Here is a 57,671-nt window from a genome sequence, read left to right on the forward strand (position 1 = left end):
ACTCCGCTAGCGGGTCACGTTCTGTTAACAAAGATAAGACAAGCCTGTTACGGTTACCTGCTCTGCGCGCTAAGCGTATGACAAAGACCCGCAGGAGAAGGAAGCGGATGCTGTCCTTTTCTTGCGGGTCCTTTAAGATACAGTCTATTAATTTAGTTATACGGAACGTTTCATAGCCTGAACGGGAGCCAGAGGCCGGGCTGCGGGAGTATGATCCTTCTTGTGGAACAAGCTGCGCAGGTAAGGGAGGACCCAATAATCAAGACCGATTCTGCCGGCATTGGCCGCCGAGACCACAATGATCATTCCCATAAGCAGCAGCTGGACGTTGGTGCTGACCGTGCCTGAGAGCAGGTAGGCAGAGTTCATAACGATTCCCATCAGAGCGGCGAAGGTAGTGAAGGTGCCCAGAATCAGGCCAAGTCCGACCAGAAATTCACCTGCAGGAACCAGCAGATTGAAGAAATTGACACCGGGAAGCGCCGCATGCTGCAGGAAGCTGCCCCACCAGGCTTGTACAGTGGCATCTTCACCGACACTTTTGGCAATGGCCCCTTTCAGGAAGCCAGAAGCATCGAAACCGCCGGTAAGTTTGTGCCAGCCTGCTTCAATCCATTGATAACCTACATATAGACGTACTATTGTGAGCAGCACCATAGCTGCTTTGTTTGTGCGAAACCAGTTGTTGAACATACTCTCCACTCCTAAAGTTTAGTTAGCATACCTTCTGCAAGTCACGTCGTTCATAACTCACTTCGGAAGCATTGGCTTAAGTTTTATTGGCTAACTGTCTGTGAGCTACCTATCCTGAAAATCTTTATCTGTGTATCGGATGATCATCTTCGATACCTTAATTTTAAGTGATTTTTTTCACAATTAGTGTGATATAAATCACAAAATCCAAATAAAATTTTATATCAAACTAAAATTTGATTAATATTTCATAAAATTTTCAATACCCGGATTATATATACTTTTAGAGGGCTGGACGAAGCCGCTTGACACCTAATTTATATAAATCTACCATATAAGATATGAATGAAAAAAATGTATTGGCGGTCATTGGCCGTATTCACCGACGCGGAAATAAGTTCATTGAACAGGAATTGAAAAAGCATGATATTCACGGCATCGCTCCATCGCACGGAGATATTCTGTATCAGCTGTTTGCCCGGGAAGCTCTTACAATGAACGAGTTGTCCCGTGGGATTGATAAGGATAAGTCTACGATTACGGCATTAGTGGACAAATTGCTGCGGCTGGATTACGTGAGACGGGAGCAGGACCAGCAGGACGGACGGATATTCAGATTATCTCTTACTCCAAAAGGACGGGAGCTGCAGCCGGTGTTCGAGGCGGTATCCGAATCGCTGCTGGAAGCGGTCTATGAGGAGTTCGCTCCTGAAGAGAAGCAGCAGCTGATGAGCCTGCTTACCAAGATTAAGCTGTAATACAAGTGCATGCCGGAGAAGCAGGGTCTTTCGAGAACGAAAGGCTCTGTTTGCTGTGAAGAATAAGGGGGATATGCTCCGCCAGATATGATCTATCTACCAGAAGAGACAGCCGGTAATTCCGTATAATTAACACTAAATATCTATACATATACGCAGGAGGGATGGAGACAATGTTACGGACCCGAGGAATTATTATGGCCTCCGGCGGAGCGTTATTATGGGGAGTATCGGGGACGGTAGCCCAGCATTTGTTCCAGCAGGCCATGCTGCCTGCGGCCTGGCTGGTGACCCTGAGACTGCTGGTATCGGGAGCGCTGTTCCTGATGTTTACACTCCGCAAGGAGGGCTCGCAGGTATGGAAGCTGTGGCTGGACCGGAGATTCGTTCTTCAAATGCTGCTGTTCGGGCTGCTGGGCATGCTTGGGGTACAGTACACGTATTTCGCTTCCATTGAGTCAGGCAATGCTGCAATCGCCACACTGCTGCAGTATTTAGCCCCGTTGTTTATTCTCCTGTACACTGTTATCCGGAGAAAAACCAAGCTGGCTCCGCTGGATATCACCGGTGCGCTGCTCGCGCTGGGAGGAACGTATTTACTGCTGACCGGCGGCGATTCCTCGGAGCTGACCGTTCCTCTGAGAGGCTTGATCTGGGGGATTCTATCCGCAGTGTCCTTGACGTTCTATACACTCTATTCCGGTCCGCTGCTTAAGCTGTACAGCACTTCACTGCTGATGGGCTGGGGGATGATTGTGGGGGGAGCGGGGATGAGTCTGATTCATCCGGTCTGGTCCGTACCGTCTGCTGATTGGTCGCTGTCTATCATTCTGGCTATACTATTCGTTATTCTGCTAGGAACATTAGCCGCCTTCTATCTATATATCGGCAGTCTCCGCCACATTGCTCCGCATGAAGCCAGCCTGCTGTCCTGTACGGAACCGGTCTCAGCTATTGTCTCCTCCGTAATCTGGCTGTCCGTCCCCTTCAATCTGTACCAGGCACTGGGAGCGGGAATGGTTGTACTTATGACTGTAATGGTTTCTTTGAAATCACGGACTACAGAGACCGCGAAATAAATCGAACGAAATCCCTGAATCCTTCCAATAACCATGCACAAAATCAAAAACCACCGGATGGGGAAGATTCCCGTATATCCGGTGGTTTTTTTATAAATATAAGAATTTATATGTTTCACATGATAACTTATCCTTCTATTTCTCGCTGAAACGGTACCGTCCTTACAAAAGGACGGCAAAGCCGTTTCCACTTGCCATACTGCATTGTACGGAGTACCCTGCAATTCGCCATATCCTTATAAAATATTTGCAGGAGGGAAGATAATGGATCATTTGGAAGCTATACAAAAGCATATCGAAGCAGAGCGGACCCGGCTGAACCAGATGGAAGAGCAGCACGGCCGCCTGCATCCCAGTGTAATCAGACAGTCCCAAAAATTGGACGACCTCATTAATGAATATCATAAAGCGGATGCCATCGATAAAAACCGCGATCCTAAGCGTTAAACTGCAGTCAGGCCTGAATTCCCTCAAGCGCCAGCAAGACTAAGTTCCGGACAGATTCCTCGTTCAGTGCATCTCCCGTCAGCAATAACCGGTAAAAAATAGGCCCATAAATCAAGTCGATGCTGCTCCCGATGTCGAGCTCTTGCTTCAATTCTCCTCTGGCTACTCCCCGTTCAAGCAATTGCCAGGCCTCCTGGCGGCGCGGACCGAAATATCTGCTGCGGTAAGCCTCAGCCAGTCCTGCGTCAAATTGCCCTTCACCGATCAGTTCAGTAATGACTTTGCCTTCCCGGCTGGACAGGAACATGGCCAGATTTCCCGCATGAATCAGCAAGTCCTCCTTCACAGAGCCGCTGTCCGGTATAGGCAGCCTGGCGGTTGCGGCAAAAAGATATCCGTCCATCACTACCGCAGCTTTATTCGGCCACCATTTATAGATGGTCGCTTTGCTGACCTGAGCCTGTTCCGCGATTTTCTCCACCGTCACTGCACCGAATCCCATCTCCAGCAATAAATCATATGAAGCGTTCAGAATGGCATTCTTCGCCTCCGTATTGCGCGGCCGGCCTCTCTTCTTATCCATGGCTCGTTCCTCCTAATAGATTACTACATAGATAACCTGCTACATCCAAACTTAAGATCGATCTGTAACTGGAGTATAACATAAAAGTGCCTATTTACAATACTGAACGTTTAGTATATTATTTGGTCATAGGAATTACTAAACTGTACGTTCAGTATTACAAATTGAAAGGTGGAGTTACTAATGAAACAACAAGCAGTATCCGCTATGAATCACAAAGCCGTTCCCGGTTGGATCACATTTCTGCTCGCAGTATCCTGCGGACTGATTGTGGCGAATCTCTATTATGCACAGACGCTGGTCGGACCGATCGGGCAAGCCATTCATCTGTCTCCCGGAGCCACGGGGCTGATTGTGACGCTGACACAAATCGGTTATGTTGTCGGGCTGCTGTTCATTGTACCGCTCAGTGATATTATCGAGAACCGGCGGCTAGCTGTAACGTCACTAATTCTGGTTGTAGCTGCACTGGCAGCTGCGGCACTTGCACCGAATGCACCGCTGTTTCTTGCAGCCTCCATGTTCATCGGGCTGGGCTCGGTAGCTGCGCAGATATTGGTGCCGTATGCTTCCTATCTGGCAGCAGAGGAAGAACGCGGCCGTGTGGTAGGCAATGTGATGAGCGGACTGCTGCTGGGTATTATGTTTGCCCGGCCGGTAGCAAGCTTCATGGCCGGACTATGGGGCTGGAAGTCTATATTTGTGGTCTCAGCAGTTGTGATTGCGCTCCTGACCCTGCTTCTGTCCCGCATACTTCCGGCACGCAAGCCAGAACCTACGTTGAATTACGGCCAATTAATCCGCTCTCTGGGTACACTGTGGATGCAAACGCCGGTTCTACGGCGCCGGGCGATTTATCAGGCCAGCTTATTCGGTGCCTTCAGTCTGTTCTGGACGACAGTTCCTATGTACTTGTCCAGCTACTATCACCTGTCCCAGCAAGGAATTGCCCTGTTTGCACTGGCCGGTGTGGGCGGAGCAGTGGCAGCCCCTATTGCGGGCAGACTGGCAGACCGGGGCTGGACTAGACTGCTTACAGGTCTGGCCATCTCACTTGCCGCCGTATCCTTTATCTTGGCTTATCTGCTCCGGGATGATTCGAATCTAACACTCGGCCTGCTGGTTCTAACGGCCATTCTGCTGGACATGAGTGTATCCGGCAACCTGGTGCTGGGGCAGCGGGCGATTTATTCGCTCGGCAATGAAACAAGAGGACGGCTGAACGGATTGTTCATGGCGATATTCTTCGTAGGCGGAGCAGTAGGCTCCTCGCTGGGCGGCTGGGCTTATGCTTACGGCGGCTGGAGTCTGGCTACACTGATCGGGCTGGCCCTGCCGGTGCTGGCTCTGGTGTACTTTTTGACCGAGAAGAAGAATCTGGTTTAAGACCGGGAGCATGGTGTTCAGCAATAATCCGCATAGCCGGATATTTCGAATATAACTAAAGTAGGCAGGGGAGCTTCGATCCTCTGTCTTTTTTATTTTGCCGCGTGATGTAATGGAATCGGGATGAAGAGCGTACTAGCTCATGTAAATTACTTGGCCAAGTAAATTCAGCCTGGAAGGGAGGGCATCTAAGGATGCAAGAGCGCGCATTGCTGCCTTTGATTCACGGAAGAGTTCAAGAAAAGACGGAAACCGAGCTGGAGTTCACAGCGGTTTTTGAAACCTACTATAAACGGATATTCAATTATATTGCCTACCGGGTGAACTGCCGTTATACCGCTGAAGACCTGGCCAGCCAGGTGTTCGAGAAGACATTGTCCAAGCTGCCCGGCTACTCTCCGGAGAAAGCTCCGCTGGAGGTATGGCTGTTCGCCATTGCCAGGAATGTAGTGAATGACTATTACAGAAGCCGCGCCAGGCACCGGTTCTTCTCATTGGATGCAATCCGGGAGCTGGTATCCGGCAAAAAGGAGCCTGAAGACCTGATTCTCGAAGGCGAGCGAAGTGACAGGCTCAAGCTGGCGCTGGATACGCTCAGTGAGAAGGAGCGGAATATCATCGCGCTGAAATTCGGGGCAGATCTGAAGAATACGGAAATTGCGCTGGTCACAGGAATGACGGAGAGCAACGTTGGGGTCATTCTCTATCGCAGTATGCGGAAACTGAAATCTGAAATAGGGAGTGTGGAAGGGCTATGAAGAACAAGCAGGAGACAGCGGATTCGCTTGAGCTGCTGGAGCTGGAACAATTTCTGGCACAGCAGGACTTTTCCCGGGACTCCGATAAGGCAGCCATTCTCCGCCAAGTGAGAAGCCGCTCATTACAGGAACAGGAGGAATTAAAGATGAATATTAAACAACGGTTTAGACGTCCGGCCATGATCGTGGCTTCCCTTCTGGTGGCAGGGATAGTAAGTGTTTCCTTCGTCAGACCTTCTTTCGCGGAGGAGATGCTGGAGAGGGTGCTAATGTCGGTAAATCTGGGACACATTGAGGTAAGTCAGATGGATGCGAGCGTTCCGCCGGTGTTCCCGGATGCCTGGAAGGGCAAAATATTTGATCAGGAAGGCAATCCGGTCAATTCCTTCCGCCCCATGCCGGAAGCCATCTTCAATGCAGCCGGTGAGGCCATAGTGGATTTTGACGGGGATCAACTGATTACACTGAGCGAGCAGGAGCAGCGGGAGAAAGAGGAGGCAGCGCATAAATTTGCTGTCAAGGAGCCTGCGGAGCTGGACAAATACGCCCTCTTCAAAGTAAAGCTGCCGGAATATCTGCCTGAGGGCTTCGCCTTCGACCATGGAGAATTCTTCAAGGGCGAGGAAGGCGTGAACGGTCAGGTTGTTGAATTATTCTTCTCCAGCAAGGAGAAGGGGAAGCGGATCTGGATGCAGCTGCGCCTGGCCAATGAGGACAACGCCTTTGCAATGTCGACAGAGGGTACGGTAGAGCAGGTGAAGATCAAGGGAACCGATGCGGTTCTAGTCAGTGGCAGAGGTCTGGACTGGGAAGCAAACGGAGTACTGTACGGCCTCAGCACCCGCGGCCTTGACCGGGCTGAGGTAATGAAGATCGCAGAGTCCATCAACTGGTAAGCAGGCAGGAGCAGAGAAGGGAACAGGTACCAGGAACAGGATGAATCACAGCACCAGACTGCAACCCCCGAGCGTAGCGGGGAACGCGGTCCGGTGCTTTTTGAAATAGCGTTTCTATTATATAAGAAGTAATAAGAGGAACCATACATAGATTGTAAGATTCCCGGGAGGCCGGAGCGGATTCGGGGCCGGATGAATACTTCTCCGCCTGCTTGTCATGCCCGTCTGCATATTGAGGCCAAGTCCTTCATAGACATGTACTAATCAATGCATTCAAAACAGGTTAAGGGGATGATGTCATGCGCCGGATAACATGGGTACTCGCGATCATTATGAGCGTGGCCTTAGTATTGACGGGGTGCGGGAAGAAGGATGCCGCCTCTGTGGTCAAGGATTTGAATAGTGTGTCTGACAAGCTGGAGAGTAAGCAGGGAGCTTATCAAGGCTCAGGCACGATGACCTTGTACACCGGGGAGCAGCCGCAGGAATACAAAGTGGAAGTGTGGTACAAGAATCCGTCCTACTACCGGATCAGCCTGTCCAATGTCCAGAAGGATGTGAAGCAGATTGTGCTGCGCAATGATGAGGGCGTATTCGTTCTGACACCAAGCCTCGGCAAAAGCTTCCGGTTCCAGAGCGACTGGCCGGACAGCCAGGGACAGGTATATCTGTACCAGACGCTGCTCAAGGGAATTGTCTCTGACAACAACCGCCAGTTCGTAGAGGACGGGGACAATTATGTGTTTGAGGTAGCAGCGAATTATCAGAGCAGCGCGCTGGTCCGCCAGAAGATCTGGCTCGCCAAAAAAACCTATGAACCAAAGCAGGTTCAGGTATCGGATTCCGAAGCCAAGGTTGTCGTTAACGTGACCTTCGACAGCTTCAAGTTTGATCCGGAATTCGCCGCAGATTCTTTTGATATGCAAAAGAATATGGCCACGGGCTCACCTTCGGAGAGCACTGTAGCTGAGGTGGATGAGAACGGTAATCCGGTAGTGGCGGAAGACGGGGAACAGGCCGTCCAGCCGGTTGCGGCAGAAATGGGTGACTTCGGAATCATCGAGCCGGATTATGTTCCGGCAGGCGTGAAGCTGAAGGATACGAACAAAATTGAAGGCAGCAAGGATCATGCGGTGCTTATCCGTTATGACGGCATCTACCAGTACACCATTATGGAAGCCCGTCCGCTGGACCGTGCGGTATCGCTGGCTCCAGGCAGTGTAATCGATCTCGGGTTCACTTGGGCACTTCTCAGCGGAGACGAGCAGCAGACATTGACCTGGATGAATGAGGGTGTCGAGTACCGGATCACGAGCGATAATCTGCCAGTTACGGAAATGATGCAAATTGCCGCTTCTATGGAGGAACAATCGGGTAAATAAATATCAGTAGGCGGATACTGCGCAACGTGGGAAATATTCCTCTACACGCAGTATCCGTTTTTTTGCTGGTTCTGCTCACATTGACAGGGGCCTTCTCTAAGCATTACCATTGCAGTAAGACCCCAAGTTCTATGCGATTTCAGCGTAGATGTTTTACTACAATGTAAGAAGGTGAACCTGAAGTGCAAGCAAGCTATCGACCGACAGTAGCCGAGATCAATCTGGATGATTTGCGTGCCAATTATGAGGCTTTCCGGGCGGCACTGCTGCCGGAGACCAAATTCATGGGATGCGTCAAAGGAAATGCGTACGGACACGGTGCCGTGGAAGTGACCCGGGAGCTGGAACGACTTGGAGCGGATTATGTTAGTGTCGCCTTTTTGGATGAGGCATTGGAGCTGCGTCAGGCGGGAATACTAATTCCTATTCTGGTGCTGGGCTACACCTCCCCTGAAGGAATAGCCGTTGCCTGGAAGAATAACGTTACCGTAACACTGTTCACACCGGAAGTACTGGAAGCTGTTAGAGCGCTTCCTGTAGAGAAGGAGCACCGGCTGAAGGTGCACATCAAGATTGACAGCGGGATGGGCAGGCTGGGATTATTACCGGCCGATGCACCTGCTTTCATTGCTGAAGTGCATTCAGTAGCGCAGGCGGAGCTGGAGGGCATGTTTACTCATTTTGCTAAGGCAGACGAACAGAACAAAAGCTATACACTGATGCAGCACCGACGTTTCATGAGCGTGGCGGAAACGCTTCGGGACATGGATATTAAGATCCCGATCATACATACGGGCAATAGCGCTACGGCCATTGATACACCTCTCTTATCCAGCAACATGGTGCGTGTAGGCATAAGCTTGTACGGATTCTATCCTTCAAGTGAGGTGAACCGCGAGCTGGTGGCTTTACACCCGGTAATGACGCTGAAGACGCAGGCTGTCTATATCAAGACCCTGCCGCCTGACTCAGGCATCAGCTACGGCACCCGGTATTTCACGGACAGCGATGAGGTTATCGCTACGCTTCCCGTGGGATACGCTGACGGATATTCCCGCATGCTAACGGGCAAAGCGGAGGTGCTAATACGCGGACGCCGCGTTCCTGTCGTCGGAACAATCTGCATGGACCAGTGTATGGTATCACTCAAATCTTTCGCTGAAGAAGCGGAACAAATCAAAGCTGGCGAAGAGGTTGTACTCATCGGCCGCCAGGGAGCCGTGTCGATCACGGCAGACGAACTGGCGCTCCATCTTGGGACGATTCACTACGAAGTCATCTGTATGCTGGCTCACCGGGTGCCCCGCGTATATGTACGCGAAGGCATGTTACCCAACCTCGTGAATCCCTTGCTGCAGACTTGAAGCCCGGATCAGGGGACCTTGTGCAGGAATTGAAAATAAGGACTAACCCGTATAGAGCGTGTGACTTATAGTCTATACGAACCGCCATTTCTAGTTTATAATGGGATGCAGCATACTTGATATACTGGCGGCATATATTCCTTGTATAAAATTCCTTGTATATTGTAACACTGGAACACAAGGGCAGAAGGTTTGTGGGGGTGGAAGAGAAGGTGGCCAATTTGCAGAACACCAAAAGAATCATGATCAGCTTGCCCGATCATCTCTTGCAGGAAGTGGATGGGATCGTTCAATTGGAGAACTCTAACCGTAGTGAATTGATCAGGCAGGCCATGAAGCTGTACTTGACCGAACGGAGGAAACGTACCATCCGGGAGTCGATGCAGCGGGGATACATGGAAATGGCTAAGATTAATTTGACCATGGCAAGCGAGGCCTTTCTCGCAGAGGAAGATGCAGACAGTACTCTTGGCCGCTTAGTAAGCGGGGTGTAAATATTGATTGTTAAACGCGGCGACGTTTTTTTTGCCGACCTTTCACCGGTCGTGGGTTCAGAGCAAGGCGGAGTTAGGCCGGTACTGGTCATTCAGAACGACATTGGCAATCGCTTCAGCCCGACTGTAATCGTGGCAGCTATCACTGCCCAGATCCAGAAGGCCAAACTGCCGACGCATGTGGAGATTGATGCGGCTGCCCATGGCTTTGACCGGGATTCCGTTATATTGCTGGAGCAGGTTCGGACCATTGACAAACAACGCTTAACCGATAAGATCACCCACCTGGACGATGAGACCATGAAGCTGGTGGATGATTCGCTGCAAATCAGCCTGGGTCTGATTGACTTCTGAACCTTATAGGGCTATGACATCAATAATTGTACTAAAAGGCATGCCGGAGATTGTATCCGGTATGCCTTTTTTACAAGGATAAGAATGAATACGTTCGGGGTCAACGGAAAGTAGCGGAGTAATGCTTGAAGATAATGCCCCGCTGTGTGGGTTATTTGGCAGTTCCACCGGGTGTTGTGCAAGGGCTTGACCTTATGTTACAATTAGACCGGTCAGTCGGTCTATAGGGGGGATACATATCAAAGGACGCTCGGATGGAGAAGAAACCAAGAACCGTATTCTGCAGAATGCTTCACATTTGTTCGCGCATAAGGGTTATGGTGCGGTAAGTATGAATGAAGTCTGCATAACTGCCAAGGTCAGCAAGGGCAGCCTGTATCACCATTTTCCCAGCAAGGATGAACTGTTCCTGTATGTGGTGGAGGATGATACCCAGAAGTGGCTCTGTGAGTGGGAGGAGCTGCGGAGCAAGATCACCGGGACGGAAGCCAGGCTGTTCGCGCTGGGAGATCATTACGCGAATGACTTCCAGAATCCGCTGATTCATGCACTTGAGGAATACGCCAGATCCCGTACGCTTACCGATGATATGCGCCAGCGGCTCTCGCAGATCTACGAATCTGCTTCACAGGCCTGCCGTGACCTGCTTCAGGAGGGTATGGATTCCGGATATCTGATTCCAGGCAACCTGGACAACTATGTGACCATCGTCAGCGGGATGCTGGAAGGGATCGGCAGGGTCAGCGAGATTACAGCACTCGCCAAGGGGCCTGAGGATATCAGGGAATATTACCGCGGGGCCATTCAGCTGCTGCTTCAAGGACTGCGTACCCGGGAGAGCTGAACGGTAAACGGGATTTTTAATCCACAAGCAGAAACGGCTAAGCTTCATTCATAGGAGCTTATGCTTCCGAGGCATCGATATTGCATATCGCTTTCAGGCTGTTTCTGCGTGAAAGCTAGGGATAATTTTTTGCGTTGCGAAGTGTATAAATTATTATATTTTAAATAGACCGGATGGTCGGTCTTGTCCACGGCGTTATGCAAGCAGCTGTACCCGCGCCGTTATGAGTTCTTCGCCCGTTAATGGGAGAGACTGTTATTACATGAAATGAAGCACACCTGGAGCCTGAAGATTTGCCCGGGAATTACGGAGGGATTTACAATGTCATTATTACTAAGAAACCGGGGCGCGATGCTGCTCCTGATGTTGAATATATTTTTGGCGTTCACGGGAATTGGTCTAGTTGTCCCTATTATGCCGACCTACATGAATGAGCTGGGCATTGGCGGGAGTGTTGTCGGACTGCTGGTGGCCGCTTTTGCCCTGACGCAGCTGCTGGTATCACCGTTTGCCGGGAACTGGTCGGACCGGATGGGCCGCAAAAAAATCATTATCGCCGGACTAATTGTCTTTGCCTTGTCGGAGCTGCTCTTTGGTCTGGCTAATGTGCCTTGGCTGCTCTTCGTATCCAGAATGCTCGGCGGTGCGGGTGCGGCGATGATTATGCCGGCGGTTATGGCTTATGTTGCCGATACGACCTCTTCTGAAGAACGCGCCAAAGGTATGGGCTTGATCAATGCGGCCATTACTACGGGATTCATCATCGGGCCGGGAATTGGCGGATATTTGGCTGAGCTCGGCATCCGGGTACCCTTTTTCGTCGCTGCCGGAGCGGCTGCCGTTGTCGCACTCATTACTTTTGCCGTTCTGCCGGAATCACTGTCTGCGGAGAAGCGTGATGTAGCGAAGTCTGATGAGGGTAACAAGGAGAATCTGGGAATGCAGATGCTGCGCTCTTACCGCGAGCCTTATTTCTTCGGTCTGGTGATCATATTCGTGCTCTCCTTCGGGCTGGCTAATTATGATACAGTGTTCGGGCTGTTTGTGGATCATAAGTTCGGGTTCACCCCCAAGGATATTGCGTTCGTCCTGACGTTCGGTTCCATCGCGGGTGCGGTGGTTCAGGTTACGGTGTTTAGCTGGATTTTGAACCGTTTCGGCGAAAATAGAGTGATCTCCATCTGTCTGCTCATTGCCGGACTGTCTATCTTCCTCACGCTGTTCGTTCACGGGTTCGCAGCTATTGTTGCAGTGACCTTCATCGTATTCTTGGCGATGGATATTCTCCGCCCCGCCGTCGGTACGCAGCTCTCCAAGATGGCGGATGAATCGCAGCAGGGGTTTGTCATGGGGATGAACTCTGCCTACACCAGTCTGGGCAATATTGCCGGCCCGATTGTTGCCGGAATCCTGTTCGATATGGATGTGAATTTCCCATATGCGGCGGCTGCGCTCGTCATGGTGCTCTGCTTCCTCATGTCGCTGAGTTACGGGCGGCGGAAACGGAGCCGGCGGAGTGCGGTGATGCGGTAAATGGAGGGGAAGGTTGGTTACCTATACAACCATGTCCAAGCGTTAGAGGTTATGAATCGGCTATACTGTCCCGCGAGGGACGGTGTAGCCGTTTTTTGTATAACTCCGCTGGGGCGGGTAAAGACACCGGAAACCTCCTCATTAGCCAGGGGATGCTGCAGGGGGGCAGGGAGTTGGATTTGTTCCACTTGCTCATAAGTGGAGAAGCCCCTCTGAAACAGCAGTTGGAAAAACAGCACTTAATATAAGGCATATTAGCCAAAGTTGAGGAAGTGCATGGAATTAAATGACGTTTATCCAACTAAAACACTCGAATGCTCCAAAACAGCTAAAATAAGATACGTTTATCCAGCTATTGTTGCAGAGCGGGTGGGTGCCTGAGGGAACCTTAAACGGGAAAGGTAAAGGTATGCAAGGTAGGGTCCAATTAACTTTGGTAAGCTGTATATTTCGCCTTCCGGGCGGAATATGCTTTGGGGTCCCCGTAAATCTGCTGAGTTATCACCCGGTTGGTAGCTTGCGTTGCGGGGGTACTTTACCGTGCCAAACTTTGGTCCTGCGGCAAACTGTGATAGTATTTTAGTAGAGAGTTATGAACTCAGACTGCGTATAGAAAGAGGGATATACTTGAGCGTTGATACTAATGGGGCGGGTAAAGCGGCGGAAGATGCGGCTGCCCGCCAGGAGCAGGAACTGATTACTGCAGCAATTGCGAAGGAACTGGGCATTAGCCTGAAGCAGGTACGGACTACGGTGGGGCTGCTGGATGAGGGCAACACAATTCCGTTTATCGCCCGGTACCGCAAGGAAATGACCGGAGAGCTGGATGAGAACGCGCTGCGCGATATCGAAGAACGGCTTGGATATCTGCGCAACCTCGGCGAGCGGAAGAAGGATGTCATCCGCAGCATTGAGGAGCAGGGCAAGCTGACCCCGGAGCTGCAGGCGCAGATCATGAAGGCTGTGAAGCTGCAGGAAGTGGAGGACTTGTACCGTCCGTTCAAGCAAAAGCGCAAGACACGGGCCAGTGTTGCCAAGGAGAAGGGGCTGGAGCCGCTTGCCGATTGGATCATGGAGCAGCGCCGCCAGGGCCATCCTTATGAAGAAGCGGCGAAATATATAGATGCGGATAAAGGTGTAGACAGTGCGGAGCTTGCTGTCCAAGGGGCAATGGATATTATTGCCGAGAATATTGCCGATGATCCGGCCATCCGTTCCTGGGTGCGCCAGTATACGGCAAGCCAGGGGATTCTGGTCTCTGAAGCGAAGGATGCGGAGCAGGAGAGCGTATATGAGAATTACTATTCCTACCGTGAGCCTGTGCACAAAATGCCGCCGCACCGTATTCTGGCTATCAACCGCGGGGAGCGGGAGAATGTGCTGAAGGTCGGCATTGAGATTATTGCCGACAAGATTCACGCTTTCATTATCCGCAAGCTGGTGAAGGGTCCGTCCCCGGTCAAAGAGCTGCTCGAAGCTGTGACCGAGGATGCCTACAAACGGCTGATCGCACCTTCCGTCGAGCGCGAGGTGCGCGGGGAGATGACGGAAAAAGGCGAGGCGCAAGCGATTTCCATCTTCTCCGGAAATCTGCGCAGCCTGCTGCTGCAGCCGCCGGTGAAGGGCCGCCATGTGCTGGGCGTAGACCCGGCCTACCGCACCGGCTGCAAGCTGGCCGTTGTGGACGATACCGGCAAGCTGCTGGAGGTAGCGGTCACATATCCGACGCCGCCGAACAACAAGAAGAAAGAGGCGGCGGCCAAGTTCAAAGAGCTGATTGCCAAATATGGCATCCAGCTCATCGTAATCGGCAACGGCACCGGCTCGCGGGAGACGGAGCAGTTCACGGCCGAGGTCATTGCCGAGGTCGGGAATCCTGAGCTGGCCTACCTGATCGTTAACGAGGCAGGGGCCAGCGTGTATTCGGCCTCCAAGCTGGCGCAGGAGGAGTTCCCGGATCTGGATGTGGCGGAGCGCAGCGCCGCCTCCATCGCCCGCCGCGTGCAGGACCCGCTCGCGGAGCTGGTGAAGATCGACCCGAAGGCGATCGGTGTCGGGCAATACCAGCATGATGTGTCACAGAAGCATCTGGAAGAGAGCCTTAAGGGCGTCGTAGAGTCGGCGGTTAACCACGTCGGTGTCGACGTGAATACCGCTTCGGCCTCGCTGCTGTCCTATGTGGCGGGAGTCAATGCGACGATCGCCAAGAATATTGTGAAGTTCCGCGAGGAGAACGGCAAGTTCGCCACGCGCAAGGCACTGCAGAAGGTGCCGCGCCTGGGCGCGAAATCCTACGAGCAGTGCATCGGCTTCCTGCGTATCCCCGGAGGGGATAACACGCTGGACCGTACGCCGATCCACCCGGAATCCTATCCGGTGGTCGACCGGCTGTTCCGCGAGCTGGGCCTCGATGTGGAGAAGCTCGGCAGCAAGGAAGTAGCCCAGCAGCTGGAGGTGCAGGATGCCGCCGAGCTGGCTGTGAAGCTGGATGTCGGCGTGCCTACGCTGCGCGACATCCTGGAGAGTCTGCAGCGCCCGGGCCGCGATCCGCGCGAGGAGCTGCCGCTGCCGATCTTCCGCACGGATGTGCTGAAGATCGAGGACCTGGTTCCCGGCATGGAGATGCAGGGAACCGTCCGCAACGTGATCGATTTCGGCGCGTTCGTCGATATCGGCATCAAGAACGACGGGCTGGTCCATATCTCCCAGCTGAGCGGCAGCTTCGTGAAGCACCCGATGGACGTGGTCTCCGTGGGAGACAATGTCACCGTCTGGGTGATGGGGGTCGACCTGAAGAAGGGCCGCGTCAGCCTGACCATGCGCCAGCCGCGCGAGGCGGGCGGCAGCGTGAAGTAGGGCCAGCGGTATCGCTGGCAGGTTGAAGCAAGGGCAGACGGTATACGAGGCTGGCTATGCGAGAAGTCAGACCGGCGCTGCAAGCTGGGCGGCAGCGTGAAGCAGGCCGGCTACATCGTCTGGCAGGTTGAAGCAAGGGCAGACGGTATACGAGGCTGGCCATGCGAGAAGTCAGAGCAGCGAAATAGGTGGCCTGCAGCGCGAAATAGGGCCAAGAAGCAGTCGCCGGGGCCGGCACAGACTCGTGGCACAAGGGAAGCCGGGCCCATTGGGCCGGGCTTGCCGAACACGCGGAAACTGACCCGTCTGAGCTCTGTTGCACGAACTGTTGCGGACTCAGATGACCCTATTTTGCGGAAATCAGCGTTTTGATCGTGGTTGCGGACTCAAAGGCCTCTATTTCATGGCTCGAGGCCTGCTGGCATGCCCGAAAGATCAAATAGCGTCTTCTGAGTCCGCAAGGGGAGCAGAACAGGCTATTTTCGCAAAATAACGTCTCTGGAGTCCGCAAGGAAGAATGCCGACATGTACACTGGAGTGGAGCACCCGGGCAACTGGATCTTGGATAGTCACTATGGAGCTCCAGCAAACTAACCTGTTAATAATGACCAGCCCGCGAATACAGCAGCAGAAGAAACGAATACGAAGCACCACGGCTAATGACCAATCAAGACAGAATAAGACCCAAATCAGCATCAACCCAAGAACAACCCAAGAACAACCCAAGAACAACCCAAGAACAACCCAAGAACAACCCATATGACCAGCCGGACGGCTGCGCTTCCTTGACCAGGACGGCGCAGCCGTTTTTTGGCAACCCCAAATAGCAGATGTAACGCTCCGGGCCAAGCTGCGGTAGAGAATAGTTATAATTGTTAATGATCTTAATCCCTCTTCCACACAGTGTTATGATGAACAAAAACAGAAGGTGGCGGACCGGTATTGAGCAATAGAGTGATCAGGAATTTCGGACAGAACGATATGGCGGCGCTTGGGGAAATGTATGCGCGGGTGTCGGCACAGGAGGATGTGCTTTTTTGGTGGGTAGGGGAGGAGAGCAATTGGGAGAATGTAATCTGTGCCTTTGAAGGGGACAAAATGGTGGCCAAAGGCCAGCTGCAGATCTTCAATGTGGTTCCCCCGGGACGTCTGCCTGGAAGCAAACATAAGATTTTTGTGAACCTGAAAACACTGCCTGGGCGTGAACAGGATACCGGACTGCTGGATGGTGTCTACTCCCTTCTGCTGGAACGGGCGCATGAACTGAAGGGGACACTGCCCCGGGAATACGGAACGGTTCTGTGTACGGGGAATTACGCCGCGGAGGAGAGCTGCAACTCGTATTTTGGACAGCATCTGGGTTACCTGCCGCATAGCCGGCTATATACGCTCCACCGTGACTTGAACGAACCTATACCTGTGGTTGAGCTTGCGGCAGGTCTTGAATCAGCGTGGGTTCAGTTGGATTCACCGGAGCAGAGAGAAGCTTATCTGGAACTGGAGGCGGAGATCTGGCCGGATACCCCGCTGGGCGTGGAACGTCTGCTGGAGTATCAGGAGCATCCGCTTTGGACATCGGCTGTTGTACTGGATGAAGGCAAGGTGGCCGGCAGTCTGATGGTCTGGCAGGAGGATAAGAACGGCATTATCGAGGACGTGTTTGTCCGTGAGCCATGGAGAAGACGCGGGATCGCCAAGGCCCTGCTGGTCCACGCCCTGGCGTATCTGAAGGAGCACGGGCTGGAGCAGGCGCAGCTTATCGCCATGACCACCAATGAATCGGCACTGTCCCTGTACGCATCAGTGGGTTTCCAAACGGGACGGCAGGAGATCAGATTGTATACGGAGCTGGATTAATAATCACTTAAGATGAATTCCTCTACACAGTGATATCCGCGCAGTGAAAGTTGGGAGGAAGTTCGTATGGCAGTTGAATTAAAGCCAGTGTGTATTAATAATTGGTATGAATGCACCCAGCTTACGGTTAAGCCGGAACAGCTTAATATTTTTCCTGCACCTGTGGTGTATTGGATTGCCGAATCTAAATATGTGCATGAATTTGAATTGCGTGCGATTTACTCAGAAGAGGTCCCAGTCGGATTTCTCGTATTTTGCACACAACCGGACAAGGATGATAACTATTGGATTCCTGCCCTAATGATTGATCACAAGCATCAAGGCAAAGGGTATGGCAAGGCTGCAATGGAAACATTGATTCAGTTCATGAGTAATTCCAGTTGTACAAGAATCATGATTGGACACCGGCCAGACAATCTGATTGCGGGAAGAATGTATGAAGCTTTAGGGTTTCTAAAAGCCAGTGAAGAAGTAATCGACGGTGAAATCGTTCGTCTGCTGCAAATCTGTTAACTAGCCCCCTCCCACCGCTTGCCTCCCCAAGTGACAGGCGCCTTGCAACTATATCTTGCCGGGCAGCGTCTACAAGGGTAAGAATGGCAGCATGAGGAGGGATATCATGTATAAGGCAAGATCAATTGGATTCGCCGCGTTGACGGCCGGAATGTTAATGCTTGCAGCCTGCAACCCAGCGCCGGAAGCGGAGCCGGGGACCACATCCACACCGGAGCAGACTCAGACCTCTGCCCCGGCGACTACTGCGGCCGTACCATCACCATCTGCATCCCCGGCAACGGTTGCTCCAAGTCCTGCGGCTACGGAACCAACTCCGGTAGCGGAAGACCCCGGGCCGCCGGAGGAAGGCACACCGCCTACAGCGCTGGAAGCGGCAACTACAGTAATGCGGGCGCTGAAGAGCGGGAATATGGAGACGCTCGCCTCGTGGGTACACCGGGACAGAGGGGTCCGCTTCTCCCCTTACGCTTATGTTGATGTTGATAAAGACATTGTGTTAAGCCAGGAAGAGCTGAAAGCTGCAATGCAAGATCCGGTAAAGCGTGAATGGCGTGAGTTCGCCGGTACCGGAGAGCTGATTAAGCTGACCTTTGCGGACTATTATAAGCGGTTTGTGTACGATGCGGATTTTTCCGGTAAATCTGAAGTTGCACTGAATCAGGGCTTGGGCCAAGGGACAACTCTAAATAATCTCAATGAGGTGTATCCCAAGGAGACCCATGACTTCGTAGAATATCATATCGCCGGTATCGATCCTTCCTTAGAGGGCATGGATTGGCGCAGCCTGCGGCTGGTCTTCGAGAAGAATGGCCAGGACCATATTCTTGTAGGGATCATTCATGATCAGTGGACACCTTAACGTAAGGACTGAAAGCGCCAGCCAGTTATTAGTAAAATCGCAAAAAGCCGCATCCCTTGGTTATCCCAACGGCGATGCGGCTTCTTTTGACGAATATGCGTTTATAAATTTCTCACTTACATCCCTGCGGAAGAAGCGGCAGCAGAAGCCGAACCTGTTACGGATTTGGCTACCGCTGTATACCCTTCAGGCAGGTAAGTCACCGCTGAGGCGGTAGAGATGACCTGCAGATTCATGGAACCGGAAGGCGGCGCAGTCACTTTGAAGTAGATCACTGCTGTTTGGTTAGCGCCGAATTCAATCCGCTCAATCGACAGGCCGTAACCTGAGGTAGGCAGATTCTCAACTGTGACAGTGGCTTTGTTTACACCAGTAGCCGCTTTTTCCAGTGTAACCGCTGCTTCATAGTCATTAACCGGAGCAGTGGCGCTGTCATCCGGAGTGATTACCTCTTTGGCGAATTTGGCTGCGTCATAGATTAGGACAGCGGCTTCCGCACGGGTAACCGGTTCATTCGGACGGAAGGTGTTGTTCTTCTCCAGCGTGATCAGGCGGGTATTGACCAGAATCTGCAGACTGTTCATCTCCGCTGTAGACAGCTTGCCGCCATCCGTGATATTCGCATACATCAGCGTAACCGGGAAATTCCCTTTACTCTGCAGCGCCTGGGTCAGCAAATGAGCGAACTGGATCCGCGTCATTGCCGCGTTGGGGTCGATGGACTTGTCCAGAGACAATCCGCTCTGCTTGGCAGCCACGAATGCGGAGGCATACCATGCGTTATCTTTTACCTTGTCGAAGTAATCGCTGGCTTTGCTGCCGGTTGTATTCTGTGGGGACAGCTTAAGGCCGCTGACGATGAACTGCAGGCCTTGGGCGTAAGTCAGCTTGGATTTCGGTGCGAACATATCACTGGTAATTCCGTTAATGATGCCATTTTGATGGAGTGCATTGATTTTGGATTCGGCAGCATTGCCCTTCAGATCCGAAAAGGCAGAAGCCGATGCTCCGAATGATACTGTTGCTGCCAGAATGCTGCACGCTAGAGTGATTTTTGTAGCGCGCTTCTGGAATGATGATTTATTCTTCATTGTGCCTCACCTCTTATACTCTTAGATGGCCAAAGGGGCCGAAATGTTGCAGGCAGTTCTGTATAAGCTGAAAAAATTGTTGTTGGGCTGAGTAATGTGCGTCTGTCACCAAGTAACCTAATTGCAGAAGGCGCATTGTTGTTAGTATCAGCAGACCGCGGGGCCGTCATCCGGGAAAGTGCTTACCGATTGAACATTAGCGGCATTTGGCTGTACACTTGAAGTAGAATCAGTAAACGGATTCAAACACTATCAGGCATTCATACATTCGGCTTATGACAGGAGAACATAGATGATTCAGCAGCAGAGGGTTGAACGGATCAACGTGGGGATTTTTGCTCATGTAGATGCGGGGAAGACGACGACGACGGAGCATATATTATATGAGAGCGGGCGGATTCGCGCACTTGGCAGTGTCGACAGCGGAACGGCGTTGACGGATTCCATGGAGGTGGAGCGGCAGCGGGGGATTTCTGTGCGGGCGGCTCTGGCTTCATTTACGTGGCAAGGAGTGCAGATCAACTTGGTCGATACCCCGGGACATGTGGATTTCCTGTCCGAGGTGGAGCGCAGCTTGCGGGTGATGGATTGTGCGGTATTGATCCTGTCAGCAGTGGAGGGCGTGCAGGCACAGAGTGAGATGATCTGGAATGCGCTGCGCAAGCTGGAAATTCCGACGCTCATCTTCGTGAATAAAATGGACCGGATCGGCGCTGATCCAGCCGCTGTGCTAACTCAGGCGCGGACCTATCTGTCCGGGGATATTGTGCCTGTGCAGCAGCCCTTATATAGGGAACGGGAATACATAGGGGCGGCGGATTTGTGGAGTGAAGGTGCGGACGCGGCGGCGCGGACAGAACTGCTGGAAGCGCTCGCGGAGCGGGACGAGGAACTGCTGGAGCTGTATATGGCGGGCGGTGCGGCAGAACTGGCGCAGTGGAAAAGAGAGCTGGCCGTTCGGACGGCCGCAGGAAGAATGTATCCGCTGGTGTATGGCGTAGCGGCCAAAGGTCTCGGTGTCACGGCGCTGCTCGATGCCATGACCCAGTATTTCCCCCGCGCGGGCGGGGATGCGGAGCAGCCGGTGTCCGGCATCGTGTACAACATCCAGCGTGACAAAAGCATGGGCCGCATGGCCTTCGTGCGCCTCTATCAAGGAACTATCCGCAACCGGGACACGGTGATGAATTATACGCAGGAGGTTCAGGGCAAGGTGACGCAGATCCGCAAGGTCGAAGGCGGACGCACCGAGGATGTGGGGGCGCTGGAAGCGGGTGACATCGCTGTAGTCTATGGGCTGTCTGGCGTGCGGATCGGCGATGTACTGGGCCAACCGGAGGCCATTCCGCAGGAGGCGAAGCTTGCCGTGCCGCTGCTAACCGTACGTGTCTTCTGGGGAGCGGATGCCGACGATCATAAGGTGATTGCCGCATTTCAGGAGCTGGCCGACGAGGACCCGCTGCTGGATACCCAGTGGCTGCAGGAGGAGCGGGAGTTGCATATCAAGGTGATGGGGCCGATCCAGCTGGAGATTCTGGATAGTGTATTGCAGGAGCGATTCGGGCTGAAGGTTACCTTCGGCCAGCCGTCGGTGATCTACCGGGAAACGCCAAGCCGCGCAGGTGAAGGCTACGTTGCGTACCTGATGCCGAAGCCGTGCTGGGCGATTCTGAGGTTCCAGATAGAGCCGGGGCCGCCGGGCAGCGGCCTCGTCTATGAATCATTGGTGCGCAGCTCCGATCTGCTGCCGCAATACCAGAATGAGACGGCCCGCCGCGTGCCGGAGGCGCTGCAGCAGGGTCTGCGCGGGTGGGAGGTCACCGACCTCAAGATCACACTGGTGGAGGGGAACCACCATGTGTGGCATACCCATCCGCTGGATTTTGCCGTGGCTACGCCCATGGCCATCATGGATGGGCTGGCCCATACCGGCACCAGCCTGCTGGAGCCGATCCTGCTGGTGCGCATCGTCGTGCCTGAGGAGAACGGCGGCCGCGTGATGAACGACCTCGTGCAGATGCGCGGCATCTTCGAGCCGCCCGTGCTGCAGGGCGATCGGATGATCATCGAAGGCAGGCTGCCGCTGGCAACCTCGCTAGATTATCCTGTGACCTTAAGCTCCTACACGAAGGGGCGGAGCACGTTTACTTCCTTTTTTGCCGGCTATGAACCGTGCCCGCCGGACGTCACTGCCGAGCGTACCCGCCGGGGCGTGAATCCGCTGGATCAGGCGAAGTATATTCTGAGCGTGCGGAAGGCGCTGCAGGGGTAGGATGGGTAAAGAAATAGGCAGGGCATGAGAATCAGTAGCATAGTATAACGAGAGAAGCAGCAATGGAGAGGAGAGAACCGCATGTTCAGAAGCCTGAAGCGGCGAATCGACAATGCGAACCAAATGCAGCGAATGCGCAACGAGAATCCAGAGGAGTTCCGGCGGGCACTGGAGAAGCATACCCGTGAACAGCTAGCCGCTGATAACACTCCCCCGGTACAATCCGGACCAGCTATCCGAATTGCCCGCTGGTTTCTGTATTTGCTGACCGCGCTCATCCTACTGGTCATATTCCTTGGTGTGCCCCAGGCGGATAACCCCATATTTTCACTGCTTAGCTTCGGCCTGTTGCTGTCTCTCCTGTATATGGCGGCTGGTCTGGCCCATCCCTCTATTGTATTTTTCCGGAAAAAACGTTCCCGAATGTTTGCACTCGAACTGTTCGGGCTGATCAGCGGTTTGCTGATTCTTCTGATGACGGTTTTTCATACGTAGGAGGGAATTAGATTCAATATAAAAAACCAATATTTTCGAACTGTTCATTACTGCTTTTTAGTAATGAAACCTCCATTTGGAATAATTCGTATGTTTTATGGGGGGTGGCCATTATGAACCAAGAAAGCTTAACTTGTAAAGCTTGTGGAAGCACTACCTTTACTAAAGGTGAAGTGAACGCTGTGGATGCTAGAGTAATGCCGATTGGTAAAACATTTTCTTTTGGTTCTCCGGTTATTTACACATTCTGCAAAAAATGTGGGGAAGTAGCCTCAATTAGAATTAAAAATCCCGATAAATTTTGAACTCTAAAACGAGCTCCTTTAGAATCCGCTAGTAAGTGGTCTGCTTTTTACTGGCCTCCTCGTACTGCGTATTACTTAATCACTTTGTGTTAAATATATTTTAGATTTTGGTAATTTTGTTTTAGAGAGGAATGAATGAAGTGAAAATATCTGCCCGAGCAGGTTTTATCACTATGTCTTTAGTATTTGTAATAACCATCATAACAAAGAGCTTTCGAGTGATTTTTTCATCTTCAGTACTTGATAAATCACTAAATATTGTAGTAATTGTTCTTCTTTCTGGTTTTGTTGGCGCCTTAATAAGAGAATTGCTTCTTCCAAAAGAGAAATAGGTTACTATAGCTAGATGAAAGTAGTCCTTCGCAATATGCGTCTACTGTTTAACATGGAATGCGTGAAATGAAAAACAGATCATGTCCCTGAATGCAGGCATGATCTGTTTTTCATTTGCTTGTAACCTTACAATAAGTCTTTATCAAGAATCACTCAACATCGGTTGCCGGCTGCAGCCAACGCGAACCCATTACAGGCTCTGCTGTAGCAGTGTAGCCTTCGGGCAGATAAGTGGAGACCGTCCCTTTGGTGATGACTTGCGGGTACATCATATCCGGATCGGGCAGGGTTATTTTGAAGTAGATCACTGCTTTGGTGGGACTGGTGAATTCGATGCGCTCTACCGCCAGGCCGTAGCCGGGATTAGGCAGATTATCGACGGTGATGGTGGCTTTATTGATGCCTTCAGCAGCTTTTTCCAGGACAACATTGGAAACGTAGTTATTAACCGGAACTGGTTCTGGTTCAGAAGGCTCAATTACTGTATCGTCTTGGTTGATGGCCCGTGCTGCAAATTCAGCGGCATCATGAACCATAACAGCAGCCTCGGAGCGGGTGATGATATCGGCCGGGCGGAATTTTCCGTTGTCCAGCGTAATAACCTTCGTGTTCAGCAGTATCTGCAGGCTGTTCATAACATCGGAAGAGAGCTTGTCGCCATCCTCGACCATGAAATACATTTCGGTAACCGGGAAATCACCCTTGCTCTGCAAGGCTTCGGTTAACAGATGAGCGAATTCTGCGCGGGTCAGGTTTGCGTTCGGATTGGCATTCTGTGCCAGAGTCAAACCGCTCTGCTTGGCGGTCAGGAATGAGGAGGCATACCAGGCATTGTCTTTTACATTGTCAAAAAAACTGCTGGCCGTAGAAGAATTGCTGCCCGTATCTGTCTGTGGCGTCAGCGCCAGCCCTTTGACGAGAAATTGAACACCTTGCGCCAGGGTTACTTTAGCGTTGGGAGCAAAAAGGTCGCTGGTTATACCGTTAATCACACCGGCGTCATGCAGCGCATTGATTTTGGTTTCGGCAGAATGTCCGTTCAGATCAGAAAAGGCAAAAGCGGATGCTCCAAACGACAAGCTGGCAGCCAGGATTCCGCACGCGATGCTCATTTTTTTTGCGCGCTTTATAATATTAGTTGTTCTCATTGTGCATCACCTCTACCTATTAAGATGGCTTTTAGGTGAGAAATGTTGCACCCGGCGAAGAAAAATTCCTGTATGCGTATGCATTGAGAGCAAAGAACTGAAATTATGAAAGTTGAAATGGGGGAAAGCTGTTTTTGTTGTTAGTGTAAAACTGTCGGGATCTTAATGTGGAAATATGAGGATATACTAATGTGGAAAAAAGGGAATGATGCTGTAGTAGGCCAATTACGAACTTTTCTGTTCTAAGGAATTATTGAAGATTATTTTGAGGTGACTCATTGGGTAGAAGAGTGTTGAGATTCATTCCATCTTTTAAGCCTTGCTTGTACATTAGCGTTTCTGAAATACTTTGGAGTAGAACGGTACTAGTCTCATAATGTTGTAGACGAAGTTGGCAGTCTTGGGGAAGCAAGGAAATCAACTCTACAAACAACTGATTGCATTCGTAAATTAAATGCTTATAGTCATCAGAATTAGATAGTATAGAACTTCCTATATACTCCATACGTATGGAAAGAAACTTGTTAAAGGCATGCTCCACATCTGTCATGTATGCTCCCCCGATAAAAAATATGATATAGCTAAAATTATAAGGTGACATCACTTAGGTGTCAATGTGAATCTATGAACGTTATTTTCACAATGATAGAATAATGACATCACTTTTAGGGAGTACAAACATATGGCAACTGATAAAAGAGTATTTACTTTACGTTTAAAAGATGATAATTTCAACAAAATTAAATATATCGCAGATAAAAATAAGCGGTCTATTGCTATGCAGATCGAATACTTGATCGAGCAACACATAGCAGATTTTGAAAAAGAAAAAGGAAAGATTGGGACGGAAGAATAAAGCATGTTTGGAAGAAGTAATGGCCTCCAGAACTCACAATTTGGATGGTCATTTTTTATTTGCTTTTTGATATCCCGCCTATGAAATTCCTAGCTCCTTCGTACCTTAGAATTTGTCAGACACACAAGGCTCCACTAGGGCTGACATTCGTAACTTCCCTCACTATATGTAGACGCATTAACCCCCAAAAAAATCAGTACATATCCCGTAAGTGAGTATCGTACCCGGGGCAAATCATGTTAAAATAATAGAAATGTGTTGATCAAATCTACATGCAGCGGGTGAATGGTTTGAGATTAAGAGATTTCATGGGCCCCTCGGATACTTCCGCACAGCGGCAGGCCAAGTGGATCAAGCGTTTTTTGCGTACCTATTGGCTCGTAATTGCTCTGCATTTTGCTGCGCAGCTCTGGGCTTTTTTATTTCTTTCATATCCAATGGGCCCGCATGAATTTTATTATGATGTCCTGCTCTATCCGACGCTGCTGATGAGTGCGGTTGTCGGGGGGACCCAGTTCGTTGATGCAATTGCGCCAAAATATTCCTTTGTCCTGCTGTTTGTGTCCGGGACCATTATTGCCATGATGATTATCCATCTGAATATGGATATCCGGATTATCGGGGCGCTGATGCTGCTGCCGATTTTTGCTTCAGCGATCTTTTTCCGGCTGGATCTGACCTTATTTACGTCTGCCCTGCAGGCGGCTGCGTTCTTCATTCTCTACCGCTGGGATTACTGGTTCAAATATTATCTGAATGATTTCGATCTGATTGCCATTCCGCTATTTCTGCTGGTGGGCACGCTGGTAGCCAGCATTATTATTATTAACGGGCGGGAGCTGGCGAGTGATCTGGAAGCGACACTGACGGCCAAGCAGAATCTGATGATCGAGAACGCGGTGATCCGCAAGCTGTCCACTACGGATGCGCTGACCGGCCTGTACAATCATATCTCCTTCCACGAGTTCTACGACAAAGCGCTGGAGTACGGGAATCAAGGTGCGCCGTTTCATCTGGCCTTGATTGATATTGACAATTTCAAGCGGATTAACGATAAATACGGCCACCGTACCGGTGATGCAGTGCTGGCGCGGGTCGCCAAGGTGATTAAAGATAATATCACTCCAACGGATATTGCCTCACGTTATGGGGGCGAGGAATTTGCGATTCTTTTTTTTGAGAAGACCTATGAAGAAGCCTACGAGCTGGCAGACAGGGTACGTCAGCAACTGTCGGAGACTCTACATGAAGAGTTGGAGAATACTGCAGTGACCGTCAGTATCGGACTCAAAAGCTACTCCGAAGGAGCCACCAAAGAACAGTTGTTTGAGGAAGTGGATGAACTGCTCTATACTGCCAAAAAATCCGGCAAAAACACAACATTGACTCCGCTTCAGCAGACCCGGCATTTGCAGTCTGTCTAAATGCTAGTCCGGCAGATTTCCTTCATCCTCCGCAGCCTTCTTGCGCGCCCGGAACCGTCTGACCTTCATCAGGTTCCCGCAGAGCTTGTCGTCGCAGTAGCGCTTCGAGCGGTTGCGGGTATCGTCGTAATAGACCCAGAGACAATCGGGATTTCCGCAAATCCGGAAACGGGAGGCTTCCTTCTCCAGTAGTGCTTCGGCAAAAGAGGCCGCTATCTCCGCCATAATCTGCTCCCAGTCTGTACGCTGGGGAAGCAATGAAATCCCGGCTTCGCCGCCGGTACCCCAGACTACTTTCCGCAGAACAGGCCCGTTACCCATATATTGATTCAGCTGTTCCAGCAGAGCGCTTTCCGTAGGTTGTCCCTGCACCAGCCGTTGTACCTCGTCCCATAATAATCCGCGCAGCTGCTTCAGCCGCTCCAGTTCAACCGGCAGAATCGGTCCTGCCGCAGGTAATTTCTGTGCCGCCAGCCATTCTGCCAGCCACTCCGGTTCATCCAGCCTATCCCGGTCCTTGCTCCGGTCGCCTGTCCGCCAATTCCGCCAGTAGCTGTTAATGAAATCCTCCCACAGCAAGCTGCATCTTTCCTTTCACCACGATGTTTCCTTTGATTGTAACAGTTAAAAATAAGTTTTGCTAGTTACTTGAAGCGCTCCGGCAAATATGCTACATTTCTAATGTAACCGTTATTTTGGTTGTTTAATCGTTACCAAAGTCAGAGAAGAGGATGTTCCATATAACTTTAGGAGGGTGAAATATGCAAAATAAGATTAGCGATGTTCTGGTGGAGAACTGGGATTATGTGATGGATGTTGAGGATTGGCAGCCGCCGCTTAAAGACGCGCTTGAAGGGGTGACTAGTGAACAGGCAAGCTGGAAGCCGGAGGGGGCAGCGGGCAATTCCATCTGGGAGACCGTCAATCATCTGACTTATTATAAGGAACGTCTGCTGCGCAAGCTTAAGGGTCTGGAGAAATTGCCTGATCTTGAGAGCAATGATGCTACGTTTACGGTAACGGAGAGCGGGGAAGAGGCGTGGAACCAGGCAGTTGCGAAGCTGAAGTCTGTTCATGCCTCTTTGCGGGAGATTATTGTGGCCCTGGAGGAAGGCGCTTATGAATGGGGCGGCTCCGGGCATGCGCCGGGCGAAGAAGTGATGAGTCTGATTCTGCATGATTCCTATCATACAGGACAGATCGTACTGGTCCGTAAGCTGCAGGGCTCCTGGCCGGGCCAACGCAGCTTTGACTAAAAGCTGATTTCCTGTAGAAACGGACGCTGTCCCTTAGGGCGGTGCCCGTTTCTTTTTGTTTCAGTCTGAAATACGGGGGTTAATGGATGACATACAGCTAACGAACCGAGAGGAGAGATTGAAGATGGAACCGAATTACAAGGACAGAAGTGTTGAAGTAGAACGGACAGAGGTGCACAAGAAATCGGATTCCAGTCTCGTCGCATCCACCTTTATTAAATATGCCGCATATATCATCATCATTTTTGGACTGCTGTTCTTCCTGGTGAAATATGTATTCCCGATGTTCTAAGCAACAGAATCCGGCCGGGATATATATGTTAAAGGGAGTGCCCCACAGCCATGAATTCTACGGCTGCACGGGCACTCCCTTTTGGCGTTTGCGGATATAATGCGGAATAATACCTATACGTCTTTGGTGATGAATTCACGGGTTTCGGCAGAATTCCGGTAAAAGAACCAGCATTCATTCAGCAGTTTGATCTGACGGCGGTCTTTCTTGAAATAAGCCTTCATGAGCTGTTGGCAAAGCCACTGCGGCAAGGGTACCCCTCCTCTGGCATGCATCCTATGTACAGATAGCATATGGGGAAGGCCGCCCAAAGGTGCGGCAGCAGCATTCATTTACATGTGGTAATTAGCCTTACAGCTCCATCCATACAACTGCCAGCTACTGCACACTTTCCTCTTCCTCTTCATACCATTGCTCAAGCTGGGCCTGCAGCGCGCGGATTTCCGTTAATAGCGAGATCAGCGGATACTCAGTCTCTTGTATAGAGGCAAAAGCATTTTCCAGACGGTTGATATATGCCAGCCCGGACTCCAGGTGATGCTCCTCACGCAGCAGCTCCAGGGAATCGCACTCGGCAATCGCCCGCGGCAGACCGGGTACATTCTCCGCAGTCAGCTTGTCAATTTCTTTATTCAGGCGAAGATTGAGGGCGCTCAGCTGGTAAGCATACTCCTCCGGCATCTCCACGAACTGCAGTTCCTGATCCTGCTGCAAAATTACATACCGCATTTTCGGCATAACTCATTCTCCCTCCGGACTTGTCTTCCTTCTTGACAGTGTAGCCTATGGGCAAGTTACAATTCAAGTAGAGATCTTATTTCCTTAAGGAGAGGAGCCGTGAAGGAGCGCTATGATAAGTATGAGTAACGAAGAGCTGCAGCAGTGGATCGAGCAGGTGTCACTGAACAGCTTCGGCGTGCCTTTCCGGCATACAGCCAGCTTTAACAGCAGACTTACGACAACGGGCGGACGATATTTTACCAAAAGCCATAATATAGAGATCAATCCCCAGCAGCTTGCCATCCACGGCCGGGAGGAGACGGAGAAAATCATCAAGCATGAGCTCTGCCATTACCATCTGCATCTGGCGAAGCGGGGATATATGCACCGGGATGCCGATTTCAAAACACTGCTCGCCCGGGTCGGGGGCAGCCGCTACTGCCAGACACTGCCGGGAGCCAAGGCGAGGAAGCCGCAGCCTTACCGGTACAAGCTGGTGTGCGTGGCCTGTGCCACCGAATATCTGCGCAAACGCAGAGCCGATCCGAAGCGTTACCGCTGCGGGAAATGTTCGGGCAAGCTGAAGCTGGTCACCCTGGAGGCAGGTGCGGGTCCGGCTACTTAATATTTAATCACCAGGCCCAGCAGTCCGGCGAAAGAAGCCGCCTGCTCCGCAGAGATTACACAGCCGTCCAGGTCCTGGAGGTCCACCACGAGGCCGGTGAACTCGCAATCGCTCAGATCGATATCCTTCAGCTTGCACCCGGCCAGTGTGGCCTGATCCAGATTGCATTCCGAGAAATAGAGGCCGCTTAAGGTGGACTGATAATAATCGGCGCTGATCAGCGAGCTGCGCTCGAAGGAGGCTCCTTTGAAATTAGCAAACCGGAACACCGCGAACTCCCCGATGCACCCGGTCACCGATACATTTTGAAGCCTCGCTCTCGTGAAGTCCGTGCCAATCAAACGGCAATCCCTGAATTCTGTCCTATGCATGAAGGCATCGCTGAAATCGACATTGGACAGGTCACAATGATCGAAGATGACATCGGTTAGCTCAATGCCGTGCAGAGAGGATTCAGTGATCGTTACATTTTTGAAAATAACCTTATCAAAGGACACTCTGGCAGCATCCTGGTATTCAATTAGCGCTCCGGAAATGAGACAGCGGCTGAATTCGTCCTTGGAAGACAGAGAGTGAATCTGCTGCGGCAGCAATAGCTCCGGTTCCGGGATTCGGGGTTGTTCGATCTTGTTATTCATGAATGCCTCCGTAGAATTAGTTCCATCCGTTCAAGTATGGACAACTTGGCGGCTGAATGAGTTAACTATCCTGCGAACCGGGGCTTTTGTCAATTACAGCGGCTACAGCCCGCCTTAAGCATGTACGTACAAATACACCTGTGGATGGATAAAATCACACATCGTTTTGTAAGCGTTACCAAACTAAGATGAAAAAGAAGTCCATTTTAGTTAGAGGGGGCGCACTTATGAAACGATTCAGGTCCGTGGTCGCGGGACTGCTGGCGCTGTTGCTTATTTTTCCGAACCTGTCTCTGGCGGGAACAGGAGGTTCCGTCCATGCAGAGGGTGTCCTGGGAACAGGCGCAGCGCAAATTCCAGCGGGTACTGTTCTGATTAAGAACAAGTGGAAGAGCAATTTTTTGTATGAGACAAGCGAAGGCGTTGTCCGCTACGGAATGACTAACCCGGCGGATACCTCTTCCCATTGGAATGTGGTCACGGAGGGCGGCTTATCACGGATTCAGAATGTGAAGACCGGCCATTTCATTACGCTTGAAGGCAATGCGGGCAAAGAGGATTCACTCAAGGCAGCTGCTGCCCCGGGCGGGGGGAGCACCGCTGACCAATGGCTGATAGATACTTCAAACAGAGCCGGCTATATGGTCATCCGCAGTGCGACGGCTCAGGAGAGCAAGCTGGTCATCCATGAGGAGAATCAGCTGGGGTATGCCCAGGCCAGTGCGGATATCAACATTACGTTTGAGAGTCCGCAGTGGGCTTTTGTGAGTCTGAATGCAGCGCCTGTCCGGATCGAAAGTGTGATGCGCCCGGGCAACGTCATGTTTGAGAATGAGGGGAAGGTACAGCACGGTGCACAGCCGCTCAGTAATGAGGCAGCACAGTGGTTTCTGGAACCGGGTACAGATTCCGGGACACTGTTGATCCGCAACCGGGCGACCGGACACTACATCAAGCAGAATGAAGAGCATTGGTATGGGGTCTTCTCGGCTGAGATTGATCCGGCCAAAGCAAATCTGAGTGAGTGGGTCCAAGAGCCGGCGCCAGGCACCCCGGAGGCAGGGCTTGTAACCTTCCGCAATCAGGGTCTGACCGACGGCGGGAATGCATTATGGCTCAATCCCCAGTATGACGGTGACAGCGATGTGCGCTCCAACAATTGGCCGGGCTGGGGAGGCAATCCAAGTGCGCAGTGGCGGATCGTCACGGTTAGCGAGCTGCAGCCGGTGCGGATTGCCACCTATACCGATGCGCAAGTAGCAACCGATTTCCTGTATGAAGCTGCAGGCGGCGAGCTCCAGCATGGGGTTATCGCCCCGGATGCAGCAGATGAGAGTCAATACCTGTGGTACGCCGAGGACTATGACGGCCATAAACGCATCCGCAATGCAGCAACAGGACATTATCTGAACTATGCGGATGGTGCCGCTGCTGCCGTGACGATGAATAGTAGTCTGCCTTCCGATCAGTGGGATTTCAATGAATCGGATGATTATGATGACTACCAGACGATTGAGAATGTAGGGACTCCGGGAAACTATCTGTCTCTGCTGGGAGGCGGACATGCCGGCGCAGGCTCTGATGCAAGCTCGCTGTCTGCCCAGTGGCAGCTGCTTGATCCGGACGTCCCGACAGACGGCTCCCTTCATTATTACCGGATTCAGAATACCTGGCAGTCCTTCTACTGGTATGAGAGCAGCGACGGTGTGCTGAAATACGGCAATATGCAGGAGGACGGGTCAGACCAGTGGCTGATTGAGAAGTACAATGGCCGCAAGCTTTTTCAGAATAAAAAAACAGGCCACTACATGAATGTAGCGCAGATGCCGGATGGTCATATTTCAGTGGCTCCGCTTGACGGTAAGGATAATGTGGATCCGGCGTACATCTGGACCGGCAGAAATACCGGCGACAGCACCTATGTGATCGCGAGTGTGCTGGATAAGGAGCCGAATAAGCGTCCACTGAAGTATATTTCTTTGCAGAATCTGACCAAATATGCCGAATATGGGGTGATCAATCCCGATTGGGGCAGTCCCAAGTGGAAGTTCGTACCCGTAACCGAGAAGAAACATGATTTGTTCCGCTTCAAGCTGGATGGAGTGAACGGGGCCGATCAGTATCTTAAGGATGATGCTGTTCCTGCTCCTGTGCTGAAGGTTACACTTCCGGTTAATGACGGTACAGTTACAGCGGATGTGTATGATCCGCAGGATCAGGCTGTCGGAGACCTGGAGGATATAGCGGAGAAGGCTGCTAAAGAGGAAGAGGCATTGCTCGCTCTGGATGCAGGTGATACTGCAACTGCTGGTGCGGGTGGCGGTGGCGGTGCTGCTGATCCCACGGTCGGTCAGGCTACTTACGGAGAGCTTATTCCCGGAGACGATTCCTTCGTCTGGCAGCTGATCGACATACCGGGCAGTAACGGTGCGGTAAAGATTAAGAATAGAGGGACCGGCAGGTACATTTCCCTGGAGAGTCTGGCAGCGGTCATTGAACAGGAAGAGCCCGCGGGCCCCGTCCGGACGGAGCAGACGGTATATGACGTCTGGGCAAGCATCAGATGGATAGTTGATATGCAGGAATCCGGACGTCCTACCTTCAAAAGTGCCTGGGCAGGCCATTACCTGTATGGCGCCGCTGATGATAACGGCTATCCGGTAATCCGGATTAGCAAGGCTGCGGATGCTGCCGTCAGGGACAGTGCGCAGTTTACTGCTGAGCCTGTTTTCGAACCGGTACCGCCGCTTCCAGCCGCCCCTGTCCGGTTCAAAAATGCAGGCACCGGAGATTACCTGTATGAGAACGAACACGGAGTTGTGCTGTACGGCCAGCCTGCTTCAGATAATGGTTACTCGCACTGGAGTATCGTTACGGATGCAGGGCAGCAATATATCGTGAATCGTGCCACGGGCCATTAGATTACTCTAAATAGTGATTACTCCTTCCTGGAGAGTACCGGCGGTGATCCGGCGGATACCGGCGCTTCAGCATGGGATGTCAGTCTCGCTGCAGATGCCAAGCATTACACCATCCGCAGTCTCTACGGTGAATATAACGATGAGTACATCCATTTGCAGAATAAGACGGGGTATGCTGAGCGCGCATTGCTGCTGGACACTGAGAACTCAGTGCAGTGGACCCTGGAAGCTGCGCCGCAGGACTTTAGCATGCCGGAAGGCGAAGCCAGAAACACGGATACGGCTACACCGGTCCAGAACGACACGAATATCATTACCATTGCACCGCAAGGAATGGACGGCACGATAGTGGCGGAAAAGGACGGCAAGCTGGTTTATGCTGATGCTTCCGTAAGTCCTGCCCAGGCGCAGTGGCTGGTGCAGGATTTCAATGGCCGGAACCGGGTGATGAACGTTCAGACGGGCCATTATCTTGCGCGCGATCAGGAGGGCGCTGTTGTCCTCGTGGATTCCGGTGACAAGGAAGATTCGCAGTGGAATATCAAGGATAAACTGGGATACCGGCTGCTGTTAAGTGCGGATAAGCAATCTGCTCTTGCTCACGGGGAAGCAGGAGTTCAACTGGGGGCTGTTGAAGCACAGGACGCTCTGTGGAGCTTCATTCCCGTAGCTCAGGATGCTGTGTATGCCGGGCAAGAGGCTTTTCATGGGGACGGGGTGCTGCGGTTTGCCGTGAATGCTGATGTAGCGGGGGAATACGACGTTGTGCTCCGTTACCGGAATGCTTCCGCCGCTGCGGCTGAGCTGGAGACCCTGGTCAATGGTCTTAAGCAGGGCGATGTAAGCCTTGCTGCCAGAGCCTCCGCTTCCGTATGGCAGACGGCTGAGCTTACGCTTGACCTGCGGACAGGAATCAATACGGTTTCATTCAGTAACGCAGAAGCGTCATCGAGCGGGATCACAATCGATAGCCTGACTGTCAAAGATAGCATCAATAAAACCTACCGCGGAGCTACGCTTCCTTATATCAGCTATGAAGCGGAGGATGCCGTTACGAATGGAACGCTGGTCACGCCTTCACGGAAATACCGCAGTCTGGCTTCGGAGGCTTCAGGACGCGAAGCAGTCATCCTGAAAAACACCGGCGAGTATGTGGAGTTTACGCTGGCCAAACCTGCGAATTCAATCGTACTCCGTTATTCCATACCGGACAGTCCGGATGGGGCGGGAGCAGAGGAAACCTTGTCGCTCTTCGTGAATGGGGAACGCCGGGTGCTTAATCTCACGTCAAAATACGCCTGGGAATACGGCAGCTACCCATGGTCGAATGACCCGCGTCAAGGCAGCGGACACCGCTTCTATGACGAGATTCATGCGCTGATCGGTGAGGCTCCGGCAGGAGCAGTAATCCGCCTTGAGAAAAGCGCGGATGATCATGCCGCCTCTTATGTAATCGATCTGGCGGATATGGAGCAGGTTGCACCTGCGCTGGCTCAGCCTGAGGGCTTCCTGTCTGTCACTGATTTTGGAGCCATTGCCGGGGATGATGGCGATGATACTGCTGCATTTAAGGCTGCACTTGCCGTAGCCGAAGCTCAGGATGCAGGCGTCTGGTTCCCGGAAGGCAGCTTCAATGTCGGCAGCGGACTGCTGGATCTGGACGATGCGGAGATCCGCGGCGCAGGCATGTGGTACACGACGCTGAACGGCGCCAAGTTCTACGGCCACGGCGGCAAGACCGGCGTATACGATCTGCTGATTGAGGGCGGCATTAACGTGCGTGACGATGAGGCGGTTACGAATGCTTTTCACGGCGCCTTCGGTCAAGGTTCGGTCATTCAGAATGTATGGATTGAGCATACCAAAGCAGGCTTATGGCTGACCCAGCCCAAAGGTGAGAAAGCGCGCACCAATGGCCTCTATATGGCCGGGCTGCGTATCCGCAACCTGATGGCGGACGGGATCAACTTCGCTGTAGGTACAGGGAACAGCATGATGGAGCAGAGCGATATCCGCTATCCGGGCGATGATGGTATCGCCATGTGGTCCTTCACCGATGCCGGGCTGAATGATGTCAACGGCAGCGAGCGGACGCCAAGCTTTAATAATACGGTACGCTTTAACAATGTATCTCTGCCGTGGCTGGCTGATAATATCGTCGTGTTCGGCGGCAAGGATAATAAGATCCAGGACAATATTGTGAAGGACACGGTGACGAACGGAGCGGGGATTGCTGTATCCACACGCTTCAGCGCAGAGCCGTTCCAGGGCACGACCGTTGTGGAGCGGAACACCCTGCTGCGTACCGGCAGTTATGATTCCGGCTATGGTGTGAATCTGGGGGCAATATGGCTCTATACCGGGGAAAATAACATCAACAGCAATGTGCTAATCCGCAATAACATTGCGCTGGACAGCACCTATTCCGGGCTCATCGTCCACGGTAATCTGAATATGGACGGAATCACCCTAACAGATAACGTGATCGATGGAGCAGGCACTAACGGAGTAGAGATTACGAAGGAGATGAGAGGCAGTCTGCTGGCTGATAACCTGATTATCCGCGGGGAGCGGATGAATCTGGTGGCGAACACCTCGTCAACATTTACGGTTCTGGAGAAGAATCAAGGTATCGCAAGCAGCGTCAAGCCATTCTCGATCAAGCTTGGGGATGGACAGACCGGACCTGTGGTATTAAAAGAGGGAACCAGCTCCAAGCTGCAGGTACTGGATCAGAAAGGTACAGATATCACTGCACAGGCAGTCATCAGTATTGCAGGCAGCAGCCTTGCCACTGTGGAAGAAGGGAAGCTGCAGGCAGTTGCTAAAGGGAACACTACCTTTACCGTGTCTGCCCTTGGCAGCACAAGAGTGTATGATCTTGTGATATCGGCTGCTGACCCTGTCGACCCGGTTGATCCTGTGGATCCGGGAACTCCAAGTCCGAGTCCGACTGCGGCTGCAAGTCCGACTCCGAGTCCAACGGCGGCTCCAAGTCCGACTCCAAGTCCGACGGCGTCTCCGAGTCCGAATGCGAACCCGAACCCGCAGGCAACTCCTGCGGCTACCCCGGCGTCCGTGATTGTGCCTGCGGCTAATAACGATGCGCAGCTCAAGAGTATTGCCGCCGGGCAGAAGGTAATTGAAGTGGCGGCTAATGCAGAGGGTTCCGCACGCTTCAGCGGGACTGCCTTGCGGGCAGCGGCAGCGGCGAGTCCAGACGCTGTACTGGTGGTGCGGAGCGGGGACGCGTCCTACCGTCTCCCGCTGTCCCTGGCGGACAGCGTTCTGAAGGGCGCGAAGCTGCCTGATGGAACGCTGGAGTTCAAGCTCGCGCCGCAGACAGGCGCGGAGCTTGCGGGGCTGCTTGCCGCTGCAGGCAAGCAGAACTATAAGGTGAAGGGAACGCCGGCAGGCTTCACCTTGAATGTTACGGACGGCAAGACCTCATTGCCGGCCGGAAGCTTCGGCACTGTACATGTCGAGCGTACATTCACCATTAACGAAGTAATGGACGTCAAGACAGCAGTGGCGCTGGTCTATAATGCCAAGGACGGAACCTTTCGTTACGTTCCGGCAGTATTCGAATCCGGGGCAGGTGTGACCCGGGTTACCGTTAAGAGCAGCTTGGCCGGAGGTATAATGGCCGTTGCCGTGAATCCGGCAGGCTTCGGCGATATCTACGCTCACTGGGCCAAGGATGAGATCAATCTGCTGGCCAGCAGATTGATTGTGAACGGCCAGTCGGCCGGTGTCTTTGCGCCGCAGCGTACCGTCAGCCGGGCGGAATTCGCGTCCATGCTGGTCCGCTCGCTTGGCCTGCAGCCGGATGCGCTGCCGGCTGCAGCCGTCGCTTTCCGCGATGTGCAGGCCAGCTCCTGGTACGCCGCTGACGCGGAGACCGCCGTATTGTTGGGGCTGGTTCAAGGCTACGCGGACGGTTCCTTCCGTCCGGATGCGATGATCACCAGAGAGCAGATGGCGGTCATGGCCGCCAGAGCCTGGAAGCTGCTTCACGCCAATGCAGCAATTAATGAAGCAGCTTCTGCGTCAGCACTGCCGGGGCCAGGCACATTTAAGGATGCTGCCAGTATCTCTGCTTGGGCTAAGGAAGCTGTAGACACATTAACCGCCACCGGCATTATGAACGGCCAATCCGCCGGATACTTTGCGCCGGACAGCAACACCAGCCGTGCAGAAACCGCCGTTATTCTGACCCGCCTGCTCCGTGCGGGCAAGCTGCTGAACGAGTAGCCGCTAGTCGTTACGGCTTAACGAACAACCTACAAGCCGCCGCAAAGGAACGCGGGATTTCCCCCGTCTTCCTTCGCGGCGGCTTATTTTTATCTAGGCCAGGAGGCAGTGCTTTTAATTCTCAGGAAGTGGACTAAAGAGGAAATCGAAGCGCAGACGTGTCTTTGAATTAGCTGAAAGTCGGCAGAATGGAGGGGAGGAGATGCAGAAGTGTTGTTGATCTCACTCGAGGTAGGACGGAGACGCAGACGTGTCTTTGAATTAGCTGAAAGTCGGCAGAATGGAGAAAAGGAGAGATGCAGAAGTGTGTTTGAAAATTAGCTAAAGTTGGCAGAAGGGAGGGAGGGAGACGCAGAAGTGTGTTTAATATCGCCCGAAGCCGGCAGATTGGTGGGACAGAGAGGTGCGAGACGGCTGAAATCTTGCAGGAAATACAACAATGTATGGTTCAAAACTACCTACTTACCAGAAATCCTGCAGAAAATACAACAATTTGAGGCTCAAAACTGCCAACCCGTCAGAATTCTTGCAAAAAGTACAACAATGTGGGTTCACAACCGCCAAACCGCCAAAAATCTTGCAAAAAGTACAACAATTCCGGATCTGAAGGTAACAATTCTCCAGTACTCCCGCTCATATAGGAAGAGTAGCTATAATTTTACCCAAAGTCGGCTGAGCGGGGCATACAGAGTGGAGAGTGTTTTAAATTTTCATCTGCAGTTGCAAATAATATTTTCGTCGAAATTTTTGCTGAAGTTTTCCTAGGGCGGTCTCACTGCTGATTCCATAGCTACTCCCACTGCTGGTTCCATAGCTACTTCCGCTGCCGGTCTTATGGATGATTCCATACGTAGTTCTATCGTGAGCACGTTCGCGGGTGCAACTCCTAGAGAACCAATTAATTCGCAGCCCGGATAACTTGTTTCTAACTATGACTTTAACCTCGCCCCCTATCCGCAAGGAAGGCAAGCCTTACAAAAGGTTCGCTCTGTTTGCCTTCTGCTGCCCTCTGTCTGCCCTATACCTGCCCTCAGCCTGCAACAGAACTACTTGATCTGGCCCATATCCAGGTTGACCCGGTAATTGCCGTACCTCAGCAGCTCATCGAGAAAAGCAGTCAGCGCTTCCTGATTCACGGTACGTACGCGCATCCAATAGCAGCCCTCCCCGCTGATGCGGTACAGCTCCGCGACACTCGTATGGTTCTTCGCAAAGTTCTGGAAGGGCAGATGAGCGGCGTTGGTGCTGAGAAAAACCGTAATAAAAGCATGCATATTCTGCCCGATCCGGAGCGGGTTCCAGCGGATAGTGTAGCCTTCAATAATCTCCAGCTCCCGCATTCTGCGGATACGCGCGCCAACGGCTTGGCCGGTCAGGTGAACTTCAGCTCCGATATCTTTGTGGCTTAATGTAGAGTCTTCTATGAGAAGCTGTAAGATGCGGTAATCCGTATCGTCAATGAGGTAGGGCATCATAAGTGTAATTTCCTTTCCGGGTGAAAGTAGAACAGGCTAATCTCTTTCGCGGCACAATGTATTCTTATCTGCGGCCGATTTATAATTAATTGTAGCAGAACCCAAGCACAAGTATAAGAAAGAGGTGTTTATTATGAAAATCCAACTGATCCGCCACGCCTCATTATGGCTGGAATACGGCGGCGTAACCTTTCTGGTTGACCCGATGCTGAGTGCACAGGGAGTCAATCCGCCAATTATAAATACCACGAATGAGCAGCGGAATCCGCTGGTTTCTTTACCGGGGCTTGTAGAGCAGTGGCTGGAGCCGGATGCTGTACTCGTGACGCACCTCCACCAGGATCACTGGGATGCAGCGGCGGCAGAGCTTTTGTCGCCTGAGCTTCCGGTACTATGCCAGGAGGGAGATGGAGAGAAAATTACAGCGCAGGGCTTCGCCCAAGTAACAGAGATTAAAGACAGTGCGGCAGCTTCTGTGCGTGGAGTAACCCTGACGCGTACTGATGGCCGCCATGGAACGGGAGAGATTGGGGAGAGAATGGGCAAAGTCTCCGGTTTCGTATTCCAGGCGGAAGGAGAACCCGATCTGTATCTGGCGGGAGACACAATCTGGTGCGGCGAAGTCCGGCAGGTACTTGATGATTATCACCCGGAAGTTATCGTCGTGAATGCCGGAGGAGCAAGCTTCGTAAGCGGAGGACATATCACTATGAACGAACAGGATATTGTGGATGTATGCCATGCAGCCCCGGAAGCATCCGTGATTGCCGTTCATATGGATGCCATTAACCACTGCCACGTTACCCGTAAACTGCTGAAGCTCCGCCTTGAACAAGAGGAACTGCTTAACCGTGTCGCTGTACCTTTGGACGGAGAATGGGTGTAGTCCCAAGGAAATTTGTATAGTTTGTAAACGTTCTTACAATCTCTTTCGCTAAGCTTGACTAACCTAAAGAATCATGATAAATTAATCCTTGTTCATGTTAATGTTCCCTGATAGCTCAGTTGGTAGAGCACTCGACTGTTAATCGAGTTGTCACAGGTTCGAGTCCTGTTCGGGGAGCCATTACTTGGAGAGATACCCAAGTGGCTATAAGGGGACCCTCTGCTAAGGGGTTAGACTGCGTAAGCGGTGCGAGGGTTCGAATCCCTCTCTCTCCGTATGATATACTTCCCTGTTAGGGATGAGAACCCTCAGTGGTTCGTTGGAGCATAAGCTTCGTTAGGGATTCTTCGCAATCTCTCGCGCAGTGAGAGTATCCCTCTCTCTCCGTTCCTGCAACTATTCATACGTATTAATACAGAAGGAGCTCATTTTGAGCTTCTTTTTTTGCGTTCATCCAGTCAGAGCGATGTGAAGCCTTGAAGTATGCGGGTTCCTTTTTGATGTCGTAATTACATATAGTTATTGTCGCATTTATCTACTAAAAAACCTGCATGTTATATGATACCTTATAGGTAATGTCAGAATAATATATATGGAGGTGCAAGAGAATGAGCATTAGGATTGGCAAAATCAGCTTTTGGCATGTGCATGCCTGGGATTATACGAAGCAGGCGCAGGAACATAGTGATACTGAAATCGCTGCGGTGTGGGACGAGGATGCGGAGCGCGGCAAGAAGGCTGCGGACAGCTTGAATGTTCCGTTTTTTGATTCCTTGGAAGACCTGCTTGCCCGGAAGGATATAGATGCCGTTATTGTCGACGCGCCAACCTGTCAGCACCGGGATATCATCATTGCGGCTGCCCAAGCCGGCAAGCACATCTTCACCGAAAAGGTTGTGGCTGCAACGTTGAGTGAGGTCAATGAAATCCTGTCAGAAGTCTCGGGTCATGGGGTGAAGCTAACGGTTTCCCTCCCGCGTCTAAATGATGGTTATACTTTATCGGTTCAAGAAATTCTAAACCAGGGACTGCTTGGAGAAATAACGTATGTCAGAGTCCGCTTATCTCATAATGGTGCAACTGCAAACTGGCTTCCCGAACATTTCTTTAGCTTGGAGCAATGCCAGGGCGGTGCCTTAATTGACCTTGGCTGTCATCCCATGTACCTGACCAGGCTCTTTCTGGGTCAAGAAGTGACCGGTGTAAGTGCGAACTTTGGATATGTAACAGGCAAGGAAGTGGAAGACAACGCGGTGGCGACGCTCTATACCGATTCAGGGGCTATTGGTGTGGTGGAAGCCGGATTCGTGAATAGCTACTCACCGTTTACGATCGAAGTGCATGGAACGGAAGGAACCCTTTTATACGGAACGCCTGAAGAGAAGCTGCTCGTTAGAAGTACTAAAGCGCCAGACAAAGGGGATTCCTGGATAGATGTGCCTCTGCAGGGCCACCGGGAGAGTGCATTTCAACAATGGGTCACCCACATTCAGAACAACACGATTGCTGCCGAGAATATTCAAATCGCAACTGAGCTTACAAGGTTAATGGAGGCGGCGAATCTCTCCGCGAAGGCAGGCCGTGTTATCCGGTTAGACGAATTGAACGCCTGATCACTCATCCATGAAGAGCTTAGCTTAAGCAGGAGGATTATAATGAGCCATTTTCCTTTCGGGATTATGTTTGAGAAGCAGGATATGCTTGAAAGACTGGATATTTCAATCCTGTGGGGACATTATGAAATTTCAGTTCTCCGGTTTCATTTGACCTCTTTTCCGCCGGGAAAGGTCATTGATTTCCATAACCATGCTGAATTTGAATTTCATTTCATACCACGGGGCAAGGGAACGGTCATTCTTGGCGAGCAGGCGTATGCTTTAACGGAAGGAATGCTCTACTTAACCGGACCGGGAGTGATGCATCGTCAGGAAGCGGACCCGGAAGAGGCGATGGATGAGTTGTGTCTGCATGTCAATATTGCGGAAAAGCTCAGAGAAGATGCGGATTCATGGGAGGTTGCGGAAGCCGAGGAATGCGTTGAGAAGCTGAGGAAGCTTCCCCCTGTACCTGCGCAGGATTATCACAAGGCTATGAGATGCTTTCTTGAAGCGTATGAGGCCTGCGACGGCAAGCTTACGGGATATTATACTTCTATTAAACATCTTGTGATCAGTATTTTATTGAAGGTAACCAGAGCTTACGATGCAGGCGGGATGGGAACCTCGGCACCGGTCCGGGATATGTTGGCCTACCGCTATCAATATGCCATTCAATACATGGAGGCGAATTCTTCAGCAACCGTGACCCTGGAGAATGTGGCTGAGAAGCTGAATATCAGCTCCAGGCAGCTGCAGCGGATATTTAAACAGATCGATCCGGATAGAACGTTCAGCCGGATTCTTGAAGAGATAAGGTTGCAGGCCGTATGCAGCAAGCTTGAAGCTAGCACCCTGCCGATAGAACACATTGCTGAGTCCGAAGGGTTTACAAATGCGACCTATCTGCATTCGGTTTTCCGCAAGCGGCTCGGGATGACTCCGGCGGCCTACCGCAAGTCCAAAAAATTAAATTAAAAGTGAGGATGAGAGGATATGAGCAAAGTGTATCGTGTTGGAGTTATCGGATGTGGAGGCATTGCGAACGGGAAGCATCTTCCGAGCTTGAGCAGACAGGATAAGGTCCAGGTGGTTGCCTTTTGCGACATTATTAAGGAACGGGCGGAGTCGGCTGCAGAACAATATGGAAACGCGGATGCTGTTGTCTATACGGATTATCTGGAATTATTGAAGGATGCTTCTATTGATATTGTCCATGTGCTTACTCCAAATGATGCGCATGCGGATATCTCTATTGCGGCATTAGAAGCGGGAAAGCATGTGATGTGTGAGAAGCCAATGGCCAAAACAGCGGCAGATGCCAAGCGTATGGCCGAGGCGGCGAAACGTACAGGCAAGAAGCTGACGATCGGTTATGACAACCGGTTCAGACAAGACAGCTTATATTTGAAAAAGGTTTGCGAAGCAGGGGAGCTTGGCCATATCTATTATGCGAAAGCGCATGCGATCAGACGTAGAGCGGTTCCGACCTGGGGTGTTTTTCTGGATGAGGAGAAGCAGGGCGGAGGCCCGCTTATTGATATCGGAACCCACGCGCTTGATCTGACGCTCTGGATGATGGACAATTATAAGCCGAAGGTTGTACTGGGTACCAAATACCATGAGCTTTCCAGGAAAGAAGAGGCTGCAAATGCCTGGGGACCCTGGGATCCGAAGAAATTCACCGTGGAAGACTCCGCCTTCGGGATGATTGTGATGGAGAATGGCGCAACGATTACGCTGGAAGCGAGCTGGGCGCTTAATTCGCTGGATGTGGATGAAGCCAAGTGCAGCTTAAGCGGAACGGAAGCAGGTGCGGATATGAAGAATGGTCTCAGAATTAACGGGGAGAAGCATAGTAAGCTGTACACGAATGAAATTGAGCTTGATGCCGGAGGAGTAGCTTTCTATGAAGGGAAAACAGAGAAGGCTACGGATGTGGAATTGAGAAAGTGGATTGAAGCCATTGAAGAGGATAAAGATCCGGTCGTGACTCCTGAACAGGCTTATGTGGTCTCACGGATTCTGGAGGCTATCTATGAATCTGCACAGACGGGTAAGGCGGTTTATTTGGACTAAACGTTAGACGGTCTGCAGAGTATATCAGGCAAATAAGCTGGACCTCCCGGTGTAAGAGGTGCCAGTTTATTTGCTTTCTAGACAAATTACGACAAAAAGTCTGCCGGTTCAACCCGTTACCCCTTTAATAAATTGAAGGAGTGATGCTGTAAAGAGACAAATGTTATATTAATTGCGTGAAAATAAAGTATTGTATAAGAAAAGGAAACAAATCCTAAAACTATCCTGCTTTAAAATCCTCTGTTTTACTCCCGTTTTCTACGAATTTTTCGAAAACTAACAAAAACCTACCGAATACTACACATACCATGTTATGTAACATAACATTAAATCTTGAATTTTATATTAATTCACATAAAAATTAGTGACGACACCCAACCCTTGTGTTAATATAAATGACATCATAAAGAAATAAAAGAGAGGCAAGGCAGAGAAAGGGGAATTTTGATTATTATGGGGAAAAGGGGATGGCGATGGAGTACTTCATTCAGCAACTAATTAACGGGATTTCCGTAGGCAGTATCTATGCTCTGATCGCCCTTGGTTACACTATGGTTTACGGTATCATCAAACTGATCAATTTTGCGCACGGCGATGTATTTATGGTAGGTTCGTTCATCGGACTCTACAGTGCCAAATATCTGGCGAATGCCGGATTGCCGCCCATCGTTGTCCTGCTCTTGTCGCTGATCATTTCGATGACCATCAGCGCATTGCTCGGTATCACAATAGAGCGTCTGGCTTACAAGCCGCTTCGCAAGTCAACCCGGATTGCCGCGTTGATCACTGCGATTGGTGTATCCTTCCTGCTTGAATATACCGGAGTATTGATTCTTGGGCCTCAGGCTCAAGGCTTCCCGGATATTATGGAGAAGAAGCAATATCATCTGTTCGGTTCTTCCATCCAAGTGGAATCCAATCAGATAATGATTCTGCTAACAACGATTATTCTAATGCTTGTCCTGCAGTATATCGTCCGTTATACCAAAACCGGTAAAGCAATGCGGGCGGTATCATTCGATGTGGAGGCGGCGCGATTGATGGGGATCAACGTAGACCGCACCATTTCAGCTACATTCGCAATCGGCTCAGCGCTCGCTGCTGCTGCCGGAGTCATTTTTGGAATGACGTATAACTCAGTCGATCCTTTGATGGGCGTTATGCCTGGACTCAAAGCATTCGTAGCTGCAGTGCTCGGGGGAATCGGAAGTATTCCTGGTGCCCTTGTAGGCGGGTTGCTGCTGGGAACGGTAGAGACAGAGATTTCTTCACTCGGGTTCTCCTCATGGCGTGACGGCGTGGCATTCGCGGTACTGATTCTGATCCTTATCTTTAAACCATCCGGACTGTTTGGCAAGAATGTCCGGGAGAAAGTGTAGGAGGGAACTACCGTGAAAAATATAAATAAAAAGTTCTGGATGGGCATTATCGTTGCCCTTGCGTTCTATGGAGTCGTTAAAGTTCTTCTAACAACGGGAGTACTAAGTGATGTAAACCAATCTATGCTGCTTCTAATTGGTGTTAACATCATGCTTGCCGTATCGCTCAACCTGATTACCGGGATTACCGGGCAGTTCTCCATTGGTCATGCCGGATTTATGTCCGTAGGTGCATACACTTCGGCGATCCTTACCCTTGACTACAACGTGCCATTCGTTCCAGCCATTATTGCAGGCGGACTCCTGGCAGCGGTATTCGGCGTATTGATCGGAATGCCTACCCTCCGGCTTAATGGTGACTATCTTGCCATCGCCACACTGGGATTCGGTGAAATCATCCGGATTGTCATGCTGAATACAGAATTCGTCGGCGGGGCTTCAGGGCTCAGCGGTATTCCTGCCAAAACAACATGGACGATGTTATTCTTCTTCACCCTGATTTCTGTGGTTCTGATTAATAACTTCATTAGGTCTACACACGGCCGGGCATGTATTGCTATCCGTGAGAATGAAATTGCCGCAGAGGCTATGGGTATTAATACGACACGCTACAAAATTATCGCTTTCACCATCGGTGCCTTGTTTGCCGGGATTGCTGGCGGGCTGTCAGCTCATACGTTCTACGTTATCACGCCGGGCAGTTTCAACTTCCTGAAGTCGTTTGAAATAATCGTTATGGTTGTTCTCGGGGGACTTGGCAGCACGGCTGGTTCCATCGTCGGAGCGGTGTTCGTTACCCTGCTCTACACCTACTTACGTGAATTCCCGGAATGGCGCATGATTATTTACTCCATCGTGCTCATCCTGATGATGATCTTCCGCCCAAGCGGCCTGCTGGGCACAACCAAATTCTCATTCGGCAAGTTCGGCAAAAAGGAGGCTAAGGCAAATGACGCAATCGAAGGCAGCAGTGCTCCTTGACGTTAAGGAAGCCAGCCGATCCTTTGGCGGACTTAAGGCAGTCAGTGAGGTTTCCCTTCATATTAATAAAGGTGAACTGATCGGTCTGATTGGACCCAACGGCGCCGGCAAAACAACATTATTCAATCTGCTGACCGGGGTGTACCCCCCTTCATCAGGCAGCATTCTTCTAAATAACGAATCCATTGGCGGTATGAAGCCTTATAAAATTAACCATAAGGGTGCCGCCCGTACGTTCCAGAACATCCGCTTATTTACGGCTATGACTGTGCTGGAGAATGTCAAAATTGCTTTTCATCAGCATGCGAAACACTCATTGTTCTCTTCTATGCTCCGTTTGCCGAAGCATTTCAAGGGAGAAGACGAAATCACTCAGAAAGCGATGGATATCCTCAAAATATTCAATCTTGCCGATCAGAGTCATGAGGTAGCCAGCAATCTGAGCTATGGTAACCAGCGCCGCCTTGAGATTGCCCGCGCGCTTGCTGCCGGACCCAAGCTGCTGCTGCTCGATGAGCCTGCGGCCGGGATGAACCCGAACGAGACACGTGATCTGATGAATCTGATCGCCTGGATCCGTGAAGAATTCGACCTTACCATTCTGCTGATCGAGCATGATATGTCGCTGGTTATGGGTGTCTGCAACCGGATTTACGTCCTGGACCGCGGAATCCTTATCGCTGACGGAACTCCGGTGGAAATCCGGAATAATCCGAAGGTTATCGAAGCGTATTTGGGACAGGAGGCGTAGAACTATGCTTACAGTACAAGGAATCAATGTTTATTACGGAGCTATTCATGCCTTGAAGGATCTCAGCATCAACGTGAAGCAGGGAGAGATCGTTACACTGATCGGTGCCAATGGCGCCGGCAAGTCAACGCTGCTCAAGACGCTTTCGGGGCTGCTTAAACCCAAGACAGGAAGTATTGAATTCCTGGATAAATCGATTGTCAATCAAAGTGTTCAAGCGATTGTTAAGGAAGGGCTAATTCATTGTCCTGAAGGACGCCGTGTCTTCGCGAATATGTCCGTTGAGGAGAACCTGGAGCTGGGTGCTTATCTGCAGGATTCCAGCAGCCTGGCAGCTGACTTCCAGAGAGTCTACAATACCTTCCCCCGTTTGCTGGAACGTAAGAAGCAGCAGGCCGGAACGCTGTCCGGAGGGGAACAGCAGATGCTTGCCATGGGGCGGGCGATTATGGGACACCCCAAGCTGCTGCTGCTAGATGAACCGTCCATGGGGCTGGCGCCGCTGCTGGTCCAGGATATTTTCAAAATCATTAAAGAAGTCAATGACGCGGGAACCACTGTGCTGCTGGTTGAGCAGAATGCACATCAGGCGCTCAAAATCGCCGACCGTGCCTATGTTCTGGAGACAGGCAGGGTAGTGCTTGAAGGAGACGCCAAGGAATTGGCCGATTCCGATGAAATCAAAATGGCTTATCTTGGTCACTAAACAGATACGCCTACTACAGCAGCATCACAGAAACAACATATAAAAATTAATTAATCGGGAGGCTGGGAGAAACAATGAAGAAAATTGGGGCCATTATTTTGTCGACAGTACTGACTGCGGTATTAGCATCGGGCTGTGGCAACAACACAGAGAACAGCGGTAACTCTGCAAGCGGCGGAAATGCTGCCGCAGGCACAATCAAAATCGGGGCTGACCTTGAGCTCACAGGCGGTCAAGCTTCTTTCGGCGACTCCGCATCGAAGGGCGCGAAGCTGGCTGTTGATGAGATCAACGCAGCAGGCGGGATTCTTGGTAAGCAGTTGGAACTGGTAATTGCCGATAACGCTTCGAAGTCTGAAGAAGCAACGCAAGCAGCACAGAAGCTGATTACCAATGATAAGGTTGTTACAATCATTGGTGCTTCCACTTCTACCAATACGCTGGGTATCGTTCCGGTTGCTACCGAGAAGAAGATTCCACTCGTTGCAGTAGGTGCCACCAATCCTAAAGTTACTGTAGATGAGCGCAGTGGCAATGTGAATGAATATGTGTTCCGCGCAGCCTTTATCGATCCATTCCAAGGTGAAGTGATGGCTAACTTTGCAATCGACTCCCTGAAAGCCAAAAAAGCAGTAATCTATACAGATACTTCGAGTGACTACTCCAAAGGTCTGCAGAAGTTCTTCGAAGAGACCTTCAAAGCTAAAGGCGGCGAAGTGCTGAGCCAGGAGTCCTACCAACAGAAAGACTCTGACTTCAAAGCCGTTCTGACACGTATCAAAGCAGCTAACCCCGATGTAATTTACCTGCCGGGCTACTATGAAGAGGTTGGTAAAATCGTGAAACAGGCCCGTGAAATGGGTATTACCGTTCCATTCCTGGGCGGCGACGGATGGGATTCTCCGCAGCTGGCTGAAATCGCTGGTGCAGAAGCCTTGGAGAACACTTACATGTCCAATCACTACTCGCCTGAAGATACAGCTACTGAAGTAACGAGCTTCGTTGAAGCTTACAAAGCAGCTAACGGCGGTGCAGTTCCGGATGGTATGGCTGCCCTTGGTTACGATGCACTGAAGCTGGTGGCTGATGCCATCACCCGTGCCGGTGAAGCTGATCCGGCCAAAATTACAGAAGCTTTGGCAGCAACCAAAGATCTGCAGCTCGCTACAGGCAAAATTACCCTGAACGAAACACATGACCCGGTTAAAGCGGCTGTCGTTCTGAAATTCGTTGACGGTAAACAGACCTTCGAAACAAAGGTTAATCCTTAAGAAGAAAATCCGCATATACTAAGGTGAATGGAATTGGGGTTCTAAACCGCAGGAGGCCGTGCGGCCTCCTGCATCACCTTAGCTGAGAAGAGAAAGGCTCAATTCTGAGCCTTTCTTTTCTCATATCACTATGCTCACCAAACTTTGCCTGTGCTTCCGAAGCGAGTTTTGCCGATGTTATATCAAGGAAGGTTATGCTTACAAAACTTTGAGGGGGAATCAGCATGATTGTTGGCGTACCCGCAGAAATCAAGAATAATGAGAACCGCGTCGCCATAACCCCGGCCGGGGTAGAAGCACTCCGGAAGGCGGGGCATGAGGTGTTCGTCCAGGCCTCTGCCGGCACAGGCAGCGGCTTCGAAGATCAAGAATACCTGGATAAAGGTGCTGAAGTTCTGGACACCGCTGCGGAAGTCTGGGGCAAGGCGGAGATGATCATTAAAGTGAAGGAGCCTCTGCCGGAGGAATATGCTTATTTCCGCAAAGGCCTGATTCTCTTCACATATCTGCATCTGGCGCCGGAGGCGGTTCTGACCAAGGCGCTTGTGGAGGGCGGGGTGACGGCGGTAGGGTATGAAACCATCCAGCTTGAAGATGGCTCCCTGCCGCTGCTTATCCCGATGAGCGAGGTTGCCGGACGGATGGCTGTGCAGATCGGTGCCGGGCTGCTGGAGAAGCCGCAGGGAGGCAAAGGCATCCTGCTGGGCGGTGTGCCGGGAGTTCAGCCTGGAGAGGTAGTGATTGTCGGCGGCGGTATTGTCGGCACCAATGCGGCGAAGATTGCCCTGGGGATGGGGGCACGCGTGACAGTCCTGGATCTGAATGCGAACCGGCTGCGGGCTTTGGATGATATTTTTTGCGGTAGGCTCATTACTGTGATGTCGGATTCTTATCATCTTGAGCAGGCTGTCCGCAAAGCCGATCTGCTGATCGGGGCTGTACTGATTCCCGGTGCCCGTGCGCCGAAGCTGGTCAAAGAGTATATGGTGCAGCAAATGGCAGAGGGTTCTGTGATCGTGGACGTGGCGATTGATCAGGGCGGCTCGATTGAGACCATCGACCGGATTACAACCCATGAGAACCCGACCTATGTGAAGCATGGCGTGGTGCACTATGCGGTGGCCAATATGCCGGGGGCGGTCGCCCGGACCTCTACACTGGCACTGACCAATGTGACGATCCCTTATGCGCTGCAGATTGCCAATCATGGCATTCATGTGGCTGCGGTCAATAATGCGGCGCTTGCCCGCGGCTTGAATGTGGTAGCTGGACACGTAACGAATCCCGCAGTAGCGCAGAGTCTGGGCTATGAATGTGCCGATGGAATCCGTGTCCTAGCTGCCGCTGGCGGACGTAATTAAGAATGGGAGAATATAGTTTCTGTCCTCGCGAGAAGGTGGGGCTGGGATGGGGAGAAGCGGAGGCTGCACGCCCGACTCTCCCTCATATTTTCTTGAGAAAATAAGGCTTGTCAAATTCATTAAGGTTTGATATACTCATTTTTGTTGTGACAAACACACAAAATTATCATCTGGCTCGTTGGTCAAGGGGTTAAGACACCTCCCTTTCACGGAGGTAACATGGGTTCGAATCCCATACGAGTCACCAATATGCGGTAGTGGTGGAATGGCAGACACGCTATCTTGAGGGGGTAGTGGGTGTATACCCGTGGAGGTTCGAGTCCTCTCTACCGCATAATTGTAATGGACAGGAAACCCTTGATGATTCAAGGGTTTTTTTGTTATATAAATAGAGCGTTTAGAATAGCGACTTGTCTCCGGATGAGTTGCTTTTTTTTGTTGTTGTGGGTACATCCATTGATGGCGCCTTATGTTCTGTTATACCTGCATATTATATTAGACATCGACAGGAGCGGGGGGGGTGCAATGGATTTTGTAATTTCGGTCATGCTTGTGGATGATGAGCCGCTTGCACTGGAGAAAGTATACGATATGGTGCCCTGGGCCTGATTGCTTATGTTATGGAAATGAAGTGGTTCCACCTCAACAACACCCATGCGCCGCTGATTCTGGCCGGACTGAACAACGCCTTCGGCGTATTCTTCATGACCCAGTTCATCCGCTCCTCAGTCCCGACCGAGGTCATCGAAAGCGCGCGGATCGACGGCTGCTCGGAATCGGCCATTCTCACAAGAATCGTAGTTCCGTTCCTGGTGCCGGGCATCAGCACCCTGGGGCTGATCTCCTTACGGATTATTCGGCAAGTATCCTGGGTCTGACCCTGGGCACGCTTCCGCTGATCTCCTCTTCCTCTTCGGCTTCAAAACATTGGTCCGGAGACTTACTGGCGGTGCGGTTAAAGGGTAAGGACAAAAAACGGATATGAAATCAAGCAGAATACCTGAACCAGGTTCAGCAGCAGAAGAATAGGCCGCCATTTTGGCGGCCTATTTGTTTTTGAGTACTACAAAACTTGAGGTAAAGAAGTAAATTCCCGCAGGTATTTTATTTTAATAGGACAATGGAATAGTTTTGACACAGTCATTATTCATAGTATTGAAGTCCTGAAGTAGAGAAGCCGGCAGTTGGCTGATAAATAAATAAAAAAGTTTGACGGGGGTGTACTAACGAAAAAAATACATTTTAAGTAAAGATAGAAAACGGATGGTAAATATAATCGGGGTTAGGTAAAAAAAGTAAATATGCCATTATGCATAATTCCGGTGCTTGCAGAAATGAGCATAGTGGCTATTGAACTATATCTTTATGCTCTGTTAATTTTAATACGTTAAAGAGAAGGGTGACTAATTAGGGATTAATGAACTATATTAACAATAAATGTTATGGAAAATATAAACTATTGTCGAGGATTACCGATAATGCTAAATATAAATCCCAAATTAATGAAATTTTATATTTTTTTATTAAAAATTTTAAATTAAATGAGCTTGGTAATCCAAAATTCCTATCCAGTGGTGATGAAAAAAATGAGCGTACAAGAAATGCTAACCAATCAGGTACAAAGAACCCCTAGAATTAAACCTAGCTATCCGGAAGGCGAACTGGCTCTGGAGGATCCTGCCAAGCCTTCGGGCAAACCGACCTTCTCCTGGCTGACTATTATTATTCCGCCGATCGGGATGATGCTGATTGCAATTTTCATGTCAACCTTGACCAGGTCGTATACGATGCTGATCTCGACGATGAGTATGACGTTTCTAACGGTTATGATCTCGGTGATGAATTACAAATCCAGTGTGAAGAAGCATCTGGAACAAAATAAGAAGCTGGAGAAGAAATATCTGAATTATTTATTCCAAGTCCGCAATGAGCTACAAAATGCTGCCAGTACGCAGCGCGAGGCTTACACATACATACATCCGGATATCTCCAGCTGCATTGAAATCGTCCACGGCAGAAGCAAGCAGCTATGGGAGAGAACGGCAATTGAAGATGATTTCTTGAATACCCGGATCGGAGTGGGGATACAGCCCATTTCACTGGTACCTACATACAGCTCCAGAACCAAAGCAATCGACGACGATAATCCGCTTGAAGAAATCGCTACCAAAATCTGCGAAGAAATGTATTTCGTAAGAGATATTCCTGTGTACATTCCGCTTAGCAATATTAATACGCTTGGCATATTCGGCAGAAAGCGGGAGGTTCGCGATTTTCTGAATGCAGCTATCGTTCATCTGACTACACATCAGGGCTACGATGACGTAAGAATCGTATGTGTGATGCAGCCTGAGGATCTGGAACACTGGGCATGGCTGAAATGGCTGCCGCATACATGGGACAAAGGCCGGAGATTTAGAAGTCTGGCTACGACCTCTTACGAAGCCTCTAATTTTGCCGATGAACTGCTCCCGGTCCTTAGAAAAAGAGAGGAAAGCGGTCAGAGCGGCTATGGCTTGCAGGCGCTGCAGACCCCACATTATGTATTCCTGGTGTTTGCTCCTGAATTGTGGGACAGCACAGAAATGATGAAGGTTTTGCTGTCCAATAATTCCGTGCTTGGTGCGACGAGTATTTTTATCTCTGAGAAGATAGATGTTGCGTTGCCGCTGAACTGCCAGGCCATTCTTGAAATCAGGGACGGTAAAGGAATGGTCCGCAAAGATACGAGGCAGCTATTAAATCATTTAGCAGATCATTTTACAGTTGATTCTCTGGATAAGCAGCATTCAGAGTTTTTTGCCCGTTCGTTATCTCCGCTTAGAATCAAGGAGGGGCAAAATAACAGTTATATTCCGTCAATGGTCACCTTCATGGAGAGCTTTGAGGTAGAGCAGGTGGAGGAGCTGAATGTGCTACAGCGCTGGTCTAAGAATCAGGCCAACCGGACGCTGTCTATTCCCTTGGGACTCGGGGCGGGCGGGAAGTCCCTGCTGTTCGATATGCATGAAAAAAGCTACGGTCCGCATGGATTGGTTGCCGGAACCACCGGTTCAGGGAAGAGTGAGCTGCTACAATCCCTGCTGCTGGGTCTGGCGGTAAATTACCATCCTCATGAGGTTGCTTTTGTCCTGATTGACTACAAGGGCGGGGGAATGGCCAATGCGTTTCAGGGGCTACCCCATCTGGTAGGAACGATCACGAACCTGGGCGGCAACCAGATTAACCGTGCACTCGCATCCATCAAAAGCGAATTGCTGCGCAGACAACGGCTGTTCAGCGATGCCGGTGTAACCAGCATTGATAATTACATCATCCTGTACCGCAACAAGGAGGCCAGTCTTCCGTTGCCGCATCTGATCATAGTGGTGGATGAATTCGCGGAGCTGAAATCGGATCAGCCGGAATTCATGAAAGAGCTGGTCAGTGCGGCGCGGGTAGGAAGAAGCTTGGGTATCCACTTAATACTGGCAACCCAGAAGCCATCCGGAGTAGTCGATGAGCAGATTTGGAGTAACTCGCGTTTCAAGCTATGTCTGAAGGTGCAGACACCATCGGATAGCCAGGAAATGCTGAAACGCCCTGAAGCGGCAGAGATCAAAGAGAAGGGCCGCGGATATTTGCAGGTGGGCAATAATGAGGTCTTCACCCTATTCCAGTCCTCCTGGAGCGGAGCACCGTACGCTGGTGGTGATTCGGCGGGCGATGAAAGACCTCAGATGGATATTGTCACCCTGGGCGGTGAGCGGAGATCCCTGCTGCCGAAGGTGAAGAGTGGTGAAGGGGCTTCGCAACTAAGTGAGCTTCAGGCAGTGGTTAATCACATCGCTGCCCTTTCGGCCGAGCACTCCATCCGGGAGGCCTTCCAGTTGTGGCTTCCTCCGCTTCCGGAGACTCTCCTGCTTACGGAAGTGCTGGAGCCGCAGCAAATCTGGAATGGAATCCACTGGCAGCAGCCAACGGATAATCTGACGGCAACCGTAGGGCGGGTAGATAACCCTGCAGATCAGGATCAATACAATCTGGACATTAATTTTAACCAGAATGGACATTTGCTTGTGTACGGGGCACCGAGCAGCGGCAAAACCATGCTTTTGAAGACCATTATTATGTCGCTTGCCCTGAAATATGATCCTGAATACGTGCATTTCTACATATTGGATTTCGGTACACGGACACTGGGTGTCTTTCATGAGCTGCCTCATCTGGGAGATATTATTTATCCAGAGGAGGAACAGAAGCTTGCTAAACTGATCAGCTGGCTGTTGTCCCAATTGGATGAACGCAAACGTAAATTCTCGCAGCTTGGCATTAGTAATCTGGTGTCTTATTGCGCAGCATCTGGTGACAAGGTTCCATACATTGTTATTCTCCTTGATAACTACACCGGATTTGCGGAAGCATACGATGACCATGTATTAGATCTGGCGAAGCTGGTACGTGAAGGCGGTAACTACGGGATTTATTTTGTATTTGCAGCCAATGCTGTCAGCTCCTATCCCTACCGGATCAGCCAGAATGTCAAGCAGGCTCTGGTGTTCCAAATGTCTGACAGGCTGGATTACAGCAGCATTTTGGGCCGAACGGACGGGATGGAGCCAACGAGCACTGTGGGACGCGGGCTGCTCAAAGATAACCGGATTCTGGAATTCCATACTGCACTTCCGGGGGAAGGCAGCTCAGATGATCAGATTGCAGCCTCACTCCGCAGGATTAGTGCAGAGATGAAAGCTGTGGCCGGAGAGATTGAACCGGTAGGTATTGCCGTAATTCCGGACAAGCTTTCGCTGGAAGAGCTTCTGGAGTGCGCCTCCAAGGCACAACCGGAGGATGGAGAATATCTTGTACCGGCAGGGTTGGATTGGAATACCACACTTCCGGCAGCGATCAATATCAAGCATGTCAGTAACTTTGTTGTATCGTACACCGGCTTGCAGCAGGTGGATTTCAGGTTCAACTCATTAGTGCAAACTTTTCATGATTCGGCAAACCAGGTCACTAAGGAATTCTATCTGCTCGACAGCGGTGTGGCCAACTTGGCGGGCCTGAGGGCCAACCCTGTGCTTACCCGTTATATGGACACGGCTGAAGCGTTCCTGGAACTTACACAATCACTCATTGAACAGCTGCAGCTGCGAAAAAATGATGCCAGGCAGGCCTTTGCCGATTCTCCGGAGCCTGGGGCATTTGACGAAGCTGGTTATATTCTGTCCAAATACCCGCTTCTCGTAATTCTGATGCCGCATTTCAAATCAGCCTTTGATCTGATGGACAATGAATCCCTGGATCACCTAGAGCGGATTGCGAGATTTGGCGGCAAGCTGGGTGTGCTCCTGATGGTCGGCAGCAATGCTGTTGAGCTGAGTAAAATGCAATTAACCACTGAACTTGCGGGTGAACTGATTAACAGTGGAAATGCGCTGTTGTCGGGCGGAGCACCAAGTGATCACACATGCTATGCTGCCGTGATGGAACACCTTGATTACGACGAGCTTAACAGGGGAATGGACGCCAGTGAGGCGATGCTGCTTACAGAAGGGGTAATCCGGCGGCTCAAAATGATAACAGAACTATAGATAAGCAGGTGAAAGAAGCGATGAAACCAGCTCGTGAGGTGTTTGAATTGCATGCTCTGGAAATTATCTATCTGACGGCATTAACGGGAGGAAACAGCTTTCCGGGACTGGATACGGATCTCAAGGCGGAGTCTGAGCGCAGTCTGCGCGCCCTTATGGATGCACAGATGAGATCGCTTGAAAGGAAAGGGTATCTGGAGACTGATTTTATGGGGAACGCGCAGGTGAAGGAAGGGCTTCATGAATTTATCCGTATCGCCTCAGGCAGTACGGCATATCTGTGTCAGATTATACAAAAGTATCAGCAGACGCTTAAGGTCTACTATTTCTTCCGGGACGGCACCTGGTTTGAGCTTGAACATCAGCCGGATGGCAGCAGCTATAAAGTGCAGGAAATTTATGCGTGGCATGAGCTGGTGTTCCAGGTAGTGAACAGAACCCCGTTAGTGCAAGGTCTGGGTAACTCAGAACAATTTCTTGTTGCAGATAAAGAGTCTGACCTGGAAAAATGGGTGGAACAAATGCTGTTGGCCGGTGCATCAGTACTCTCTCTGGCGGAAATCCAATGCACTGAGGAGAAGGTACAAGTACAACGTGAACTGAATTTGCTGATACATGAAGATCATATGTCGCTGCTGCAACGCGGGACAGAAGAACGAGTCATGAGAACTCCTGTTCATTTTGCAGCAGCGGTAGAGGGAATGATAGCTTGGCTGCAAGAAACACATCGCTCAGAGGAGGCCGTATATGTCGACAGCATTAACAACATTTCAGTTTAAAGGCAAAGGAGAGAAGGAACTCGATCTGGAGGTGTCGCTCTTCCTTACGGCGGGGGAATGTGTGGAGCTTCTGAAGCAGGCAAACTGGCTCCCCGATGATTGGGAATTCAAATGTGAGGTCAGCAGTACCGGAGAGGGATGGTCGGAGCTTGGACTGCAGGTGCTTCTGGCAGATGTAATTCAGGGAGACGGGTCAATTATCCGGATATTACCTTACTAAGCGGGTGAATTACCCGAGGAGGTTTCTTATGAAAAGCGTACATTTAGTTTGCTCACCTGAACTCATTATGCTTCTGTCAAGGGCGCTGGAGCATGAGGGCTACGTTATTTCAGGTAAGCACTCCACCTTACATAGCTTTATCAGCGGGTTCAGCAGTAAAGAGGTCGATCCTTCCTCAATCGTAATCATGGAGGGCGGAGCGGGTCTGGGTACACCGGTTAAGGCTGCTGATATTACCGGATTCATGACACTGATCCGCAAGTATCTCAAGCATACAAGACTGATTGTACAGCTGGACCCTGCGCTGCGTACAGATATTGAGTTCATCCGGTCTATGGTAAATATGAACATTCATGATCTGCAGTTCACCACCGAATTCCAGGGCGATGATCTGCTGAACTGGATTAAGGAAAAGAAAACAACAAGGGATTACTATCATATCCTGGGAAAGAAGAAGGGGCTTTTCTCCTTTAGAGGCCAATCGGCAGCAACTACCTCTGCTCCGGTAAGGGAAGAGCTTCCGCCCGCTCCCGTAAGAGCGGTCCAGTCGCTTACCCGCCCGCAGCCCGCAGCCGCTCCGCAAGCTCCGGCAGGTAACAACGGGAGGGCTGCCAATGCTGCGCGTCCTGCCACAGCGGCTACTGCACCAAGGTCAAGGCCTCCGGCAATAACAGAGTCTCCGGCACCTTCCGTAACAGGAACGCTGGAAAGCCTGGAGCAATCCCTACCGTCTGAGGAGCAAACTGCGCCTGTAACGGGTCAGAGAATACTGGGCAGCAATGTTCCCCTCGTTATTGGGGTGTGCGGCGTTGGCGGGGAAGAGGATGTAGGTGCGGCTGCTTTTCTGGTTGCGGCAGGACTGGCTGAATTGGGCTGGAAGCCACTGGTCTGCGGAGATGACCGGCCGGAAATCGGCTCACTTGAACAGATTGTATTTAAAGGTGAGAAGGAAGACTCCGTGTCCACTATGTTTGAATATGAAGGCGTTACGTTTTACCGCCGCGGATATTCCTGGGATATGTCCGAGCTTCTGGCCAGCGGCTTCACACATATCATTCTTTGGCTCGATATTCACCGTGAACGGAAGGGGACTGGCGGGCTGGAGCTGTGGTGGAACTCACAAATTCCAATGATGATAGGCAACGGGGCTATGTGGAAATATGAACTGCTGAAAGAGAAGCTGAATACCCTGAATCCGTTTGAACGCAAGCGATGCAGACTGCTGCTGGAGAACGGGCATCAGGAAGTGCTACAAGTGCTGAAGAAGGATTTTCCGGAAATTGAAGCAACATTGATGCCGGCGCATCAGGACCCGCTCTATCC

General features: G+C 51.1%; 52 protein-coding genes and 4 tRNA genes (1 of these 56 running past the window's edge). 46 read left to right on the forward strand and 10 right to left on the reverse strand.

Features of this window, described 5'->3' with window-relative positions; translation table 11 throughout:
* Positions 1-156: 156 nt before the first annotated feature.
* The gene (locus tag P40081_RS06430; RefSeq protein WP_042134203.1) at positions 157-693 is read right to left on the reverse strand and encodes a DoxX family protein; all 537 of its coding nucleotides are present in this window, start codon (positions 691-693) and stop codon (positions 157-159) included.
* Positions 694-1,034: 341 nt separating this feature from the next.
* On the opposite strand from P40081_RS06430, the gene P40081_RS06435 reads away from it, so the two are divergent.
* The 3 genes from P40081_RS06435 (at position 1,035) to P40081_RS06445 (ending at position 2,977) form a co-directional block, all read left to right on the forward strand.
* Positions 1,035-1,451, forward strand: coding sequence for a MarR family winged helix-turn-helix transcriptional regulator (locus tag P40081_RS06435; RefSeq protein ID WP_042134204.1), 417 nt, complete (start codon positions 1,035-1,037; stop codon positions 1,449-1,451).
* Positions 1,452-1,624: 173 nt separating this feature from the next.
* Positions 1,625-2,530, forward strand: coding sequence for an EamA family transporter (locus P40081_RS06440; RefSeq protein ID WP_331281708.1), 906 nt, complete (start codon positions 1,625-1,627; stop codon positions 2,528-2,530).
* Positions 2,531-2,794: 264 nt separating this feature from the next.
* Entirely contained in the window at positions 2,795-2,977 is a 183-nt protein-coding gene (locus P40081_RS06445; RefSeq protein WP_042134207.1) for an aspartyl-phosphate phosphatase Spo0E family protein, read from the forward strand.
* 7 nt (positions 2,978-2,984) lie between these two features.
* On the opposite strand, the gene P40081_RS06450 is transcribed toward P40081_RS06445, so the two are convergent.
* Positions 2,985-3,560, reverse strand: a complete 576-nt coding sequence (locus P40081_RS06450; protein WP_042134209.1) for a TetR/AcrR family transcriptional regulator — start codon at positions 3,558-3,560, stop codon at positions 2,985-2,987.
* Positions 3,561-3,743: 183 nt separating this feature from the next.
* Between P40081_RS06450 and P40081_RS06455 the strand changes: the two genes are divergently transcribed.
* From P40081_RS06455 to P40081_RS06515, 13 genes are all read left to right on the forward strand, one after another.
* The gene (locus P40081_RS06455; protein ID WP_197074336.1) at positions 3,744-4,946 is read left to right on the forward strand and encodes an MFS transporter; all 1,203 of its coding nucleotides are present in this window, start codon (positions 3,744-3,746) and stop codon (positions 4,944-4,946) included.
* A gap of 194 nt (positions 4,947-5,140) precedes the next feature.
* Positions 5,141-5,704 (forward strand): sigma-70 family RNA polymerase sigma factor, encoded by a 564-nt coding sequence (locus P40081_RS06460; protein WP_042134211.1) that lies wholly within the window; start codon positions 5,141-5,143, stop codon positions 5,702-5,704.
* A complete protein-coding gene (locus P40081_RS06465) occupies positions 5,701-6,600 on the forward strand; it encodes a DUF4367 domain-containing protein (protein ID WP_042134213.1) in 900 nt (299 codons plus the stop codon). The genes P40081_RS06460 and P40081_RS06465 overlap by 4 nt, the downstream gene beginning before the upstream one ends.
* A 299-nt stretch (positions 6,601-6,899) precedes the next feature.
* Complete coding sequence (locus tag P40081_RS06470; protein WP_042134215.1) at positions 6,900-7,982, forward strand: LolA family protein; 1,083 nt, start codon at positions 6,900-6,902, stop codon at positions 7,980-7,982.
* A gap of 182 nt (positions 7,983-8,164) precedes the next feature.
* Complete coding sequence (alr, locus tag P40081_RS06475; RefSeq protein ID WP_042134217.1) at positions 8,165-9,346, forward strand: alanine racemase; 1,182 nt, start codon at positions 8,165-8,167, stop codon at positions 9,344-9,346.
* Positions 9,347-9,558: 212 nt separating this feature from the next.
* On the forward strand, positions 9,559-9,840 hold the full coding sequence (locus P40081_RS06480; protein WP_039307597.1) for a CopG family ribbon-helix-helix protein: 282 nt from the start codon (positions 9,559-9,561) through the stop codon (positions 9,838-9,840).
* 3 nt (positions 9,841-9,843) lie between these two features.
* On the forward strand, positions 9,844-10,194 hold the full coding sequence (locus tag P40081_RS06485; RefSeq protein WP_019913013.1) for a type II toxin-antitoxin system PemK/MazF family toxin: 351 nt from the start codon (positions 9,844-9,846) through the stop codon (positions 10,192-10,194).
* Positions 10,195-10,474: 280 nt separating this feature from the next.
* On the forward strand, positions 10,475-11,038 hold the full coding sequence (locus P40081_RS06490; RefSeq protein ID WP_256703760.1) for a TetR/AcrR family transcriptional regulator: 564 nt from the start codon (positions 10,475-10,477) through the stop codon (positions 11,036-11,038).
* Positions 11,039-11,359: 321 nt separating this feature from the next.
* A complete protein-coding gene (locus P40081_RS06495) occupies positions 11,360-12,571 on the forward strand; it encodes an MFS transporter (RefSeq protein WP_042134223.1) in 1,212 nt (403 codons plus the stop codon).
* Positions 12,572-13,264: 693 nt separating this feature from the next.
* Positions 13,265-15,427 carry a Tex family protein gene (locus tag P40081_RS06500; protein WP_179093432.1) on the forward strand — a complete coding sequence of 721 codons (2,163 nt, stop codon included), beginning with the start codon at positions 13,265-13,267 and terminating at the stop codon, positions 15,425-15,427.
* A gap of 942 nt (positions 15,428-16,369) precedes the next feature.
* Positions 16,370-17,284, forward strand: a complete 915-nt coding sequence (locus tag P40081_RS06505; RefSeq protein WP_231575298.1) for a GNAT family N-acetyltransferase — start codon at positions 16,370-16,372, stop codon at positions 17,282-17,284.
* Between the two features lie 66 nt (positions 17,285-17,350).
* Positions 17,351-17,797, forward strand: coding sequence for a GNAT family N-acetyltransferase (locus P40081_RS06510; protein ID WP_081969845.1), 447 nt, complete (start codon positions 17,351-17,353; stop codon positions 17,795-17,797).
* 106 nt (positions 17,798-17,903) lie between these two features.
* Positions 17,904-18,659 carry a hypothetical protein gene (locus tag P40081_RS06515; protein WP_052421698.1) on the forward strand — a complete coding sequence of 252 codons (756 nt, stop codon included), beginning with the start codon at positions 17,904-17,906 and terminating at the stop codon, positions 18,657-18,659.
* A gap of 116 nt (positions 18,660-18,775) precedes the next feature.
* On the opposite strand, the gene P40081_RS06520 is transcribed toward P40081_RS06515, so the two are convergent.
* On the reverse strand, positions 18,776-19,750 hold the full coding sequence (locus tag P40081_RS06520; RefSeq protein ID WP_042134227.1) for an S-layer homology domain-containing protein: 975 nt from the start codon (positions 19,748-19,750) through the stop codon (positions 18,776-18,778).
* Between the two features lie 292 nt (positions 19,751-20,042).
* On the opposite strand from P40081_RS06520, the gene P40081_RS06525 reads away from it, so the two are divergent.
* The 4 genes from P40081_RS06525 to P40081_RS38280 all read left to right on the forward strand — a co-directional run bounded on the left by P40081_RS06525 (position 20,043) and on the right by P40081_RS38280 (position 23,154).
* Entirely contained in the window at positions 20,043-22,022 is a 1,980-nt protein-coding gene (locus P40081_RS06525; protein WP_042134229.1) for a GTP-binding protein, read from the forward strand.
* A gap of 81 nt (positions 22,023-22,103) precedes the next feature.
* Positions 22,104-22,517 (forward strand): hypothetical protein, encoded by a 414-nt coding sequence (locus tag P40081_RS06530; protein WP_042134231.1) that lies wholly within the window; start codon positions 22,104-22,106, stop codon positions 22,515-22,517.
* A 113-nt stretch (positions 22,518-22,630) separates the two neighbouring features.
* Complete coding sequence (locus tag P40081_RS38275; protein ID WP_156118546.1) at positions 22,631-22,822, forward strand: hypothetical protein; 192 nt, start codon at positions 22,631-22,633, stop codon at positions 22,820-22,822.
* Between the two features lie 131 nt (positions 22,823-22,953).
* Entirely contained in the window at positions 22,954-23,154 is a 201-nt protein-coding gene (locus tag P40081_RS38280) for a hypothetical protein (protein WP_156118547.1), read from the forward strand.
* Between the two features lie 150 nt (positions 23,155-23,304).
* On the opposite strand, the gene P40081_RS06535 is transcribed toward P40081_RS38280, so the two are convergent.
* Entirely contained in the window at positions 23,305-24,303 is a 999-nt protein-coding gene (locus P40081_RS06535) for an S-layer homology domain-containing protein (RefSeq protein ID WP_042134233.1), read from the reverse strand.
* Between the two features lie 250 nt (positions 24,304-24,553).
* On the reverse strand, positions 24,554-24,853 hold the full coding sequence (locus P40081_RS06540) for a hypothetical protein (RefSeq protein WP_042134234.1): 300 nt from the start codon (positions 24,851-24,853) through the stop codon (positions 24,554-24,556).
* Between the two features lie 132 nt (positions 24,854-24,985).
* On the opposite strand from P40081_RS06540, the gene P40081_RS38285 reads away from it, so the two are divergent.
* Positions 24,986-25,159, forward strand: a complete 174-nt coding sequence (locus P40081_RS38285) for a hypothetical protein (protein ID WP_042134236.1) — start codon at positions 24,986-24,988, stop codon at positions 25,157-25,159.
* Between the two features lie 290 nt (positions 25,160-25,449).
* A complete protein-coding gene (locus P40081_RS06550) occupies positions 25,450-26,583 on the forward strand; it encodes a GGDEF domain-containing protein (protein WP_331281709.1) in 1,134 nt (377 codons plus the stop codon).
* Positions 26,584-26,586: 3 nt separating this feature from the next.
* Here the strand turns inward: P40081_RS06550 and P40081_RS06555 are convergent, their stop codons facing one another.
* Positions 26,587-27,162 carry a CGNR zinc finger domain-containing protein gene (locus P40081_RS06555; protein WP_042134240.1) on the reverse strand — a complete coding sequence of 192 codons (576 nt, stop codon included), beginning with the start codon at positions 27,160-27,162 and terminating at the stop codon, positions 26,587-26,589.
* Positions 27,163-27,344: 182 nt separating this feature from the next.
* Here P40081_RS06555 and P40081_RS06560 point away from each other — a divergent pair, with 182 nt between their 5' ends.
* Positions 27,345-27,839, forward strand: a complete 495-nt coding sequence (locus tag P40081_RS06560) for a DinB family protein (RefSeq protein WP_039296306.1) — start codon at positions 27,345-27,347, stop codon at positions 27,837-27,839.
* Between the two features lie 124 nt (positions 27,840-27,963).
* Complete coding sequence (locus P40081_RS38925; RefSeq protein ID WP_197074337.1) at positions 27,964-28,131, forward strand: hypothetical protein; 168 nt, start codon at positions 27,964-27,966, stop codon at positions 28,129-28,131.
* Positions 28,132-28,244: 113 nt separating this feature from the next.
* On the opposite strand, the gene cmpA is transcribed toward P40081_RS38925, so the two are convergent.
* Together cmpA and P40081_RS06565 are read right to left on the reverse strand one after the other, a co-directional pair.
* Entirely contained in the window at positions 28,245-28,382 is a 138-nt protein-coding gene (gene cmpA / locus P40081_RS38290) for a cortex morphogenetic protein CmpA (RefSeq protein WP_099052445.1), read from the reverse strand.
* A 127-nt stretch (positions 28,383-28,509) separates the two neighbouring features.
* Entirely contained in the window at positions 28,510-28,869 is a 360-nt protein-coding gene (locus P40081_RS06565) for a hypothetical protein (protein WP_039296308.1), read from the reverse strand.
* A gap of 121 nt (positions 28,870-28,990) precedes the next feature.
* On the opposite strand from P40081_RS06565, the gene P40081_RS06570 reads away from it, so the two are divergent.
* A complete protein-coding gene (locus P40081_RS06570; RefSeq protein ID WP_081969846.1) occupies positions 28,991-29,476 on the forward strand; it encodes a SprT family protein in 486 nt (161 codons plus the stop codon).
* Here P40081_RS06570 and P40081_RS06575 read toward each other — a convergent pair.
* Complete coding sequence (locus P40081_RS06575) at positions 29,473-30,114, reverse strand: pentapeptide repeat-containing protein (protein ID WP_042134244.1); 642 nt, start codon at positions 30,112-30,114, stop codon at positions 29,473-29,475. The two genes, P40081_RS06570 and P40081_RS06575, sit on opposite strands and share 4 nt — an antisense overlap.
* 227 nt (positions 30,115-30,341) lie before the next feature.
* On the opposite strand from P40081_RS06575, the gene P40081_RS06580 reads away from it, so the two are divergent.
* Both P40081_RS06580 and P40081_RS36215 read left to right on the forward strand, forming a co-directional pair.
* Positions 30,342-33,035, forward strand: coding sequence for an RICIN domain-containing protein (locus P40081_RS06580; RefSeq protein WP_042134246.1), 2,694 nt, complete (start codon positions 30,342-30,344; stop codon positions 33,033-33,035).
* A 153-nt stretch (positions 33,036-33,188) separates the two neighbouring features.
* Positions 33,189-37,289, forward strand: coding sequence for an S-layer homology domain-containing protein (locus P40081_RS36215; protein WP_052421699.1), 4,101 nt, complete (start codon positions 33,189-33,191; stop codon positions 37,287-37,289).
* Between the two features lie 1,046 nt (positions 37,290-38,335).
* Here the strand turns inward: P40081_RS36215 and P40081_RS06595 are convergent.
* Positions 38,336-38,764, reverse strand: coding sequence for an Lrp/AsnC family transcriptional regulator (locus P40081_RS06595; protein WP_179093399.1), 429 nt, complete (start codon positions 38,762-38,764; stop codon positions 38,336-38,338).
* Positions 38,765-38,897: 133 nt separating this feature from the next.
* On the opposite strand from P40081_RS06595, the gene P40081_RS06600 reads away from it, so the two are divergent.
* The 19 genes from P40081_RS06600 to P40081_RS06690 all read left to right on the forward strand — a co-directional run.
* Positions 38,898-39,650, forward strand: a complete 753-nt coding sequence (locus tag P40081_RS06600; protein WP_042134250.1) for an MBL fold metallo-hydrolase — start codon at positions 38,898-38,900, stop codon at positions 39,648-39,650.
* 104 nt (positions 39,651-39,754) lie between these two features.
* A tRNA-Asn gene (locus P40081_RS06605) sits at positions 39,755-39,830 on the forward strand.
* Between the two features lie 6 nt (positions 39,831-39,836).
* A tRNA-Ser gene (locus P40081_RS06610) sits at positions 39,837-39,925 on the forward strand.
* Positions 39,926-40,258: 333 nt separating this feature from the next.
* On the forward strand, positions 40,259-41,263 hold the full coding sequence (locus P40081_RS06615) for a Gfo/Idh/MocA family protein (protein ID WP_042134252.1): 1,005 nt from the start codon (positions 40,259-40,261) through the stop codon (positions 41,261-41,263).
* A 42-nt stretch (positions 41,264-41,305) separates the two neighbouring features.
* Positions 41,306-42,223, forward strand: coding sequence for a helix-turn-helix domain-containing protein (locus P40081_RS06620; protein ID WP_197074338.1), 918 nt, complete (start codon positions 41,306-41,308; stop codon positions 42,221-42,223).
* Positions 42,224-42,241: 18 nt separating this feature from the next.
* Positions 42,242-43,324, forward strand: coding sequence for a Gfo/Idh/MocA family protein (locus P40081_RS06625; RefSeq protein ID WP_042134256.1), 1,083 nt, complete (start codon positions 42,242-42,244; stop codon positions 43,322-43,324).
* Between the two features lie 473 nt (positions 43,325-43,797).
* On the forward strand, positions 43,798-44,703 hold the full coding sequence (locus P40081_RS06630; RefSeq protein WP_039296535.1) for a branched-chain amino acid ABC transporter permease: 906 nt from the start codon (positions 43,798-43,800) through the stop codon (positions 44,701-44,703).
* A gap of 12 nt (positions 44,704-44,715) precedes the next feature.
* Positions 44,716-45,684, forward strand: coding sequence for a branched-chain amino acid ABC transporter permease (locus P40081_RS06635; protein WP_179093401.1), 969 nt, complete (start codon positions 44,716-44,718; stop codon positions 45,682-45,684).
* Positions 45,653-46,435, forward strand: a complete 783-nt coding sequence (locus P40081_RS06640; protein ID WP_042134258.1) for an ABC transporter ATP-binding protein — start codon at positions 45,653-45,655, stop codon at positions 46,433-46,435. Before P40081_RS06635 ends, P40081_RS06640 begins: the two co-directional genes overlap by 32 nt.
* 4 nt (positions 46,436-46,439) lie before the next feature.
* Complete coding sequence (locus P40081_RS06645; RefSeq protein ID WP_042134260.1) at positions 46,440-47,141, forward strand: ABC transporter ATP-binding protein; 702 nt, start codon at positions 46,440-46,442, stop codon at positions 47,139-47,141.
* A gap of 74 nt (positions 47,142-47,215) precedes the next feature.
* On the forward strand, positions 47,216-48,412 hold the full coding sequence (locus P40081_RS06650) for an ABC transporter substrate-binding protein (RefSeq protein WP_042134262.1): 1,197 nt from the start codon (positions 47,216-47,218) through the stop codon (positions 48,410-48,412).
* Positions 48,413-48,636: 224 nt separating this feature from the next.
* Positions 48,637-49,773 (forward strand): alanine dehydrogenase, encoded by a 1,137-nt coding sequence (ald, locus tag P40081_RS06655; protein ID WP_042134264.1) that lies wholly within the window; start codon positions 48,637-48,639, stop codon positions 49,771-49,773.
* A gap of 172 nt (positions 49,774-49,945) precedes the next feature.
* Positions 49,946-50,020, forward strand: a tRNA-Glu gene (locus P40081_RS06660).
* A gap of 4 nt (positions 50,021-50,024) precedes the next feature.
* Positions 50,025-50,107, forward strand: a tRNA-Leu gene (locus tag P40081_RS06665).
* Positions 50,108-50,393: 286 nt separating this feature from the next.
* Complete coding sequence (locus P40081_RS06670; protein WP_052421700.1) at positions 50,394-50,651, forward strand: ABC transporter permease subunit; 258 nt, start codon at positions 50,394-50,396, stop codon at positions 50,649-50,651.
* 708 nt (positions 50,652-51,359) lie between these two features.
* Complete coding sequence (gene essC, locus P40081_RS06675) at positions 51,360-55,349, forward strand: type VII secretion protein EssC (protein WP_052421701.1); 3,990 nt, start codon at positions 51,360-51,362, stop codon at positions 55,347-55,349.
* A gap of 20 nt (positions 55,350-55,369) precedes the next feature.
* A complete protein-coding gene (locus P40081_RS06680) occupies positions 55,370-56,128 on the forward strand; it encodes a hypothetical protein (protein WP_042134266.1) in 759 nt (252 codons plus the stop codon).
* On the forward strand, positions 56,097-56,348 hold the full coding sequence (locus P40081_RS06685) for a hypothetical protein (protein WP_042134268.1): 252 nt from the start codon (positions 56,097-56,099) through the stop codon (positions 56,346-56,348). The genes P40081_RS06680 and P40081_RS06685 overlap by 32 nt, the downstream gene beginning before the upstream one ends.
* Before the next feature lie 28 nt (positions 56,349-56,376).
* Positions 56,377-57,671 carry the 5' portion of a hypothetical protein gene (locus P40081_RS06690; protein WP_042134269.1) on the forward strand. Its footprint extends 157 nt past the window's final position, so 1,295 of the gene's 1,452 nt are visible here — the first part of the coding sequence; it begins with the start codon at positions 56,377-56,379; its stop codon lies off the right edge, out of view.

It is taken from the genome of Paenibacillus sp. FSL P4-0081, assembly GCF_000758565.1.
GTDB lineage: Bacteria > Bacillota > Bacilli > Paenibacillales > Paenibacillaceae > Paenibacillus_AQ > Paenibacillus_AQ phytohabitans.

Excerpts from the sequence above, each read along its gene's own strand:
- P40081_RS06440 (WP_331281708.1), top strand. The coding sequence starts at position 1,625 with ATGTTACGGACCCGAGGAATTATTATGGCCTCCGGCGGAGCGTTATTA.
- P40081_RS06530 (WP_042134231.1), top strand. The coding sequence starts at position 22,104 with ATGTTCAGAAGCCTGAAGCGGCGAATCGACAATGCGAACCAAATGCAG.
- P40081_RS06465 (WP_042134213.1), top strand. The coding sequence starts at position 5,701 with ATGAAGAACAAGCAGGAGACAGCGGATTCGCTTGAGCTGCTGGAGCTG.
- P40081_RS06680 (WP_042134266.1), top strand. The coding sequence starts at position 55,370 with ATGAAACCAGCTCGTGAGGTGTTTGAATTGCATGCTCTGGAAATTATC.
- ald (WP_042134264.1), top strand. The coding sequence starts at position 48,637 with ATGATTGTTGGCGTACCCGCAGAAATCAAGAATAATGAGAACCGCGTC.
- P40081_RS38275 (WP_156118546.1), top strand. The coding sequence starts at position 22,631 with ATGAACCAAGAAAGCTTAACTTGTAAAGCTTGTGGAAGCACTACCTTT.
- P40081_RS06615 (WP_042134252.1), top strand. The coding sequence starts at position 40,259 with ATGAGCATTAGGATTGGCAAAATCAGCTTTTGGCATGTGCATGCCTGG.
- P40081_RS06650 (WP_042134262.1), top strand. The coding sequence starts at position 47,216 with ATGAAGAAAATTGGGGCCATTATTTTGTCGACAGTACTGACTGCGGTA.
- P40081_RS06525 (WP_042134229.1), top strand. The coding sequence starts at position 20,043 with ATGATTCAGCAGCAGAGGGTTGAACGGATCAACGTGGGGATTTTTGCT.
- P40081_RS38285 (WP_042134236.1), top strand. The coding sequence starts at position 24,986 with ATGGCAACTGATAAAAGAGTATTTACTTTACGTTTAAAAGATGATAAT.
- essC (WP_052421701.1), top strand. The coding sequence starts at position 51,360 with ATGAGCGTACAAGAAATGCTAACCAATCAGGTACAAAGAACCCCTAGA.
- P40081_RS38925 (WP_197074337.1), top strand. The coding sequence starts at position 27,964 with ATGGAACCGAATTACAAGGACAGAAGTGTTGAAGTAGAACGGACAGAG.
- P40081_RS06495 (WP_042134223.1), top strand. The coding sequence starts at position 11,360 with ATGTCATTATTACTAAGAAACCGGGGCGCGATGCTGCTCCTGATGTTG.
- P40081_RS06455 (WP_197074336.1), top strand. The coding sequence starts at position 3,744 with ATGAAACAACAAGCAGTATCCGCTATGAATCACAAAGCCGTTCCCGGT.
- P40081_RS06575 (WP_042134244.1), bottom strand. The coding sequence starts at position 30,114 with ATGAATAACAAGATCGAACAACCCCGAATCCCGGAACCGGAGCTATTG.
- P40081_RS06540 (WP_042134234.1), bottom strand. The coding sequence starts at position 24,853 with ATGACAGATGTGGAGCATGCCTTTAACAAGTTTCTTTCCATACGTATG.
- P40081_RS06570 (WP_081969846.1), top strand. The coding sequence starts at position 28,991 with ATGAGTAACGAAGAGCTGCAGCAGTGGATCGAGCAGGTGTCACTGAAC.
- P40081_RS06450 (WP_042134209.1), bottom strand. The coding sequence starts at position 3,560 with ATGGATAAGAAGAGAGGCCGGCCGCGCAATACGGAGGCGAAGAATGCC.
- P40081_RS06470 (WP_042134215.1), top strand. The coding sequence starts at position 6,900 with ATGCGCCGGATAACATGGGTACTCGCGATCATTATGAGCGTGGCCTTA.
- P40081_RS06620 (WP_197074338.1), top strand. The coding sequence starts at position 41,306 with ATGAGCCATTTTCCTTTCGGGATTATGTTTGAGAAGCAGGATATGCTT.
- P40081_RS06565 (WP_039296308.1), bottom strand. The coding sequence starts at position 28,869 with ATGCCGAAAATGCGGTATGTAATTTTGCAGCAGGATCAGGAACTGCAG.
- P40081_RS06435 (WP_042134204.1), top strand. The coding sequence starts at position 1,035 with ATGAATGAAAAAAATGTATTGGCGGTCATTGGCCGTATTCACCGACGC.
- P40081_RS06520 (WP_042134227.1), bottom strand. The coding sequence starts at position 19,750 with ATGAAGAATAAATCATCATTCCAGAAGCGCGCTACAAAAATCACTCTA.
- P40081_RS06580 (WP_042134246.1), top strand. The coding sequence starts at position 30,342 with ATGAAACGATTCAGGTCCGTGGTCGCGGGACTGCTGGCGCTGTTGCTT.
- P40081_RS06515 (WP_052421698.1), top strand. The coding sequence starts at position 17,904 with ATGTATAAGGCAAGATCAATTGGATTCGCCGCGTTGACGGCCGGAATG.
- P40081_RS06460 (WP_042134211.1), top strand. The coding sequence starts at position 5,141 with ATGCAAGAGCGCGCATTGCTGCCTTTGATTCACGGAAGAGTTCAAGAA.
- P40081_RS06630 (WP_039296535.1), top strand. The coding sequence starts at position 43,798 with ATGGAGTACTTCATTCAGCAACTAATTAACGGGATTTCCGTAGGCAGT.
- P40081_RS38280 (WP_156118547.1), top strand. The coding sequence starts at position 22,954 with ATGAATGAAGTGAAAATATCTGCCCGAGCAGGTTTTATCACTATGTCT.
- P40081_RS06445 (WP_042134207.1), top strand. The coding sequence starts at position 2,795 with ATGGATCATTTGGAAGCTATACAAAAGCATATCGAAGCAGAGCGGACC.
- P40081_RS06560 (WP_039296306.1), top strand. The coding sequence starts at position 27,345 with ATGCAAAATAAGATTAGCGATGTTCTGGTGGAGAACTGGGATTATGTG.
- P40081_RS06595 (WP_179093399.1), bottom strand. The coding sequence starts at position 38,764 with ATGATGCCCTACCTCATTGACGATACGGATTACCGCATCTTACAGCTT.
- P40081_RS06535 (WP_042134233.1), bottom strand. The coding sequence starts at position 24,303 with ATGAGAACAACTAATATTATAAAGCGCGCAAAAAAAATGAGCATCGCG.
- P40081_RS06430 (WP_042134203.1), bottom strand. The coding sequence starts at position 693 with ATGTTCAACAACTGGTTTCGCACAAACAAAGCAGCTATGGTGCTGCTC.
- P40081_RS06685 (WP_042134268.1), top strand. The coding sequence starts at position 56,097 with ATGTCGACAGCATTAACAACATTTCAGTTTAAAGGCAAAGGAGAGAAG.
- P40081_RS06670 (WP_052421700.1), top strand. The coding sequence starts at position 50,394 with ATGGAAATGAAGTGGTTCCACCTCAACAACACCCATGCGCCGCTGATT.
- P40081_RS06600 (WP_042134250.1), top strand. The coding sequence starts at position 38,898 with ATGAAAATCCAACTGATCCGCCACGCCTCATTATGGCTGGAATACGGC.
- P40081_RS06645 (WP_042134260.1), top strand. The coding sequence starts at position 46,440 with ATGCTTACAGTACAAGGAATCAATGTTTATTACGGAGCTATTCATGCC.
- P40081_RS06640 (WP_042134258.1), top strand. The coding sequence starts at position 45,653 with ATGACGCAATCGAAGGCAGCAGTGCTCCTTGACGTTAAGGAAGCCAGC.
- P40081_RS06510 (WP_081969845.1), top strand. The coding sequence starts at position 17,351 with ATGGCAGTTGAATTAAAGCCAGTGTGTATTAATAATTGGTATGAATGC.
- P40081_RS06625 (WP_042134256.1), top strand. The coding sequence starts at position 42,242 with ATGAGCAAAGTGTATCGTGTTGGAGTTATCGGATGTGGAGGCATTGCG.